Here is a 57,671-nt window from a genome sequence, read left to right as displayed (position 1 = left end):
CGGTCATATGGACCCGGGCGCGCATGCGGTCGCGTTGTGGCTCGCGGCGATTCGCGACGCGCTTCCCGGTTAGGCGCAGGCGGACGCGAACGATACGGCGAACGCAAGGGACGAGCGCACTTTCGCAGCAGAGAAAAACTACGCCGCCGTCACGGCCGCAGGAGATCGAATCCCGCGAACGCCACGACGCCGCTCAGTGCGATCAGCGCCACCGAGTGCTGTCCAAGGTACAGCAGCCCGGCAGCGGACCAACACGTGACAGCGAATGCGGCAATACGTCTCATGCTTCCTTCTACGACTCGAACTCAAAAACCGACTCAGAAGCCCAGCGTAACGGCCAGCAATCCACTGACGACACCGCCCACCACCACTGCACAGGTCACCACCGTCAGTACGCGCCGCGGAAACGACCGCGCGAGCATCGCGAGCGACGGCACGCTGACGAGCGGCAGCGTCATCAGCAGCGCGCCGGCGGGGCCGGCGGCCATGCCGAACGACAGCATCGCCTGAATGATCGGCACTTCACCCGCGGTCGGAATCACGAACAGCGTGCCGGCGATCGACAGCGCGATGATCCACAGCAGGCTGTTGTCGACGTCCGGGCCGATGTGCGGAAACAGCCACGCACGCGCCGCGCCGAGAATCAGCACGAGCGCGATGTATTCCGGCACGAGCCGCAGCGTCATGCGCCCCAGAATCGTGATCCAGCGCGAGAACGGGGTGCCTGGATCGTCGGCGCTGACCAGTTGCGCGACGGCCTCTCGCGACGCTTGCGCTTCCTGCGGCGTGACCATGCGGTTCACGACGTAGCCAAGGCCGAACACCATCACGATGCCGAGCGCGAGGCGCAGGCCCATCCACTGCCAGCCGAGCACGAAGCCCATGAAGATCAGCGTAGCGGGATTCAGCGCGGTATTACCGAGCCAAAAAGCAATCGCCGCGCCCGGCGCCGCTTCACGCGCGCGCAGGCCCGCGACGACCGGCGCCGCGCAGCAGGTGCACATCATGCCCGGCAACGACATCAGGCCGCCTTTGACGACGCTGTTGAAGTCGGCACGGCCGAGCGCGCGCGCGACCCATTGCGGCGGAATCAGCGCCTGTACCGCGGAGCCGAGCAGCAGGCCGAGCACCATCGCCTGCCAGATTGCCTTGCCGTAAGCGAGCGCGAAGTCGATCGCGGCCTGCCATGAGGCCGCCGGCGCGCTCGCGGACGTGCCCATCAGGATCGACTTGCCGATCGAATGCTGGCTCGCGGCGACGAACGCGCGGTTGTAGTACGGAAACCACTTCACATAGAAGAGGCCGACGACGGCGATCAGCAGGAACACGATCCAGCCAAGCGTGACGCGGGGTTGCCGAAGGGTTGATTGCATGATGGTTGTTGAATGTCGTTGTGGATCAACCGACGACTAGCGTGCGGGTATCGAGCTGCGCGAGCAGCATTTTCGCCTGCTCGACGATGTCGGCGTCGTTCGGGCGGAAATCGAGTTGCAGCGCGTTGGGCAACTGCTCGAAATGCTGGCCGCTGCTGCGCGCGTATGCGGGATCGTAGTGCCGTTCGATCAGTTCGCGCGCGAGCTCGGCGCGCCGGTTCTCGTCGACGAGCCGCAGCCAGCCCGTGACCCGCTCGCGGCTGTGCAGACCGATCAACCGTTCCAGCTGTCCCTTGAAGTAATCGGGATGCTCGAACAAATGCGCGTAATCCTGCAACAGAAACGCCGCGCGGTCCTCGCTGCTCGAGCGCACCTCGACGCACGCGCCGCGATGAAACGTTTCGAGCAGCGCGAGCGGCAGCGTGACGGAGCCAATACGCCGGCTTTCCGCCTCGACGAACACCGGCCGATTCACGTCGAAGTCGCGCAGCGCTGTGACGAGCAGCGTGTCGAAACGCTTTTGCGACGGCTGCGCCACGCCCGTATACGCGCCGAGCAGCGAGCCGCGATGCGAGGCGAGCGCCTCGAGGTCGAGCGTCTGCGCGCCGGCCTCATGCAGCGCCGACAGCAGCCGCGTCTTGCCGCTGCCGGTCGGGCCGACGAGCGCGATATAGCTGAAACGGCGCGGCAGGGTTTCGAGCCTCTCCAGCGTGGCGCGCCGGTAGCTCTTGTAGCCGCCGTCGAGCTGCCGCGCCGACCAGCCGATCATGTTGAACAGCGTCGTGACCGAGCCCGAACGCTTGCCGCCGCGCCAGCAGTAGATCAGCGGGCGCCAGTTGCGCGGCCGGTCGGCGAACGTGGTTTCCAGATGATGCGCGATGTTGCGCGCGACCAACGCCGCGCCGAGCCGCGTGCCCTCGAACGGCGACACCTGCGTGTAGGTCGTGCCGACCAGCACGCGTTCCTCGTTGCTCAGCACTGGCGCGTTGGTCGCGCCCGGAATATGGTCTTCCTCGAACTCGAGCGGAGTGCGAACGTCGACGATTTCATCGAAATCGCCGGCTTTGTCGAGGCTGACTAGAAGACTTTTCAAGGGAGTAGGGACAAAACGGACCGCGGGAAGACCGAAATTATCGCATGGGCGGCTCGTTCGGGCCGGTTATATGCGTCCTTCCGGGTTCTCCAGTGACGTCCTTCGGCCGCCTACCTCAGATGACTTCGACCCGCGCTTCCCCGCTCACCAGCTCGCCGATCACCCGTGCGTCGGCAAAGCCATCGGCGCTGAACAGCGCGAGCACTTCGTCTACCGCTTCGGGCGAGCACGACACCAGCAGCCCGCCCGACGTCTGCGGATCGGTCAACAACGCGCGGCCGGCGGACGGCAAGGTGGCGGGCAGCACCACGTCGTGGCCGTAGGCATCCCAGTTGCGGCCCGATGCGCCGGTGAAAATGCCTGCTTGCGCGAGGCTCGCGACGTTCGGCAGCCACGGCAGGTCCGCGTAGCGCACGCGCGCGGTCAGCTTCGAGCCGCGTGCGAGTTCCAGCGTGTGGCCGAGCAGGCCGAAGCCGGTGATGTCGGTCAGCGCATGCACGCCGTCGAGCCGCGCCAGCTCGGCGCCCGGCCGGTTCAGCTTGGTGGTCGCGCCGATCATTGCCGCGTAGCCGGCCGCGTCGAGCCGGTCTTTCTTCAGTGCCGCGGACAGAATCCCGACGCCGAGCGGCTTGCCGAGGATCAGCACGTCTCCGGCCTGGCCGCCCGCGTTGCGCTTGACGCGCTTCGGATCGACGATGCCCAGCGCGACGAGGCCGTAAATCGGCTCGACGGAATCGATCGAATGGCCGCCCGCGAGCGGGATGCCTGCTTCCGCGCAGACCGATTCGCCGCCTTTCAGCACAGCCGCGATCACGTCGTGCGGCAGCACGTTGATCGGCATGCCGACGATCGCGAGCGCCATGATCGGCTTGCCGCCCATCGCGTAGACGTCGGAGATTGCGTTGGTCGCGGCGATGCGGCCGAAGTCGAATGGATCGTCGACGATCGGCATGAAGAAATCGGTGGTCGCGACGATCGCCTGGTCTTCGTTGAGCTTGTAGACGGCGGCGTCGTCGGCAGTGTCGTTGCCGACCAGCAGGTCGGGGAAGAATGGCAGCGGCGCGCTGCGCTTGAGCAGATCGGCGAGCAGGCCGGGCGCGATCTTGCAGCCGCAGCCGCCGCCGTGCGACAGGCTCGTCAGGCGGGGCGACTGGCTTGCTTGGACTTGGGTCATGGGGGCGAGAGTTGGGGTTCGTCGAATGACCGCATTATGAGGGTTGTTTTCACACTGTGCAGCGTCGGCACGGGCGCAAACCGGCTCTATGCCGAACCCGTTTCGAACCCCGTTTTGCCGAGCGATAAACGGCTGCGTAAAAAATACTAATGCCGAAGGAAATGCAAGCGGCATGTACGCGCGATGAAACGAATTCCTTACGCTACAACGCAATTCCGCGGCGCCCGGGTAGTTCATAGGAGCGCAATAGTCCGCCGATGAGGTCAGTGGGAGTGACTATTCGCGGATGCAGCATGAACGCTGCCCAGCAGCGGGAATAAATCGTGCCAGCAGGGTACCGCCCTTTCAAGTGACTTTCGCATGTCCCATTTACCGGGGTGGCGAATGCACTACGCTGCATGTCGCGAAACGGCATCTATAATCAATTTTGTCCCCAAAAGAGCCGAGGCCATGCAATGACGCAAATGACTCGGCGACAATTCCTGAAGGTCTCTGCCACGACACTTGCCGGATCGAGCCTGGCCCTGATGGGCTTCTCGCCGACACCCGCGCTGGCCGAAGTCCGTCAGTACAAATTGTCGCGTGCGACTGAAACCCGCAACACCTGCCCGTACTGTTCGGTGGGCTGCGGCATCCTGATGTACGGTCTTGGCGACGAGGCCAAGAATGTGAAGACGAGCATCTTCCACATCGAGGGCGACCCCGACCATCCGGTCAATCGTGGCACGCTGTGCCCGAAGGGCGCGAGCCTGATCGACTTCATCCATAGCCCGAGCCGTCTGCGCTATCCCGAGTACCGCGCGGCCGGGGCGAACGAGTGGAAGCGCATCTCGTGGGAAGACGCGCTGGACCGCATCGCGAAGCTGATGAAGGAAGACCGCGACGCGAACTTCGTCGAGACGAGCGCAGACGGCAAGAAGGTCAACCGCTGGCTGACGACCGGGATGCTTGCTGCGTCGGCCAGCAGCAACGAGGTGGGTTACCTGACGCACAAGACTGCTCGCAGTCTTGGCATGCTCGGATTCGACAATCAGGCGCGTGTCTGACATGGCCCGACGGTGGCAGGTCTTGCCCCGACGTTTGGCCGTGGAGCGATGACGAACCATTGGGTCGACATCAGAAACGCGGACGTGATTCTCGTGATGGGCGGCAATGCGGCCGAGGCACACCCATGCGGTTTCAAATGGGTCACCGAAGCCAAGGCGCACCGCAAGGCGCGCCTGATCGTGGTCGACCCGCGCTTTAATCGCACGGCGTCGGTCGCCGACTACTATGCGCCGATCCGCACCGGCACGGACATCGCGTTCCTCGGCGGGGTGATCAACTATCTGCTGACGAACGACAAGATCCAGCACGAGTACGTGAAGAACTACACGGACATGTCGTTCATTGTCCGTGAGGATTTCGCGTTCAAGGACGGCCTGTTTTCCGGCTACGACGCCGACAAGCGCAGCTACGACAAGACTTCGTGGGACTACGAGCGCGGCGATGACGGCTTCGCCAAGGTCGATCCGACGCTGCAAGACCCGCGCTGCGTCTATCAGCTGATGAAAAAGCACTACTCGCGCTACACGCCTGAGCAGGTCGAAAAAATCTGCGGCACGCCGAAGGACAAGTTCCTGCATGTATGCGAAATGCTCGCGTCGACGTCGGTGCCAGGACGCGCGTGCACGATCATGTACGCGCTTGGCTGGACGCAGCACTCGATCGGTTCGCAGATGATCCGCACCGGCGCGATGGTGCAGCTGCTGCTCGGTAACATCGGCATCGCTGGCGGCGGCATGAATGCGCTGCGCGGCCACTCGAACATCCAGGGCCTGACGGACCTCGGCCTGATGTCGAACCTGTTGCCGGGCTACATGACGCTGCCGATGGAAGCGGAGCAGGACTTCGACGCCTACATCGCCAAGCGCGCCAGCCAGCCGCTGCGGCCGAACCAGCTGAGCTACTGGCGCAACTATCGCGCGTTCCACGTGAGCTTCATGAAATCGTGGTGGGGCGACAAGGCGACCGCCGAAAACAACTTCGCTTTCGACTATCTGCCGAAGCTCGACAAGTCCTACGACCTGCTGCAGGTCTTCGAGCTGATGAGTCAGGGCAAGATGACCGGCTACATCGCGCAGGGCTTCAACCCGCTTGCCGCCGCGCCGTACAAGTCGAAGAACGGCGCGGCTCTGGCCAAGCTCAAGTGGCTCGTGATCATGGACCCACTCGCAACGGAAACGTCCGAGTTCTGGAAGAACTACGGCCCGTTCAACGATGTCGACAGCGCATCGATCCAGACCGAGGTTTACCGTCTGCCGACCACCTGCTTCGCCGAGGAACGCGGCTCGCTCGTCAGTTCGAGCCGGGTGCTGCAGTGGCACTGGCAAGGGGCGGACGGCCCCGGCGAAGCGAAGAGCGACCTCGAAATCATGGCAGGGCTGTGGCTGCGGATTCGCGAGGCTTACCGCAAGGACGGCGGCAAATATCCCGATCCGATCCTGAACATGAGCTGGCCGTATGCGAAGCCGGACAGCCCGACGCCCGAAGAACTCGCGATGGAGTTCAACGGCAAGGCGCTCGCAGACGTTACTGATCCGAAGGACCCGACCAAGGTGCTCGCGAAGAAAGGCGAGCAGCTCGCCAGTTTCGCGCTGCTGCGCGACGACGGCTCGACCTCGAGCGGTTGCTGGATCTTCTGCGGCGCCTGGACCCAGGCGGGCAACCAGATGGGCCGCCGCGACAACTCGGACCCGACCGGCATCGGCAACACGCTGAACTGGGCGTGGGCATGGCCGGTGAACCGGCGGGTTCTATACAACCGCGCGTCGTGCGATCTCAACGGCAAGCCGTTCGATCCGACGCGCAAGCTGATCGCGTGGAACGGCAGCACGTGGTCGGGCGCCGACATTCCGGACTTCAAGGTCGACGAGCCGCCCGAAAACGGCATGAATCCGTTCATCATGAATCCGGAAGGCGTGGCTCGGTTCTTCGCGCGCGAGAATATGGTGGAAGGGCCATTCCCCGAGCACTACGAGCCGTTCGAAACGCCGCTCGGCTACAACCCGCTGCATCCGGACAACAAGTTGGTCGTCAGCAATCCTGCGGCGCGCGTGTTCCCGGACGACATGGCCACGTTCGGCACGCACGAGAACTTCCCGCATACGGCGACCACCTATCGTCTGACCGAGCATTTCCACTACTGGACCAAACACGCGCGTCTGAACGCGATCATCCAGCCCGAGCAGTTCGTCGAGATTGGCGAAGACCTCGCGAAGGAGATCGGCGTGGTAGCCGGCGACCGGGTCAAGGTGAGCTCGAACCGCGGGCACCTGGTTGCCGTCGCGGTCGTGACGAAGCGGATCAAACCGCTGATGATCGAAGGCAAGAAGGTGCAGACCGTCGGGCTGCCGCTCCATTGGGGCTTCAAGGGTGTCGCGAGGCCGGGCTATCTCATCAATACGCTGACGCCCCCGGTGGGCGACGGGAATTCGCAGACACCGGAATTCAAGTCGTTCCTCGTCAAGGTCGAAAAGGCATAAGGAAAAGAGATGGCACTGCAATCACTGGACATCAGACGCGTTTCGGCCACCACCACGCAGCCGCCGGTGATTCGCGAGCCGGCCACGGGCACGGTCGCGAAGCTCATCGACGTGTCGAAGTGCATCGGCTGCAAGGCGTGTCAGACGGCTTGCATGGAGTGGAACGATCTGCGCGACGAGATCGGCGTGAACGTGGGCGTCTACGACAACCCGCCCGATCTCACCGAGCATTCGTGGACCGTCATGCGGTTTGCCGAGTACGAGAATTCCGCCGGCGATATCGAATGGCTGATCCGCAAGGACGGCTGCATGCACTGCGACGACCCGGGCTGTCTGAAGGCCTGTCCGGCGCCGGGCGCGATCGTGCAGTACACGAACGGCATCGTGGATTTTCACCAGGAGAACTGCATCGGCTGCGGCTTCTGCATCGCCGGCTGCCCGTTCGACATCCCGCGTATGTCGCAGAAGGATCGCCGCGTGTACAAGTGCACGCTGTGTTCGGATCGTGTGGCGGTCGGCCAGGAGCCGGCGTGCGTGAAGACCTGCCCGACCGGCGCGATCATGTTCGGCACCAAGGAGGACATGAAGCAGCAGGCCGAGGACCGCATCGTCGATCTGAAGGAGCGCGGTTTTCAGAACGCTGGCCTGTATAACCCGGACAAGGTCGGCGGCACGCATGTGATGTACGTATTGCACCACGCCGACCGGCCGTCGCTGTATCACGGCCTGCCGGACGATCCGCGCATCAGTCCGCTGGTCTCCTTGTGGAAGGGCATAGCCAAGCCGATCGGGCTCGCCATTATGGGGATCGCCGCGCTCGCGGGCTTCTTCCACTACACGCGCGTCGGCCCGAACGAGGTGTCCGAGGCCGACGAAGCCGCAGCCGTCAAGGAAGCCGAAGAAGCACGCCGTTCGCGGGAGGGTACGCAATGAACCACTCTGAGCACACCGATTTCACGGACCTGAAGGGCAACCGACTGATCGTGCGCTATACGCCGAACGAGCGCACGAATCATTGGATCACCGCGATCTGTTTCATCCTGCTTGCGCTGTCCGGTCTCGCGTTGTTCCATCCGTCGATGGCGTTTCTGTACGTGGTACTCGGCGGCGGGCAGTGGACGCGGATTCTGCACCCGTTCATCGGCTGCGTGATGTTCATCTCGTTCCTGATTCTTGCGTTGCGCTTCTGGCATCACAACTATCTGGACCAGGCGGATATCCAGTGGATGAAGCAGATCGGCGACGTGCTGAACAATCGCGAGGAACGCCTGCCCGCAATCGGCAGGTACAACGCCGGGCAGAAGCTGCTGTTCTTCGTGATGGTGATCTGTATGCTGCTGCTGTTGCTGAGCGGCATCGTGATCTGGCGGCGCTACTTTTCGTTCTATTTCCCGATTGGTGTGATCCGGCTCTCGGCGCTCGTGCATGCCGTGACGGCATTCCTGCTGATCGTCGGCATCATCGTGCATATCTATGCGGCGCTGTGGGTCAAGGGCTCCATAGGTGCGATGACGCGCGGCACCGTTACCTATGGCTGGGCGCGCAAGCATCATCCAAACTGGTTCAGGGAAATCATCGGCAAGTAAAGTATGCTCAATCGGCGCTGCCCCAGCGCATGTTTCAATGCGCCGCACGCAGCGCCCCTCGCACCGGGCCGCCGCGCCTCGTCGATGACGGGCGGCGGCCCTTCAGTTTTCAGAGGTCGATATCTTGACTCAACGCATTCTCGAAGCCGCCGACATCGAGTCGCTCGATCCCTCGGCAATACCCCGCATCCGCATGCCCGAGCGGCTCGCGGTGTTCGCGCCGCGCGCCGCGCGCCTGCGTCAGCTCGCCTCGCGCGGCAATCCGATTGCCGGCTACCTGCGGCTGATGGCGGCGCTCGCCGATGCGCAGCAGGCGGTGCTCGCGCACTTCAAGGCCCAGCCACCGAGCCCCGAGCTGATCGCGAGCGCGCAGCAGTATTCGATGCCGCTGATTCCGGCGCTGTCCGGCGCGCGCGATCCGGCGTGGCGCGACGTGCTGCTACAACTGCTCGACAGGGTCGAAGCGGCGGGTCCGTTGACGCCGCCGCTCGTGGCGTTGTTCGCGCGCCTGCGCTCGCTCGACGTCGCCGCGCTCGAAGCGCAGGCCGACGCGATCTTCGCGCAGCGCTTCGCCGACGTCGATCCGGCGAGCGCGCCGTTCATCATGGCCGCGCTGCAGGTCGTATGGACCGACCTCGCCGCCGACATCGACAAGCGCGCCGTACCGTACCTCGACACGCCGGGCCTGTGCCCGGTGTGCGGCTCGCATCCGGTGGCGAGCACGCTGCGCATCGGCGGCGCGTACGACAACTATCGCTATCTGCAATGCGGATTGTGCGCGACCGAATGGCATATGGTCCGTAGCAAATGCTCGAACTGCGATTCGACGAAGGGCATCGCGTACCAGGTAGCCGGCTCGCCCGACGCCGACGCAGCCGCGCGCGAAGCCGAATCGAAAAACGCCGCGCTGAAGGCGGAGTCGTGCGACGAATGCCATACTTACCGCAAGATCGGCATTCAGGCGAAGGACTACGAGTTCGATCCATTCGCGGACGACCTCGCGAGCCTCACGCTCGATCTGCTGATGGGCGCGGAAGGTTACCGGCGCGCGTCGCCGCATCCATGGCTGTGGCCGGAGCAGACGGCCGGCGCGGCCGAAACGGAGGGCGACGAGTCGGCCTGACGGCGACCTGACCGGAGCCAAGTTCAAAACGACATAAGGATTGCTCGTGAGCGATGTGAGCAGCTCGGCATTGCGCGCGCTGATGGCGCGCGTGCCGTCGGTGGACAAGGTGTTGGCGTCGGAAGAGTTCGTGCCGCTCATCGGCGCATACGGCCGCAGCCAGGTACTCAACGCGCTGCGCGACGCGCTCGATGCGTGGCGCATCAGCGCGCAATCGGGCGATGCGGCGGCCAACCCGGCGGTGAGCGCGCTCGATACCGCGCAGCTGCATGCGACGGTCGCCGCGGCGCTGCTCGCGCGTAACGCGTCGCGGCTGCGCAGCGTGTTCAATCTGACCGGCACCGTGTTGCACACGAACCTCGGCCGCGCGCTGCTGCCCGATGAGTCGGTGCGCGCCGTGATGAGCGCGCTCACGCAACCGGCCAACCTCGAGTTCGATCTCGCCACCGGCACGCGCGGCGACCGCGACGATCTGATCGACGATCTGATCTGCGAGCTGACCGGCGCCGAAGCGGCGACCATCGTCAATAACAACGCCGCCGCGGTGCTGCTCACGCTGTCCGCGCTCGCGGCGAAGAAGGAAGTGGTGGTGTCGCGCGGCGAACTCGTCGAAATCGGCGGCGCGTTTCGCATTCCCGACATCATGAGCCGCGCGGGCGCGAAGCTGCGCGAAGTCGGCACGACGAACCGCACCCATCTGAAGGACTATGAACAGGCGATCAACGCGCGTACCGCGCTGCTGATGAAAGTCCACGCGAGCAACTATGCGATCAGTGGCTTCACGAAGGAAGTCGGCATCGAAGAGATCGCGCCGCTCGCGCACGCGCGCGGGCTTGCGGTCGCCGTCGATCTCGGCAGCGGCACGCTCGTCGATCTCGCCGAATGGGGCTTGCCGCGCGAGCCGACGGTGCGCGAGACCGTCGCGGCCGGCGCCGATCTGGTCACGTTCAGCGGCGACAAGCTGCTCGGCGGCCCACAGGCCGGGTTGATCGTCGGGCGGCGCGATCTGATCGCGAAGATCAAGAAGCATCCGCTGAAGCGCGCACTGCGGGTCGGCAAGCTGACACTCGCGGCGTTGGAGCCTGTGCTCCAGTTGTATCGCGCGCCGGAGAAGTTGACGGAGCGGCTGACCACGCTACGGCTCCTCACGCGGCCCGCCGAAGATATTCACGGCGCCGCGCAGCGCGTGTTACCGGCGTTACAGCAGGCGATCGACGCGCGCTACAGCGTGGCCGCGGAGCCGATGTTCAGCCAGATCGGCAGCGGCGCCTTGCCCGTCGACGTGCTGCCGAGCTATGGCCTCGTCATCAGGATGAGCGACGGCAAGCGCGGCGGCCGTCATCTGCTCGCGCTCGAAAAGCAGTTGCGCGAGATGGCGCGGCCGGTGCTCGGCCGGATCGCGGACGACGCGTTGCGGCTCGATCTGCGCTGCCTCGAAGCCGCCGACGAAGCGCAATTGATCGCACAGCTGATCGCGCAACCGAAAAGCAACTGAAGGACGGGCACGCATGATCGTCGGTACTGCTGGGCATATCGACCACGGCAAAACGAGCCTCGTGAAGGCACTCACCGGCGTCGACACGGACCGGCTCAAGGAAGAAAAAGCGCGCGGCATTTCGATCGAGCTCGGCTACGCGTACGTACCGCTCGACAACGGCGACGTGCTCGGTCTGATCGACGTGCCGGGCCACGAAAAGCTCGTGCATACGATGACCGCGGGCGCGAGCGGCATCGACTTCGCGCTGCTCGTAATCGCCGCCGATGACGGCGTGATGCCGCAAACGCGCGAACATCTGGCGATCGTCGAACTGCTCGGCATCCGGCGCGGCGCAATCGCGTTGACGAAAGTGGATCGCGTCGACGACGAGCGCCTGCGCGAAGTGCGCGATGAAGTGAGTGTGTTCGTCGCTGGCAGCGTGCTGCGCGACGCGCCGGTATTCGATACCTGCGCGACGCGCGCGGGCGATGCGGGCGTCGCCGCGCTGAACGCGCATCTGCGCGAGCAGGCCGCCGCATGGCGCATGAAGCGCGACGACGGCCTGTTCCGCCTCGCCGTCGATCGCGTGTTCACGCTCGCGGGGCAGGGCACGATCGTCACCGGGACCGTGGTGGCGGGCAGCGTGAGCGTCGGCGACACGATGCTGCTCGCGCCGAAAAACGAATCGGTGCGCGTGCGCAGCATCCACGCGCAGAATCGCCCCGCCGAAACCGGTCGCGCCGGCCAGCGTTGCGCGCTGAATCTGGCGGGCATTGAGAAGAGTGCGATCGAGCGCGGCGACTGGATCGTCGATCCGCGACTGTCGCAAGCGAGCGAGCGCATCGACGTCGCGTTGACGCTGCTCGCCGACGCGCCGCACGCGCTCGAACATTGGGAGCCGCTGCACGTGCATCTCGGCACGCAGCATCAGGTTGCGCATGTCGCGCTGCTCGAAGGCGACACGCTCGCGCCCGGTCAGCGCGCGCGCGTGCAACTCGTGTTCGAGCTGCCGCTGTGCACGGTGCCGGGCGATCGCTTCGTCGTGCGTAACGCTCAGGCCAATCGCACGGTGGGCGGCGGGCACGTGCTCGATGCGTTCGCTCCGGCGCGCAAGCGGCGCTCGCCGGAGCGCTTCGGCTGGCTGGACGCGATGCAGTCGCTGCTCGACACCGGCTCACTCGACGCGCTGTTCGCGCGCGCGCCGCACGGTTTGTCGCGGGTGTTGCTGGAGCGCCTCACGGGGATGCCGGCGGCGGCGCTCGCGTTGCCCGCCGCGACACGCACGACCGAACTGCCGGGCCATGACGCGCTGCTGGTCGCGGACGCGACATGGCACACGCTCGAGGGGCGCCTGACGAGTGCGCTCGCGCAATATCACGAGCGCTCGCCCGACGAGCTCGGCCCGGACGTGTCGCGCTTGCGGCGCATCGCGGCGCCACGGGTCGACGACGCCCTGTGGCGCGCGCTGGTCGACGATGCGGCGGCGCGTGGCGAGCTCGTCAGACGCGGACCGTGGCTGCATTTGCCCGGCCACGCCGTGACGCTCGACGCCGCCGATCAGGCGCTTGCCGCGACGCTGCTGCCCGAGATCGAGGCGGGGCATTTCGATCCGCCGTGGGTGCGCGAGCTCGCGAACGCGCACGGTGTGCCGGAGGAGCGCGTGCGTCAGTTGCTGCGCAAGCTCGCGCGTCAGGGCGAGCTGTTCCAGGTCGTGCATGATCTGTTCTATCACCAGCAGGTGATTCGCGAACTTGCGTCGATCGCGGCGGCGGAGGCGCACAAGAACGGCGGCACCGTGGCGGCCGCGCCGTTTCGCGACGCGACCGGGCTCGGCCGAAAACGCGCGATCCAGCTTTTGGAGTTCTTCGACCGGGTTGGGTATACTCGCTTCCACCGTGGCCTGCACCTCGTGCGCACGGATAGCCGCTGGCTCGATCTGCCTTGATCTGGCTGGCGGTCTGTTTCTATCGGGCACGCGTCATTCAATCACCGTAGGAAGGCATTCGTATCCGGTGGTGCGGCTGGGCTTCAAACCCAGTTGGGGGCGTCAGACGCTCTCGGGTCGGTTCGACTCCGGCTGCCTTCCGCCACAAGGGTTTCCAGCGATTCAATGGAGCCTTGTGGAGGAACTCATAAACCTTCCGAATGGAAGTTAATTGAGTCGCTAACGACCGTCGAAATTTACATTTGGTTACATCCGTCCTGAGCCGCTGGGCGCATATCGTTCGACCAAGCTCCTCTCCTTTACCAGTGCGCCTTCCCTCGTGTGAGCCAAATGGAAGTCGTTATTCGAATCATCCAATCTACTTCGCGACGCATTGACCTGTTGTGATGCGCTTCCTAGGGTTGTCAACAGGACTCTCAACGCAACTCCCATGATAGACGCATGGGACGCGAGCGACTGTGTTGAAAGCATTTGGGGGTCGCATTCAATCGAACACCGCGGAGCCTAGTGATGCATCTATTTTCTGCTACCGAGATGTATGACGCCTTCGACTCGCTGGATCTGCCTGCTCGGACGCGAGCGATGATTGTTCAGAGCTTCAGGCGTCCAGCTCGTACATTACTGGCGAATCGACATAAAGCTCCCGCGGAATTGTGCTGCCCAAAAATGGGACTAACAATACAAGTTGCAAATTCAATTGAACGAGCTGCCGCTAACAGCTATCTGTTTGACGACTCAGTGCTTGGCTACCTTGATAGCCCATTTGAACTGCACGTTCAATACGAAGGGAAGAAAAAACGCCCGGTTCAATTTAATTGGATGCAGGGATTTCTCGTAATGACGGACGCAGCATTCTATGTTGATGACTGGTATTCTCCAGATCAACTGATATCGAAATGCAAAAGCAATCCATCGCGGTTTGTCAGGGAAGGCACGGTTTTTCGAAGTCCACCGCTGGAGGCTGCAGCGAGTTCGTTAAGGCTAATATACCGGCTACGCAATTCGGATGAGATTGATCCAATAACAGCGAGAAATCATGGTTTCTTGCGCTCATTTTTGGTGGATGGCGAAACTCCTCCGTCAAGATTTCAATCCGATTTGCGGGACTTTTTCAAATGTACAGCATTTTCTACATTAGAAGAGCTGAAATATGCATATCCACATCACTGTTTGGATAGTTTCCTTTCGGCGATAGCGAGGGGAGATATCGTCGCCGATTTTTCAAGTGCTTTCGTGACTCAATGCGATCAATTTTTGGTCTTCCGTGACATCGAGACTCGCGAGCTTTACAGGCAGGTACATGCTATTGATCTAACGGTTTACAAAGAGGCGCGCCGTGGGTCGCCGGTATTTCATCCGGGATCCAAAGTACTCCTATCCGGGAATCCGTTCACTGTCGTCAGCGCGGGGAAACTGGAACTGATTATTCTTCCAGATGGCGAAGCCGACCCCATTGTACTCAAGGCGACAGCGGTTGAGAAACTGTATAAAGGGGGGCAACTAAGACCTATCGACATACAACAATCAAACGAAGATCCCCTATGTCTTTCCTCTGTCTATCGCAATGTAAGCACAAGCGCGATAAAAGATGCGTTGCACAGGCTCGAATTGCTCGATCTGTGGGAGCAAGGCATAAGAAATCAGATGGTTATGGTCTACTCCGACCGAACTTATCGAACGTTCAAAAAAATGAAGCGAGATGCGTTACTTGCAGGCACAGATCTTGTTGCTGCGTTCATTTCGCAAACTTCAAAACGTGGTAACCGAACGCCACGGCTCGACGTGGAAGTTGAGAAAGTAATCAAAGAAGCATTTGAGAACAAATACGAAACATTGCGCGGGCGAAGTAAGTGGAGCGTTTATGGTGACATAGGAATAAAGCTGGAGGCTATTGGTAAGTCGATTTCGAAACAAACGTTTCTTCGTCGAATTGCCAGAGCCGAAAGCGTAGAGAGTATTCGGAAGCGTGAGGGGGAGAAGGCAGCGTATCAAGCGGAAACGTTTGTTTGGGTATTGCATCGCGACACCCCGAGCCATGGTGAATATTCGATGCAGTTCGTCCATATCGACCACACTGAACTGGAAATCGAGATTGTTTATGAGGAAACGGGTGAGTCTCTTGGACGTCCTTACTTGACCTTGATAATTTGTGCTTTCAGTCGTCGTGTCCTCGGATTTTATGTTTCGTTGAAAAGTCCGAGGTATATATCGTGCATGGCAGCAATCCTCGACATGGTTCGCCGTAATGGACGTGTTCCGGAGAATATCATTTTCGATGGTGGGAAGGAGTTCGGTGCGTTGGACTTCAAGTCCCTGCTTTGCTTTTTGCGTATCAATGAAAATCCGAGAAAGACGTCGGCATGCCGGGATGGATCTGTTCTCGAGAGGGTATTCGGGATGACGCAAGCGGCATTCATCCACCAATTGTTTGGTAATACAAAACTGCGACGCAACGTACGTCAGCTTACAGGCGAAAATGACCCGTCGAGACTGGCAATCCATACCCTTGATGAGCTTTACGAGGGGCTCGAGCGGTACTTCTTTGAGGTCTATGATCAGCGGCGCCACGGAACATTACTTATTCCGCCTCGACAGAAGTTTGAAGTGGGCCTAGATCGGGGCGGTCAGCGTCTTGGGCGTCTGAAGAGGCTCGAAGATTGCATCCCACACGCATTTCCGACAGTTAAAGGATTTACTCGCACAATCGATTATCAGCGCGGCGTACGCTACGACTATTCCCAGTACAGGAATCCTCGGCTCGAGTACAGAAAGTTCGACGGAATGAGCGTGGAAACCAAATATCACCCGATTGATCCGGAAATCGTATACACGTTCGTGGAGAAGGAATGGTACCCCATGTTCCGAGTCTCGGAAGGGGTTCAAGCAGCGACATCAAGATATTCGCTGTTGGCGGCGGCGGAGGAAAGAAAGGTTCTCCACTGTAGGACGCTTAAATCGCAAGCCGATGCAAATATCGGCGTCTCGGAAATTATCGCCGATTTGGAAAAAAAGGCGATGGCGAGGTTCACCAGTGCAGCGAAGACACAGGACAGAGAGGCTTATCAGGGGCCTACTCATTGTTTCGATACGGAAGAATATCCCCGCGAAACAGAGGGCGGCGCGAACCAGCCAGAAACGACGGAGCAGACGCTGGAGCGCTTGCGGTCAGGAGGCTACCATGGGACTCGGTACTAGAAGGCGGTCGTCAAAGGCTGGCAAAGACCCGGGAAAAAAGCTTTTCGACTCAGCTCTTTTGAAGGCACCAGCGCGGGATCGCGTGGATTTTTTGAAGGAATCCATCATTAGTCATGCGGCTTTCGACAACGCCATTGAAGAAGCGGAGGACCGCATCTCGAGTGGATTGAAAGGCACGATGATCGTCCTGGTGGGGCCAACAGGCTTCGGTAAGAGTGTGATCGTGGACAGACTGCACACGACCATCACAACCGAGTTCTTCGAGAGTCATCCCGAGGACCTGCATACGGTTCCTTCTATTCTCGTGGAGGCTTGGTCCGCTGAACGCAAGCCATTTGACTTTCGTGACTTTTATGAGCAACTGCTTGTCGCGCTTCAGGTGCCACTTATTTCCGATAGTCTTCCCGAGGTTGTACGGATAATTGCTGGTCGAGAACTCACGTTGCCGGATGTATCCGTGAACTCGCAACCGACTATGTATACGTTGCGAAGGCGCCTTCGCAGCGCTATTGATGAAAGAAACCCGATTGTGATGGTTATCGATGAAGCATCAAACATCCTGAAGTCAAGAAAAACAGAAACAATAAAAGACAAGGGAGATACCCTCCGGTCAATGATAAACAGGTCATATTCGAAGCTGTTCTTGACAGGGGCATACGATCTATATGAACTGGTGCTGCAAAGTGGTCAACTTGCGCGCCGAGGGGAGCTGATTCATGTGAGAAATTATCTACCTGATGAGATCGAGCAGTTCTCGCAGGCTCTTATATCGCTTCAGAACTGCATGCCGTGCGAAATTGAAGGTGGGAATCTTGACCGGCATGGTGATCTTCTGGCTAAGGAATCGTTGAGGGGGGTCGGCAATCTTAAACGTATTCTCGTCAGATCACTTAGCATTTCTTGCAAGGAAGCGCGACCCATCGATGAAGAGATCCTGCGACGTTCATTTTTCAAACCCAAGCAACTCGAGGTGATGCGCAACGACGCCTTCAATGGATATTGGTGGGTGGAGGGACATAAGCATCCAGAAGACGATCGCCCTCTCGATGCGAGACAGTCGAGGCATCGATCAGTCGACGTCGTTGAGCCTGAACCAGAGAGCGCGCCTGCTTCAAAAGCTCCTAAGCGTCGACCCGGTGTCGCGAAGCCCGTTCGACGGACGATAGGCGATAACCATGACCAGGCGAATTGACACACTATTCATGCCAACGCGTACAGAATTCCAATTGGAACCGCAGGGTTTGGGGACATGGGAGATTCAGCGGTTAAGTAGCTACATTAACGAATTGGCTGCACGGTCGTTTGTCCGACCGAATAAGCTGCGTGATAGCTTCGACGTGCGGCCCTATGGAAGAATGAAAACGGGAAGAGGTGGATCGAATGCGTTCTATGCAGTCAATGGCGCTTACGACCTTGCAAAAAACTGGGTCGACGCCGTCGGACCTCGTGTCGGAAGAGCGGATCTTGCGAAGCTTACACTTCTGCCCTATGAGGAGTTCGTGAGGCCATGCAGGGACCAGATTGTCGCACGTCATCGCAGGTGGTGCCCATGCTGTTTGGAGGAAGATGTCGACAAAGGTCGAATGGCGTATGAGAGGTTGCTGTGGGCGATTGAATGGGTGACTGTATGTCCGCTGCACGGAATTGAGCTGGTCGATACCTGTCCGGAGTGCGGAAAGTCCTCCATCAACGAATTAACAAGACCTTGTCTTCCGGGGCATTGCGGCTCTTGCGGCCAATGGCTGGGACAGCGACAACGCGTCACTTCGTGTGCAGGCAGCGACCATCAAACCTTCGGACTTTGGACATCTCAGGATTTTGCGAACATGCTTGCTATGAACAGTCATGAACTGTCTGCAAGCTCAATGGATAACGTACGGCGCATGCTTCGTCGAGGCATTGATCTTGTTGCCGATGGGCAACTCAGGGCTTATGCTCGTCAAGCCTATGCCAGCGAAAAGACCGTTGCGGGTTGGATGTCAGCTGAAACAAATCCTACTCTGACAGCAATTAGCAGGCTGTCATGGGTGTTCGGGATTCGGTTGCGATCTTGGTTGATGGGGGATTTGGCGGCCTGGGAGAAAAGCTGTCATCGTGTTCTACCTGCCAATCTCGTGCCGCGTGGAGCAGTGAGTCGACAGGTACGTGCCTCCGCCGAAAAATGGAACGCCATTGAGAGCTGGCTGCGGGCTTCGCTTGCGGGTAATGATCCCTACCCCAGCTTGGCCGCCGCTGCACGAGACCTGAAAGTTTGTGTCACGAGCTTGAGGGATCATTTTCCCGATTTGTCGAAACGCATCTGCGCCGCAGGGAGGAGATCCAGGAGCGCAGTAGCGGCGTCGCGCAAAGTCAGGAACGCTGAGAAGATGAGTTCGGCAATTCGAGCAGCCATCCGTCGACTCGTTTCTGAGGGAGTCAAGCCTAGTTCCGCGAATGTCGCAAAACTTATGTTTCCAGGCAGAACGGAATTGTTTCCGCGCGAAAGGAGAATTTATTGCGTGGAGATGGCGGAACTGAAACGCGTGATCCGAAAACTGGAAGGGCGCGACAAAAACAAAAGAAGTTTCCTGCCCGCGAACGCGGTGTGAAATGGCTGAATCCGTCTCCGATCCCGGTGGCCGAGCGAGAGCCGCTTTTTGTGCCGTGCCGATCGAGAGATCCGGCTGGCAACGCCAAAAACTTACAGATTTTGTTGTTCACATGGCGAGTCGATCGCTCGTTCCAGTGGATGCAATTGTGGCAAAAATGCTCGACTGGCCCACCGGTGCAAATCGCAGCCATGATCGAGGAGCCCGCCCAGGCCACCCCTTTGCGTCGGGGCAGAAACTCGCGCTGATAAACGGCGCGGGGGCGCCGGCGAGACATTGGGTCCGACGTGTTGAGGCATTAACCGGACAGGCCCGTCTCGCCGACCTCACGCTCTTGCCATTTGCAGATGTGTTACCCGATCGCCGGGGGCTGCTGAATAGCCGGCGCAGGTGGTGCCCTGCGTGCCTGCAGGACGACCTTACGAGTGGTCGGGATATTTATGAGCGCCTCATCTGGTCGCTAACGTTAGTCACCCTTTGTCCAGTTCACGCCATTGCGCTGACTGACACGTGCCCGACATGCGGCTACAGGCATGGTTCAGAACTCTACCGACGCTCGTTGTCTGGCTTTTGCGCCCGCTGTCATCAGTGGCTCGGTCACTGCGATCAGATAGCAGTCCCGTACGAAACAAACGGAGATCATCTGCGAAGAGAGCAATGGACGGGGCAGCAACTCGCCTCGTTGCTCGATCTTCCGAAGCGGGTAATTGAAGGGGTGGCAGCCGAACATTTTGCGACTTTGCTTGATGAAGGAATCCAGGTGCTCTGTGACGGAAACATGAAGCAGTTTTCGCGGTTATGCGGGAGATCGCCTTCGAGCATTGCTGAGTGGAGGGCGGGAAAGAACTATCCGTCATTGCCGACGCTTCTCGACCTTTCGGCGAAATTTGGGATCCCTTTGCGCTGCTGGATGACGGGCGAGCGCTTCGAATTGAACCCGGATAAAGGGTACTCGGAAAGTCCAATCGGACTTGGGCCCCCTATCAAGCCTCTTTCGTGTAGCAAATCCCATATGGGCTGGGTCGCAATTGAACATACATTGCGTGAGGTCGTCGGCGATGCAAAGGACAAAACATCGTGGGCCAAACTTGCGCGCCGTGTGAACGTTGACCCCTCTCAGCTTCGACGTCGTTATCCCGACCTCGCTCGCGCGATCGTTGCAAAAGCCCGCGCAGGCGTTACACACACGATGACCGCCCGGCATCAGGCGCGACAAGAATACCTATTGCACCAAGTGCAAACGGCGATCCATATGCTGCTGGCATCGGGTGCTGAACCCACACGACGACGGATCGAGGATCAGTTGCGAAAAGCAGGCGTTGCATTCCGGTGGGCGGATTACCCATTGATTCGGCGGGCGTGGCGCAATCTGCCTGGGCACGGCGAGAGCTAGGATGATGCGTAACTCGTTGATCGCGGACTATTACAACGTGGTCCTTGCTCTACCTTGAGCCGGAGCGTAGCCGTTCGGCTCAAGCGGGTGGAAAACTCTCCTCGACAAACCCCCTGAGCTGCGAGCGGTCGGTCCGCGCATAGGCGGCCGTGGTCTGCACCGACGCGTGCCCCAGCAGTTCCTGCACCACCGGTAACGGCACGCGGTGATCGACCACCATCGTGCGCGCGTAGCCGTGGCGCAGCCAGTGGGTGGAGGCGCGCACCAGCACCTCTCTCAGCGGGTCACCCGGAGCGGTGCGCGCGGCGGCCGCCCCGAACACCGCCTTGATCTCGGCCGCGAGCCCCGAGCGCCTGAGCGATGCGCCGCGTTCGCTGTGGATGAGCGGGCCGCCTTCCCCCGTGACGGGCTCAGCGGGCAGCCCGCGCGCCTGCCGGTACGCGCGCAGCGCCGCGAGGCACGTGTCCGGCAGCGGAATGGCGCGGCGCTTCGCGCCCTTGCCGAGCACATGCAGGGTCCAGTCGCCCTTCGCCTCGAGCTCGAGCCGCGGCAGGCCTTCCGCCTCCGCCAGCACCAGTTCCGCCAGCCGCACCCCCGCATACCGGTAGAGTGCCCATACGGCGCCGCGGCGCCGCCATGGCAGGAGCGCGAGCCCGTCGGGCGCCGCCCCGGCCATGACGGCGTCGCACAGCGCGAGGGCCGCGGCCGGCAGCATGCGCGCGGGCGCCGGCGTCCAGGCCCGGCGCGCGGCGGCGCCACCCGAGAGGCCCGCGGCCGGGTTCGCGATCAGATACCCGGTCTTCTGCCAGAAGTGATACAGGCTCGAGATCACGGCGAGCGCCCGGCTTCGCGAGGCCGGGCTGGGCGGTCGGTTGAGCGGTCTGTCGGGCCGTGCCGCAGCGGGTTCCGGGTCAAGCGGGGCGCAAGCGGCGTCGAGGCTGCGCCGCCACGCCTGCAGATCGGCGCGCGTGAGGTCCGACAGCGGTCCGCGCTGGGCGTGGACGCACCACGTCATCAGGCGGCGCAGCTCGGTGACATAGGCGCGCAGCGTATGCGGCGAGTGGCCCGCGCGTTCCTGCAGGAAGAGCGCCACCGCACGGGCGTCGTCGGTGACGCCGAGGGTGTTGGTCAAGGTCGACGGATTCACGAAACGCCCGGCGCGCGCGAGCCAGGTGCGGTGGTCCGGCGGTGACGGATCCCGTGCCAGCACGGTGAGCCAGGGGCCGGGCGGGGGCGTGACGGTGCCCTGCGCGTTGACGCCCGCCATGCTGACGGCACCCGATCCGTCGCCGGCTGCGACGGGCGATCCGGTGTCGGGGGTGTCCATCCGGAAGCGCCGGTGCTGGCGCAGCACGCGCCCGAGCACCGGGTCGGGCGGCGGGGCCACGTCGCCGGCGACCACGTGCAGGCGTCCGCGCGCCCAGTACTCGACCGCGGCATCGTGTTCGAGCAGGAGGGCAAAGATCGCGGGGTGGTCGCGCCGCGCGTCGGCCAGCGACGCCGCCCCGCGTTTCAGGTCGGTCAGGGTCCAGCGCGTGTAGACCGGATGGCCCAGGACCTGGGCGACCCAGGCGAGCGCGGCGTCGGTCTCACGTGGTAACCGCTGGGGTGGCATCACCGCGGTATCGATCCAGACGCTGTAGTCGCCGTCAGGGGCGCCATCAGCGGCGCCGTGAGCCGCTGTGCCGCCGCGGGATGCCGCGGCGTCGATGGTCCCGTCCGTCATGATCGCCTCCGGCGCACCGTCTTGCGGGCGGCCGTGCGGGCAGCGGTGCGGGCGGCAGCAGGCGGGGTGTCCGTGGGCGTGCCGGCCGCGGATTCCGTGTCCGCCGGGGTGAGCCCGCCACGGGTCCCCCGTACCGGGCGACGCACGGCGCCGGCTGGGGTGGCGCGGCGCAGGATCCCGTCCTGCCGGTCCTGCAGGCCTGTGAGGGTCAGCCGCTGCTCGGCCACCACGGCAGCCAGCGCGGCCGCCTCGGCGGCGGCCTGCTGGCGGGCCTCACGCTCACGGGCGAGATCAGCGAGCAGCTGCTCGCGCAGGCCCTCCAGCGCCCGGGTGCGCTCCTGCGCCTCGGTGATGACGGTGCCCAGGCGCTCGCGCTCGCTGCGCCAGGCGTCGCGCTGGTGGGCGGTTTCCTGCAGCAGCTGGCGCGACAGGCCTTCGTAGCGTGCGTGGACGGCCGCGAGCGCTTCGGCCTGCGCCCGCTGCCGGCTGGCCAGCTCGGTCGTGAGGGCCGCAAGCTGGGCGCGGGCGTCGTCGAGTGCCGTTTTCACCGTGGCGGTCTGGCTCAGGGCGGTGCGGAGCTCGGCGCGCGCGGTGGCCAGCTCGGTGTCCCTGGCGCTGATCTGCTCGCGCAGGGCGACCATCTCGGCGCGCAGCAGATCGACGCGAAGCCGGGCGTCGCGGGTTGCGGCTTCGGCCGTTTCGGCCTGACCGAGCGCTTCGCGTCTGAGCTGCGCGACCTCGTCGAGCTGCACCGCGACGGCCGCCCGCCAGAGCGCGCGCATCTGTTCCGCGATGCCGGGGGGCAGGTCGGGCATTGCCACGTTCACGAGACCGGCCTGCACGCACTCGGCCTCGATCGCGTTCAGGTGGCGCGACAGCAGCGCCGGGTCGCCGGCGCCGAGCCGCGCGCGCAGCTTGCGCACGGACACGGCCTGGCGGAAGCGCGCGCCGCTGGCGGGCGAGGGGTCGCCCGCCTCGGCAAGCATCGCGAGCACGGTGGTGCGGATGGTCTCGGCGGAGACGGCGGCGGGGCGGGCCATGACAGTTCTCCGGCGCCCGGCGGGACCGGGACGCAGCGGTGTTGCGGCAACGTTTCCAGTCTAGTTCACACACAGGCCGCACGTTGGATGACCGCATTTCAGGCGGGAACCGGCGGCGTTGCGGTGATAAGCCACATTATCGCGGCCAGCGCGCCAAGAGGCGATGCAACTGCGCGTATTTTCCGTCGGCCGGTCGGAAGTCCCGGTCGGACCACGCGGTTGGTGTCGATGCCGCAACCCGCAGCAACGGCCTGGCACTGGAGGTTGTCCTGTCCGGGCATCGGTCACGACTGCGGACGTTGAACGCTCATTGCGCGCGGGCCAGTGAATCGGGTAGGGGGCGGCTTCCTATCACCTTAACGGGGGAAACCAGATGAACAAGCAGGAACTCGTTGACGCCGTCGCCGCGCAAACCGGTACCAGCAGGGCGTTGGCCGCCGAAACCCTCGATGCGCTGATCGGCACCATCACGACGGCGGTCACCCAAGGCGACACCGCGCAGCTGACCAGGTTTGGCTCGTTTTCAACGGGCGCGCGCGCAGCGCGGGTCGGCCGTAACCCGGCGACCGGTGCCGAGATCCAGATCGCTGCGGCGAAGACGGTCAGGTCCACGGCGGGCAAGGCGTTCAAGGATGCCGTGAACGGTGCCTGACAGCGGGCTGACAGCGGGCCATGATCTGTTCGCGCGGCAGACGGCGGTGACGGATAGCTCGTCGCCGCGGCGCTCTGCATCAATGACTGATCAGTGCCGGACCGGCGCGGCCGCTTCATCAGCCGCCTCATGTTGTATTGCCCAACTTATGCAACGAAATGCCGCCGCAAACAGAAGAAAACTTATCTTGATAGCTTCGTTTTGCGATATTTTTTTCGCAAACGCATCTTCACGGATTGGTGTGCGGACACCCTTGTGAGGGATGGCGCGGTATCCGTATCGACGGTAACTTCCTTACTCCGCCCGACGCTAGGATGGGACCGGGCGTGGACACCATTTCGCCGTCGACGCGGCGCGAGTCCAGGCAGCAATCTCCGGTACCCAACGCCGTTCGGTCCGCTTGTGGTAAAACAGCGCGCGAAGGCGCCGGTCTGCGGCGCACAGATGCAATCAGGAGCCGAGGTTGAGAAGGAAGTCAGGGAACAGCTCGCACGTCATCGCGGTCCGCGTCGAGGCGGCGATCGAACAGCGATTGAGACTGCTGGCGGACATCACAGGGCGCAGCCAGTCGTTTTTCCTCAAGCAGTTGATCGAGAAGGGCATCGACGCGATGGAAGACGTGTGGCTGCCGCAGGAAGTGGTGGCCCAAGTCCGCAGCGGAGCACTGCCGGCGCAGCGGCGTGGCACGACCCTGGATCTGTTCGGGGATTCAATTTACGGGCAGTGACCACGATCGCAGCTACAGATGTGCGGCGGACGGGATCTGACGAAGCTGCCCGCGCTGTCGAACTATGGCGTGCTGCAACTGATCGGTGAAGTGGGTACCGACCTGAGCGTCTGGCCAACTGAAAAACACTTCACCGCCTGGACGGGACTGGCACCGGGCAGCAGCGATAGCGGCAAACGCAAGAAACACGTAAAGCGCGGCCGCAACCGGACCGGACAACTGTTTTGCATGATGGCGCAAAGCCTGGTACGCAGCAAGGATATGCGCTCGGTGGTAACAAGTACCAATTCGCCCGGCAGAAGCCGCGCCTGACCGCGGTGCGTCATTGTCCACGCGAGGTTACGGCTCATCACCAGGAGTCTTACGGAGAATTAAGACGCACCGCACTTCTGCGGCTCGCATTACGGACGCGATCCGGGATGAAAGCAGCAGTGGTCGTGGGCTTCGGGAGACATCCGCGATACGACCGAACGCAACAAGGCTGCGGAGGTGTTGGAAGCCATAAAACGACCTGGGTACGTTCGTTTCGCCGGGCCGCACTTGCCTAGCCAACCTCTTATTGGGACGGCCCTCTGGCGGGAAGAAAAAAGCCGGGCCCGGAACGGGCCGGCGCAAAAGCCTTGGCCATTAATGTTCGACCAGGACCGTTGACGGCCGGAATGCGCGGGGCTGAAGAGACTTTCGAAAACACGACGAAGTTGGCCGCGCACGGTAGTCCTATACGACAACGCGCACCCGCAGATCGCGCGACTGCTGCGCGAGGACGACGCCCGCCGAGAAGCTGCGGCGAAAAACCGTACGCGTGGGACAACCCCCCTTTGAGAGCCGCCTCGAGCAGCGGCGGCTGGCGTTCCTGAGCAACCTGTTCCTGCTGCTGGCCCGACTCGAGGTGCAGTGTTCGGTGCGGGGGCGCGAAGCACGCGAGCTCAGCGCCCATGTCGGCTGCCAGCATGCGGCGCTGAAGGTGGAGACGCTGGCGACCCTGCGGCCCCGCAAACGCCCGGTTCATGACCCGAAGGACGAACCGATAGCCATTGAGGTCGAGGTCACCCACTGGCAGCTGATGAAGCCGAAGAGTGCCTGTTCTGGAGCGACGGCGAAGACGGAAAACTGGAAGACCGGCTGCTGGAGATCGGCGCCGCGATCGTCCTGACCGGTGAGCGGCAGTACCGCAAGAAGCGCCGGTTCTTTTACGAGCTGCACAGTCATCAGGAGCGGCTTGAAACAGCCCGCCAGGCGCGCGAGCAGCGTCAGCAGGCCGAACGCACGCGGCTGGGCGCGCGTTACCGCCGTGTCATTCAAGCGCAGCGGCAGGGCCGAAGAACTCGTAACGACTCTGCGACTCCGGCACGCCCACGGTCTTCAGATGCTTTTTCACCGCCTTCATGAAGGGCGTTGGCCCAAGAAAATAGACGTCGACATCGCGCGTCGGCGGCAGCCACGCATTGAGCAGCGCCTCATCGATGAAGCCGATCGCATGCGCCTCGATGTCGCCAGCCCGCTCCTGCTCGTAGCAATAGAAGCGCTGAAGCTGCGGATGCTGGTCGGCCAGTGCCTCGACCCTGGCGCGGAACGCATGAACGCCACCATGACGTGCCGCGTGGATGAAATGCACCGGGCGTTCGGTGCCGAGCGCGGCTTCGAGCATCGAAAGCGTCGGCGTGATGCCAACGCCGCCGCTGATCAGCACCAGCGGCTTGTCGTTGGGTTCGAGCAGGAAGTCACCCGAAGGCGCATACAGATCCAGTACGTCGCTTTCGTTGACACGATCGTGCAGATAGTTCGACACCTTGCCACCTGGCTCGCGCTTGACACTGATGCGGTAGTTGCGGCCGTTCTCAGCAGCTGAAAGGGAATAATTGCGGCGAACTTCTTCGCCGTCGATCACCAGCCGCAGACCGATATACTGCCCTGGCTGGAACGCGAGCAACGCTGCGCCATCGGCCGGCTCCAGATAGAACGACGTGATCTCGTCGCTTTCCTGCACCTTGCGGGCGACGCGGAATGCCCGTGTGTCGCGCCATCCGCCGGGCGCGTTTTCCTTGTCGCTGTAGATCTGTTCTTCGAGGCCAATCAGCAGATCGGCCAGTTGCTGATACGCGGCAGCCCAGGCAGCGAGCACTTCGTCTGTCGCAATCTCGGCACCGAGCACTTCGCGGATCGATCTGAGCAGACATTTCCCGACGATCGGGTAATGTTCGGGCAGGATATTCAACGCGACGTGCTTGTTGATGATCTGCGCGACCAGACCACCCAGCTTCTCGAGCTGATCGATATGACGCGCATACATCAATACGCCGTTGGCGAGTGCGCGCGGCTGCTCGCCGCTGACCTGATGGGCCTGATTGAAGAGCGGACGTACTTCGGGGTGCTCGTTGATCATCAGGGTATAGAAATGCGTGGTGAGCGCTTCTCCGCCGCTTTCCAGAAGCGGTACGGTAGCCTTGATAATTGCGCGGTATTCGGCAGAAAGCATCTTGCGGGTTCCTTGGTGTCGGTTGAAACTTCAGCCCATGGCTGCTGCACCTCTATACACACGAACCGTGCCACATTAAACCGTCGCGGCAAGTTCGAACTCGCCGACGGCGGCACGATCTTTCTCGACGAAGTGGGCGAATTGCCGCTGGCAATGCAGGCCAAGCTGCTGCGCGTACTGCAGAACGGGCAGTTGCAGCGCATCGGCTCCGATAGCGATCACAAGGTCGATGTGCGTCTCGTTGCGGCGACGAACCGCGATCTGGCCGAGGAGGTCAGGGCAGGGCGCTTTCGTGCCGATCTGTACCATCGGCTGAGCGTGTATCCGCTGCGTGTGCCGCCTTTGCGCGAGCGCGGCCGTGACGTGCTGCTCCTGGCAGGCTTCTTTCTTGAGGAGAACCGGGCGCGCCTCGGTCTGCTGAGTCTGCGACTGGCTGCCGACGCGCAGAGCGCGCTGCTGCGGTACCCGTGGCCCGGCAATGTCCGTGAGTTCGAGCACCTGGTCGGCCGCAGCGCGTTACGCGCGCTGGCGGCGCACCGTACGCGCCCGCGCATCCTGAGCCTGAGTGCGGCCGATCTGGCGTTATCCGACGATGCGCCCCGGGCCAGCGCGCCGAGGGGCATGGCATCCGAAGCGGGCGAAGCGGTCGCAACGAATTTTCGCGAAGCGGTTGCAGCATTCGAGCGTGCGATGGTGGTCGATGCCCTGGCGCGGCATAACCAGAACTGGGCATCCGCGGCTCGCGAACTTGGCCTCGATCCGGCCAACCTGAGCCGGATCGGCAAGCGGCTCGGCCTGAAGTAACGAAGCATGGTCACGCAACACGGTATGTGGGCGAGCGGCGCTGTCAACTTGGCGGTCGACCAATTCGGCGATGGGCATGCGCAAGGCGCCGACAGCGTCCAAGACTCTTTGCACGCGGCCTTCGGCCGCGCGTTCATCGCCTAGGGCGAATTCTTCAAATCGCGACAGCGCCGACACCCGGCTGACAAGACCACGCAGGATTTTCGCGCTCACGGTGGGACATCCATTTTCCCAACGCGCGCAAATCCTGCGCACCTGCGGACAATTGTGTTCAAATATGCACACGATACCAACGGTGCATCTATGGAACAAAATTCTCAGCTCGTTGCACGTATTCATCGGGCCGCATTCGAGCTTTTCGCCGAGAAGGGCGAGACTCAGGTAACTATCAGTGAGCTGGCCCAGGCGGCCGGAATCGCACGAGGGACCGTCTATAACCATGTTCCGTCGCCCCAGGCGCTGTTCGAAACCGTCGCCACCCGGATGGCGGAAGAAATGCACGTGCGGGTCGTTGCAAGCTTCGCGGATGTCCCGGACCCGGTACAGCGACTGGCAAACGGTATCCGTTACTTCATCCGTCGCGCCCACGAAGAGCCGCAATGGGGCCGCTTCCTGAGCCGCTTCGCCTTCAGTCGCGGCGCACTACAGACGCAGACCATGTGGACCGGACCGACGATACGGGACGTGCTCGACGATGGGCTGGAGCAGCATCGGTATGACTTCCGGCCAGACCAACTGCATTCGGCAATCGCCCTGGTCGCTGGCGCCGTGTTCGCCTCGATCGTTCTCGTCCTCGACGGCCATCGCACGTGGCGCGACGCTGGTTCTGATACCGCAGAGCTGGTCCTGCGCGGTCTCGGCGTGGAGGTCGCCGCTGCCCGACGCTACGCGGCGGCCGAATTGCCGCCTCTGCCCGAATGCGCGTAACCCACCGTGTTCGTTTTTCTTTGCGCTAGTGAACAAAGTGCCCGTCCTTGTGCGCCCCGCGAAACATCAGCGTCGCAAACTGCATCTTCCGCCGGACATCCCGGTCCACTTCCGCTTTGACGTTCAGTCATTAGAATCCTCGGCGACGTCCAGGCGCTTGATCCGTCGGAGCTGCCCCTGTCGAGACGACTCTGGCGTCGAACGTCGGTCAGCAGGGCACGGCGTCCGCGGTCCAGAACGACTGCACCAGCATGCCCGCCATCCCAGGCGGGACCTTGTGAACTGAGCTTCCGGCAGCGCGGTGTCGCTCAATTGACCCGTGCTGCGGGTGATCGGGCAGGCGAACCGGTACCCAGCCTAGGCTGCGTCCGCGCGCCCCGTGGTGCGGCGTACCAGGGGATCGCGTCTGTTCTGCAGACCCGCAAGCATGGACCGGGGACTACGGGCGGTTCCCGCGGCCATTTCCCGAACGACACGATCAACGGCCGCGGCGGTTACGACTATGCGAGCTACAACAATGTGACCGGACGATCAGCGTAGAAACGGGCTCCGGCACGGCGATCCCAATAAACGTCAGTGCGCACGACCTGCCGCGCCATGTCGATGCGCACGCCTGCACCGCGTTCGCCGTTATCCATTATTGCCACCGGCTTCGTCGGCCGCTGGCTACCGCAAAGCCTTCGGCTAATTGCCTAAGGTTTCCACGCCGCTTGCGGCCACAAGCGTATCGCGACCTTGAGCGCGACCAGGTACGGGGCGGGCGACTGCCGGTGCCTCGGTTTCCTTTACCCGACCCTCACCCGCGCGATATCCATCCTTGCCGACGAACTTTAGCGGGGCCGTCTGGTTGCCCTTTCGCAGCCGGGGGAGCGCTCGCTCTGACAAGTTCGTCGAGCCGGCGCCTCGAGAGCCACCAACTCGTTCACTAATGAGAAAACGGTGTGACAGCGAGGGAACCAAGGGTAATCGATGATGAACATTACTAGCTCGCCGTGTACACTAGTGTTCAACAGTGATCTTAAACGTCAATACCACAGGCAGCGACGTGACGTCAGCCCGACCTCCCATGAGCACGATCGAAACTCCGACTCACGTCACCTGCCCACTGCGGCCAGGAGCACCGCTGATTCGTCTCTGCGCTGCGCGCGAGAGTTCACCGGCGGTGCAGCTGCATGTCGGCGCGAGGTGTTCGTTGGGCGCTTACCACCCCCAATGCAGTGAGCCGACGCCTGCTTCGCGCTTGCGCGTCCTGGTGCGCGACGTGCCGGGCGATGGCCGGACAACGAGGCGCCTGAGCAGTACGGACGGCTGGGCCCAGCCCCGTCCGTTCATTGGCGGGCACGCCGCACATGCGATACCGCCATACATGGGCCAGGGGCCGGGGTCACGCAATGGCGACGCCGCTAACCGCGCCTGGAAGCTACCGCTTCTGGCGTGCGGCACCGCTGACGGGCCGCTGATAGGCACGTACGAGCCCAGGCAGCCGGCTCGGCGCAGAACGGACGCATTCATGCCGGCTCGCACGCGCCGTCAACTTCATCGTCCATGCAGCAGCAGTTGTTTCCACTGACAGAGCTAATTCAAGCAAAGGAGATCCCATGTCCACCACTGTCGAGCAAGCAGCCGTCTTTCCCGTTACACACCGACCAGGGCTGCCGTTCCCGGACGTGCCGAGGTTTCAGGGCTGGATCCGTCCGACGCGGATCGAGGGCGACATCTTCGACCTCGAGGTAGTGCAGGGCTCCGTCCCGCGTGAGCTGAACGGTCGCTTCTACACGATGGCGGCCGACACGCAGTTCTCGCCCCGCCTCGGCGACGACGTCTTCTTCAACGGCGACGGCATGATCCGGATGTTCACCATCGCGGACGGCCACGTCGACTACCGCAGCCGCTACGTAATGACGGAAAAGCTGCGCGCGGAGCGGAGCGCACGCCGCGCGCTGTTTGGCGCCTACCGGAACCCGTTCACCGACGACCCGTCGGTGGCCGGTGTCAATCGGGGCAATGCCAACACGGCGTTCGTCTTTAGTGGTGGGAAGCTGCTAACCCTCAAGGAGGACGCACGCCCGGTCGCCGTCGATCCGGTCACCCTGGAGACGCAGGGCGAATGGGCCTTCAACGGCAAGCTGACAAGCAAGACGTTCACTGCGCACCCGAAGATCGACCAGCGAACCGGTGAGATGTTCTTCTTCGGCTACGAGGCTAAAGGACTGGCCACCCGCGACATCGCCTACTACGTCGCCGGCCGGGACGGCCAGATTACCCACGAAGTTTGGCTGCAGGCCCCGTACGTTGGGTTCATGCACGACTTTGTGGTCAGCGACGACTACGTGATCTTCACAGTGTTCCCTGCCACCGCCGACCTCGACCGGCTAAAGGCGGGCGGCCAGCATTGGCGCTGGGACCCGAAATGCGACACCTATCTGGGCGTCATGCCACGCCGAGGGACGGCCGCCAACGTGCGCTGGTTCACCGGCCCCCCGCGCTGGGCCTACCACTTCTTTAATTCCAGTAACGACGGTACGACGATCACTATCGACGCGTGCGTGGGCGAGGCGATCAGCGCTCCGTGCTTCTACCCCGACACGTACGGCAGTCCGATCGACCCACCAAAGACCGTCACCCGTATCACCCGCTGGACACTGGACTACAACAATCCCGACGCCGGCTTCCAGGAACACATCCTCGACAACAACTACGCCGATTACCCGAGTGTCGACCCCCGGAAACAGACCGCCCGCCACCGTGTTGGCTTTGCCGCCATTGTCCATCCGCACGACGGCGAGCTCGACCTGGACAGCTCCGATAGCAATCTGAGGGCGATGGGCCTGAATGCCGTCATCCGCTACGACTTCGTCGAAAACCGTGTGGTCTCGCGGTTCGTTCCCGGCCGACAGTCAAGCATCCAGGAGCCGCTCTTCATCCCGCGCGGCCCCGATGCTCCCGAAGGCGACGGCTGGCTGATCATGCTCGTTGACCGCTGGAACACCATGCTGAACGACCTTGTCATCGTCGACACCGCCGACCTTGGCGCCGGTCCCGTCGCCACGGTGAGCCTGCCGATGCGCCTGCCGACCGGGGTGCACACCCTCTGGCTCGACAACGCGGAACTGACAAAGGCTTCCCGATAAGCAGCACTAGCCCGGGTCAGGCCGTGACGCAGGGCTGCCTGGCCGTGACGGCCGGCCTGACTATGAGCGGGTGCACCCGTCCGGCAAAGCGCACCTGCAGCACGCCGTCGAACTGGCGCTATCGGTGCTGGACAGCGCACGACAACGAAGCGCAGACCACGGGCGGCATTCCCAACGAAGCGGAGCACGGCAACAAGCTTCGCTCTAACCCAACGCAGGAACGAAACCAATGTTATTCGAACCCTTCACCAGTCCCTCGCTGTCCCTGAAGAACCGTGTCGTGATGGCGCCGCTGACGCGCAACCGCGCGGTCGACGCGAACACGCCCAATGATCTGGCGGCCGAGTACTACACGCAGCGCGCCGGCGCCGGCCTGATCATTGCCGAGGGCACGTCGCCTTCGCCCAACGGCCTCGGCTATCCGCGCATGCCGGGTCTGTTCAATGCAGCTCACGTCGCCGGCTGGCACAAGGTCACGGACGGCGTGCACGCGCAGGGCGCCAGGATCTTCGTGCAACTGATGCACGCCGGCCGCGTATCACACGTGGCCAACCTGCCCGCCGGCGCCGAGGTGGTCGGCCCGGTCGCCCTGGCGCTCGAGGGCGAGATCTACACCGACGCGCACGGCATGCAGCCGCACAGCACGCCGCGCGCGATGACCGAGGCGGACCTTGCCCACGCCGTGAGCGAGTACGTGAACGCGGCCAGGCTGGCGCTCGAAGCGGGCTTCGACGGCATCGAGCTGCATGCGGCCAACGGCTACCTGCTGGACCAGTTCCTGAACGCCAATGTCAACACCCGCACCGACGCCTACGGCGGCTCAGCTGGGAACCGCAACCGTTTTGTGCTCGAAGTGGCGCGCGCCACGGCGGCCGAGATCGGCGCCGCGCGCGTCGGCATCCGCTTGTCGCCGTATGGCGTATTCAATAACACCGGCGCGTTCAACGGCCTGGAGGAGCAGTACCTGACGCTGGCGCGTGAACTGGGCGCGCTGAAGCTGGCGTACCTGCACCTGGTCGACCATTCGGCGATGGGCGCGCCGGAAGTGCCGGCAGCGTTCAAGACCGGCCTGCGCGCGGCCTTCGGCGGCACGTTCATCGCCTCGGGCGGGTTCTTCGATCGCGAAAGCGCGGAGAAGGCGCTGCGCGACGGCCACGGCGACCTGGTGGCCTTCGGCCGCGCCTGGCTGGCAAATCCGGACCTGATCGAGCGCATGAAGGCCGGCATCAAGCTTAACGACCCGGATCCTTCCACCTTCTATACGCCCGGGGCGAAGGGCTACACCGACTACCCGCGCGCCGATGCGGGCGACGCGGCGTAAGGCAGCTCGTCGCGGGGCCGCGCCCGCACCGGCCGGCGGTAGCACAACAACGTGAGAAGGCGAGTCAGCATGACAACACCTAAGGAGAGTGGGATGACAGTCGATGTGGACGTGGTCATCGTGGGGTTTGGGCCGGGCGGGGAGGTCGCCGCCTCGCTCATTGGCCAGGCCGGGCACCGGGTGCTGGCGATCGACAAGGCGCTCGCGCCCTATGGCCAGCCCCGCATGAGCACGCTGGACGGGGAAATCGCCAGGGTATTGCAGCATGCGGCCAATCCGGTGGAGGCGATGCAGGACGCCATCAAGGCGCCGAACATCCTGCTGTTCGGCGCCGACGGAGAGCCGGTGCCGCCGATCGACTGGGACTACACGATCGGCGGTCACCCATCGCACTACTCGCTGCACCAGCCCAACATCGAGGCCGCAATGGAGCGGCGGATCGCCGGGTGCCCGTCGGTGGAGGTTCGGTGGGGCAGTCGGGCGACGGCCATAGAGCAGTGCGACGGTGGAGTGCGCGTCACCATCGAGATCGCGGCGCAGGACGGTGTGCCGCCCCGCACGGAGATTGTCTCGGCCCGCTACCTGCTCGGCTTCGACGGCGCGAGCAGCTTCGTCCGTGAGGCGGTCGGCATCGAGCTCGACGTGATTCACCAGCACGACGAGCGCTGGATCATGACCGACTTCGACGCGCTGCGCCCCCTGCCGGAGATCGTCACGCGAAGCCACTTCCGGATGGACCCGGTGCGCCCCTTCTATGCAGGGCCGAACGGCGCCAATCGCTGCCGCACCGACGTGCGGCTGCTGCCGGAGGAGGACCTCGATGAGTTGTTGTCCGAAGAGCATGGCTACGCGTTCATTGAGGAGCGATTCGGCCTCACCCCGGCGGACGTGCGGTTGACGCGCCGGATCGCCTACCGGTTCCGCTCGCAGCTGGCGCGCTCCTTCCGGGTCGGCCGCGTGTTCATCGGCGGGGACGCCGCACACGCGATGACCCCATACATGGGGCAGGGCGCGTGTTGCGCGATGCGCGATGCCGCCAACCTTGCCTGGAAGCTCCGGCTCGTGCTCCGCGGCGCGGCCGACGAGTCGCTGATGGACACGTACGAGCCCGAGCGCCTGCCGCACTCGGCGTTCTTCGTCCACGGCTCGCTGGCGACGTTCCAGTACGTCAACGAACTCGACCCGCAGAAGGCCGCGGAGCGCGACGCCGCGACCCGCGCCGGGCTCATTAAATTCCCGCCGATCGAGGGCCTGGTGGCCGGCGTACTGCACCGCGACTCCGCGGGCGCGCTGGCATCCCACGCCGGGCAGCTGGCACCGCAAGGGTTGGTCCGTCGGGGGCAGGGCGAAGGCCGGCTGGACGACCTGACCGGGTACGGCGGGCAGCTGATCAGTTCGCTGCCGGTCGCCGAAGTGCTCGGCCGGGAGCGGCTGAACCGACTCGGCGAACTCGGCGTTCACGTGCTGCGCGTGGCCGACGACGATAGCGCCGAGCTGGTCGACCTGGACGGCACCTATCGGAATTTCTGGGCGACCACGGGCGCGACCACGCTGCTGGCGCGCCCGGACCATTACCTGTTCGGCGTGGCCGCCGACGAGGATGACGTCCGTGCGCTGATCGATGACTTTCTCGCGCAGATCCCCCGGCCAGCCGCGGAGGCGCCAAAGGCTGCGGCGACCGGCCGTACTCACCCGTCAGTCGCAGCTGTTGATTTGAACTGAGACGGTCGGCGCAGCAAACCCAAACAATCATCGCGACGGGAGACAAGCCCATGACTACCAATCACACCGCCTTCTTCATCGGCGGAGAGTGGCGCGCACCGGCCTCGAGCAAGCGCGTCGACCTGGTCGACGCGTCGACGCAACTGCCGCTCGGCAGCATCCCCGAGGCGACGCCCTCCGACATCGATCGTGCGGTCGAGGCGGCTCGTCAAGCCTTCGACCACTCCGGCTGGGCCACCACCACCCCGGCCGTGCGCGCGGCGGCGATGCACCGCTTCGCCGATGCGTTGCAGGCGCGAGCCGCAGACCTGGCAACGACCGTGAGCAGGCAAAACGGCATGCCAATTAACCTCGCAGAGGCCTTCGAGGGCGGTTTCGCGATCGGCATGCTGCGCTACTACGCCGACCTGGCGGCCCGTCGTGAGATCGAGGAGACGCGGCCGTCGCAACTGGGCCGCGAGACCATCGTTCGGCGCAATCCGATCGGCGTCTGCGCGGCCATCGTGCCGTGGAACTATCCGGTCGTGCTGGCCATCAGCAAGATCGCGCCGGCATTGGCCGCGGGTTGCACTCTGGTAGTAAAACCGTCGCCGAACACTGCGCTGGACAGTTACCTGCTTGCCGACGCTGCACTGGAGGCCGGACTGCCGGCCGGGGTCATTAACTGGGTACCGGGGGATCGCACCGTCGGCGGGTACCTGGTCGGCCATCCGGGCATTGACAAGGTGGCGTTCACCGGATCGACCGCCGCGGGGCGTGAGGTCGGCCGGGTTTGCGCGGAGATGCTTCGCCCCGTGAGCCTGGAGCTGGGCGGCAAGTCGGCGGCAATCGTGCTCGACGATGCCGACCTCGACACGATCATGCCGAACCTGCAGTTCATCACGATGATGAACCAGGGCCAAACCTGCGTTGCGTGCAGCCGTGTGCTTGCGCCGCGCAGCCGCTACAAGCAGGTGGTTGATGCGGTGGCGACGATGGCCGCGTCGCAGACGGTCGGTCCAGCGCTCGAGCGGACGACGCAGATCGGTCCGATGGCCACCGCCGAACACCGCGAACGGGTCGAAGGCTTCATCGCGCGCGGCCGTACCGAGGGCCGGCTTGTCACGGGCGGAGGCCGACCGGCGGGACTGGATTGCGGCTGGTTCGTAGAGCCGACCGTGTTCGCAGACGTCGACAATACCGCCACGATCGCACGCGAGGAGATCTTCGGCCCGGTGCTGGCGGTGATTCCCTACGACGACGAGGACGACGCGGTGCGCATCGCCAATGACTCCATCTACGGTCTCGGCGGCAGTGTGTTCAGCGCCGATGTGGAGCGTGCCAAGCGTGTCGCCCGCCGCGTGCGCACTGGCACCGTCGGCATCAACGGTTATCCGCTGGCCATCGGCTCGCCCTTCGGCGGCATCAAGGCTAGCGGGCAGGGCCGGGAGTTCGGGCCAGAAGCAATGTCTGCATACGAGTACCTGACCTCGATGTATGTCGGCGCTTGAAGAGCCTTCAACCTTAGCAATGAAAAGGAACACAGCAATGTCTGAAATCACGAACCCGAATACACCTGAACGATTGGCACGGCGCGAGCACAACCTCGCTGTGGTCCAACGCTTCTATGGCGCTGCGGCCACCCACGATACGTCCAACGTCTTGCCGGTGCTGACGGATGACTTTATCGGCACAGCCACCGAAGGCCTGCCACATGGCCTTGGCGGCGTATATCACGGCAACGAAAAGGCGGTCACCGAGATCTGGGGTCGCATCTGGACCCTGTTCAATATGACAGGGGAAGTGACCGAATTCATTCCGTTTGACGACGATCGGGTGCTGGTGCTCGGCCGCTACGTGGGCGAGGCCCGCGAGGGCGCCGCGCCGGTGTACGCGGCATTCGCCCACATCTTCACCGTGCGAGGCGCTCGGGTGGCGGCGCTGCAGCAGGTCACCGACTCCGCACAGTGGCATCAGTTCAGGACGCGCGAAAGTCACTAGTCGCCAACTGGCGATGCTTCGTCTGGGAGCACGGGAGCAGGAGCGCTTCCCCTCGATAAGCGATGGAAAACACGTTGCGAAGGGGCCGCGCTTCCCCATCAGGGGTCGACCTCGTCCGGCTAACCACATCGGTAAGCCCCTTCGGACGACGAACAGAATCGAAATAGATAGTGAATCAAATGGAGACCCGAATGCGAACGACGATCGAGTTCAAGCGCCCCGACGGCGAGACCGTCCAGGGCTACCTCGCCGAACCCGAAGCCGCCGCTGGCGCGCCCGCTGTCGTCGTCATCCAGGAATGGTGGGGGCTGAACCGTCAGATCCGCGGCGTTGCCGACAGGCTCGCCGCCGCCGGCTACCGCGCGCTGGTCCCCGACCTGTATCGCGGCAAGTCGACTGTCGAGGTGGAGGAGGCGCACCACCTGATGTCGGGGCTGAACTTCAGCGACGCCGCGGCGCAGGATGTGCGCGGTGCATTGCAGTACCTGAAGGCCACGGGCAGCGCAAAGGTCGGGGTCACCGGATATTGCATGGGAGGTGGGCTGACTGTGCTCGCGCTGTCGATGGCGCCGGAGGCTGACGCCGGCGTCGTCTGGTACGGCTACCCCCCGCTCGAACTGGTCAACGCGTCGAGTATCCACGCGCCCCTGCTCGCGCACTGGGCGACGCAGGACGGCGCGTTCGCGATCGCTGGCGTCGACGCGCTCGAGCAGAAGCTCCGGGCAGCAAAGGTCGCCTACACCGGCCACCGCTACCTCGCGCAGCACGGCTTCGCGAACGAGACAGCGCAGGGTCCCGGGCGGGACGCGATCGCGCAGTACGACGCCGCGTGGGCGCAGATGGCCTGGGACCGCACCCTGCGCTTCTTCGGCCACCACCTCGGGTGAGCGATGGGCGCCCAGGTTGTACCAGTCGCGCGCGCGTTGCAGATCCATGACTCGATGGCCGCGACGTGGTCTTCCCGATAGAGCGCGTGCTGCGGGCACCCGCGCAGCGCGTTGCGGTCTGCAGCAGCTCCCGGTCGTTGGCCGGGTTCTCTGACGGGCAGCCTTAGCTCGACGGGTCAATCGTCCAGTCGTTCTTAATAGCACGTCTTTTTGAAAAAGGTAGGAATCCAGATGAAACTTATATCGTTTACTAAGGGCAACGTTCCCGGGTATGGCGCAGTACGAGGCGAAGGGGTAGTTGACCTGGGCAAGCGATACGGCGAACTCGCCCCGACACTACGTGATGCGCTCGCAGGCGTAGCGCTCAAGGAAATCGAGCGAATTGTCGCTCAAAGCGAACCGGACTTTTTACTGGCGGACCTGACGCTTGCGCCGGTAATTCCCAATCCCGACAAGATCATCTGCGTTGGACTCAATTACCGCGATCATGTGGCAGAGACAGGCAGGGCTCAAACAGAGCACCCAGTTCTGTTCGCGCGGTGGCCGGGAAGTCAGGTTGCGCACGGTGAAGCTCTGATCCGTCCGAAAGTCTCTGAACGTTTCGACTACGAAGGCGAGCTTGCCGTGGTGATCGGGAAAGGAGGGAGGCATATCTCAAGCGCTGACGCACTGTCTCACGTCGCAGGCTATAGCTGCTACAACGATGGAAGCGTTCGTGACTGGCAGAGTCACACAAGCCAATTCCTTCCAGGCAAGACATTCGCCGGCACAGGAGCCTTTGGCCCCTGGCTTGTAACAGCGGACGAAATACCCGACCCGACTGATTTGACGCTAACTACCCGCCTCAATGGCGCTGTCGTCCAGCAGACAAGAACGGATTTGATGATCACCGATATTCCGTCTCTGATCGCGTACTGCTCCACCATATTGCCGCTTACTCCAGGCGACGTATTGGTGACCGGAACGCCGGGGGGCGTCGGCGCTAAGCGCTCACCACCCCTCTGGATGAAGCCAGGAGATGTAGCCGAAGTGGAGATTTCAGGTGTCGGGGTATTGCGAAACGTCGTGAGAGACGAGCCCAAATAATTGTTCCATCCGTCCTGTCACCTTGTCCCCTCTGCTGGAAAAAACATGGAACTTACATCGCTAGGATACGTCGGATTGCGCTCGTCAAAGATCGAGCAATGGCGAGGACTGGCCACCCGGATATTAGGTCTGCAGGAAGTTGACAAGGGAGGTGGGACGCGGCTGTTCCGGATGGACGACCAGACGCAGCGTGTCATTCTCACGGAAAGCACGCATGACGAGCTTGGCTTTATCGGTTGGGAGGTGGCGCACGCTGCCGACCTTGAAACGCTCGCAACCCGCCTCGACTCCAGGAACATAAACGTCGAATGGGGTGACCGTGCCTTATGTGGGGAACGGCATGTCGAAAGGCTGATTGTCTTCACAGATCCGGGAGGCAATCGCCTTGAGGCGTTCTGGAGGCCGGCTATGGCTGATGAGCCATTCGTGCCCGGACGACCATTGTCAGGATTCCGAACAGGGCCTCTTGGTATGGGCCACGTCGTGCTGCACGTCGACGATGTTGACGCGCTGCTGCCTTTTTACCGCGATGTACTCGGGTTTCGCATTACCGACTACGGTCTATCACCATACAAACTGTACTTCTTCCATTTGAATGGACGTCATCACAGTCTTGCCATGGTCGGATCCGGCAGAAAAGGTTTTCACCACTTCATGCTCGAGCTATGCAGCCTGGACGACGTGGGGCAAGGCTACGACCTTGCACAGCAGGAGAGCGGACTCGTGGCCTACACGATGGGACGGCACCTGAACGATCAGGTGATGTCGTTCTATGTGAACACGCCGTCGGACTTTTTCGTGGAATACGGGTGGGGAGGACTGGTCATTGATCCCGCCACCTGGCAGCCGCAGGAGACCGTTGCTGGCCCAAGCTCCTGGGGACATGATCGGCTGTACTCAATCGCACCGGAACAGCGCGCGCGACTGTTGGCAATGCGGTTGCGAGCGGCTGAGGAAGGTATCCGGGCTCCCAATCCGGTGCTGCTTACCAGGTAGTAAAGCGCAGCAAATGAAGCGCCGCGGGTTCGCGCGGAAAAGCCCGGACCCGACAATGTTGTCTATGCGACGACGTACGATTGCACGCCACAGAACCGGCAACGACGACGATTGCTGTGCAAAGGTGACGGCGGTTGCCTGCCGCAACGGCGCGGCAACACGACATGACATCGACAAAATCAGGAGACTATTCATGGCATCGACACATCGCCGGGCCCGTATCACCGCATTCGCCAGTCTGTTGCTCGGTGGCCTCGGAATGAATGCCCACGCACAAAGCAGCGTCACGCTCTACGGGATCCTTGACAGTGGGATCCTCTATACGAGCAAGACGGTCAATCCCACTACGGGATCCAATGCGGGCCATCAGTTCTCCTTCATTACGGGTGGACAGGGGACATCGGTCTTCGGATTGACGGGAAAGGAAGACCTCGGCAGCGGCGTGCAAGCGATTTTTGCGCTCGAAAGCGGCATCGATCTCTCCAATGGGGGTTTCGCTGACTCGAACGGCAATTTCTTCGGCCGTCAGGCCTGGGTCGGGGTCGCGGGCGCTTTTGGCACCGTGAAGGCCGGGCTCCAGTATTCGCCCTTTGTGTTGTCAATAATCGCGACGGATCCGCGCAACGTCTCCACCTTTGGTAGCGGCATACCCATCCACGTCGGCAACGTGTCCGTGACGGGTATCTTCACTTCGAACGCCATTTCATACACTACGCCGACTATCGCAGGCTTTCAGGGCAGCGTACTCTTCGCGCCCGGAGGCACACCCGGCAACTTCCAGGCGGGTCAGCAGTATGCGGCCAGCCTGAACTACGTCATTGGTCCATTCATGGTTAGTGCCGCGATGGTTAGCTGCAACGCAGGGGGCACAGCCGCCTCGACGCCAATTCCGAGCAACGTCCCGTTCTCGGGACGAACCATCGGCGGCAGTTATCGCGTGGGCGACCTGATCTTGAAGGCGGACTTTGTCAATTACAAGGTCTCTGGTTCGTTCGACAATCGCGTGTACGGCGCGGGGGCAAGCTATTACGTCACGCCTGCAGTCAACGTGGATACCGGTGTGTGGTACACCAGCGACGGAAATGATACGCGCAACCATTCGGTCATGGCAGCTGCAGGCTTGACGTACAACCTGTCCAAAGCCACGTTGTTGTATACGCAGGCGGGGTTCGTCAACAATCGCGGAAAAATGGACACCGGACTGTCGCTTCATGGCGCGCTCTTCGGCGTGCAGGGAACAACCGTCGGTGCCAATGTCGGCATCCGCCACAGGTTCTGAACGGCACAGGTCCCGGATGGATGTGCCCCGGACTCGGGCTAGACGGGTGGCAATGCTCGAACGGGCCAGCGTCGCAACGATGCAGCGTTGACCTGACATTCAACAGTGACAGTGCGAGCCACACGGAGCGACCAAATGATCTGCCTGCCCGAAATGGTGTTTGTGCGTCGTCAGGTCCCGTACATCAAGCTGCAATCTGTTTGTCTAGTGATTCGGGACTAGCAATCTTGAAGCAGATCGACAATATCCCATTGACTAACCACCAACACAAGGAACGAGCATGAACGGGCTCATGCAGCAGCGTCAGCTACTGATTTCTGATCTGATTGAACACGCTTGCGCTCATCACGGTGAACGCGAAGTTGTTTCCCATCTCGTCGACGGGAGCGTATGTCGTTATACATGGCGCGATGTGCATGCCCGCGCAAAGCGCGTCGCAAACGCCGTGGGTGGCTTGGGCGTTGCTCCCGGAGAACGTGTATCGTCGTTGGCATGGAATACGCATCGACACCTGGAACTGTATTTCGGTGTTACTGGCAGCGGTGCGGTGCTCACTACGGTGAATCCGCGTCTGTTCGCCGAACAGATCAGCTATATCATCAATCACTCGGAGAGTCGTTACGTCTTCTTTGACACGAGTTTCTCAGCGACAGTCGAGGAGATCGCGAAGGCGTGCCCGAACGTGCAGGGGTTCATTGCGATGTGCGGGCGGGACCAGATGCCGGACATCGCCATACGGGGCCTGCAGTGTTATGAGGAACTTATCGAAGAAGCCGATAGCCAATTCGATTGGCCGAGGTTCGACGAGAATCGCGCCTCAACACTATGCTACACCTCCGGGACCACCGGGAACCCAAAAGGTGTTTTGTACAGCCATCGCTCGACTGTCTTGCACTCATTCGGTACATGTACGGCAGACGGCTTCGCAATTGCGGCGAGAGACAGCATCTTGCTGGTCGTGCCGATGTTCCATGTCAACGCGTGGGGAGTGCCTTACGCCGCAGCGATGTCAGGTGCGAAGCTCGTGCTCCCCGGGCCATGGCTCGATGGGGAAAACATATACCGGATGCTAAGAAACGAACGATGCACCATTACGCTGGGCGTGCCAACCGTATGGCTTTCGCTATTCGATTACGTAGAGAAGAACGTCGACGGCACCAGGCGCCGTGAAGAAACCCAGCTCACTCGAGTCGTAGTAGGCGGCTCTGCAGCGCCGCGAATCGTCATCGAGAAGTTCGAACGGTATTTTGGCGCATTTGTGATTCAGGCGTGGGGTATGAGCGAGACAAGTCCGGTAGCGACCGTCTGCACGCTATTGGCAAAACATCAGTCGCTGACATCAGATCAGCGTTTTGACCTCCAGACCCTTCAAGGGCGGGCCATGTACGGGGTTGAAATCGCCTTGTTCGACGATGACTTGCGAAGAATTCCACACGATGGCAAGACTGCCGGACAGCTCAAAGTCAGGGGCCCGTGGATTGCGTCCGCGTACTACAAGAATGAGGATGACTCGGCCTGGGGGGCCGACGGATGGTTTGCCACGGGTGATGTCGCCATGATCGATCCCGACGGGTACCTGAGAATTACGGATCGCTCCAAGGATGTGATCAAGTCGGGGGGCGAGTGGATTTCCTCCATCGATCTGGAAAACGTTGCTCTAAGCCATCCCGCTGTTCAAGAGGCAGCGGTGATCGGCCTTGCCCATAGCCGGTGGCAGGAGAGGCCGTTACTCGTTGTAGTGAAGAAGCCGGGCAACGATGTTACGTCCGAGGACATCATCGAGTTTATGCGCGGAAGGATAGCGAAATGGTGGCTGCCCGACGACGTCGTCTTCGTAGAGTCCTTGCCTCACTCGGCAACAGGCAAACTTCAAAAGGTCGTCTTGCGTCAGAAGTTTAGCGGACACCGGTTCTCGACCGACCTCTCTGACTTGACTTCAATGAGCCGCCCTTGAAGGCAGGCGTCTCGTTAATCAGGCAAGGTCAAAGCACGGCAACACTGTGCAGACTCCCGGAAAGAAAGGAATAGCCATGGCAGATCCAAGGGGCGACGTTCGCGCGACCGTCGCGACAATGCAGGCGCGGTGCCTGATCCGCGGAGTCGATTTTTCGGATTTCCAGCAGTTGTCCGCGAAGGTGGCCAGCTGGGACGACTGGTGGGACCAGTGGACAGCGATGGGCGAGCACTACCTGGTTCTGGCCGATCGGTACCGGGCAGAGGGGTGGCAGGAAAGCGCCGGATCTGCCCGGGTCCGGGCCGGCGTCGCCTTCCACTTCGGCAAATCCATGGCGGTGGAGGACGATGCCCGCTACCGCGAGTTGACCAAACGCAGCGTGGAAGCGGTCACCACGGGGCTGCGGCTTCTGGACCCGACCTTCGAGAGGATCGAAGTGCCCTTCGACGGACACCGGGTGGTCGGCAACCTCCGCCGTCCCCAGGGGGTGGAGCACCCGCCGCTGGCGCTGCTGGTCCCGGGTACCGATTCGGTCAAGGAGGAGTTCCCGCAGTGGGAAGAAGAGTTCCTCGCGCGCGGTATCGCCACGTTGAGCATGGACGGCCCAGGGCAAGGCGAGGTCGGGTTCGAGCTTCTGATCCAGCACGACTACGAGCGGCCGGTCGGCGCGCTGCTCGACGCCGTAGCGGGCCGAAACGACCTCGACCTAAGCCGCATCGCCGTGGCCGGCGCCAGCCTGGGCGGCTATTACGCCATCCGCGCTGCGGCGTTCGAGCCGCGCATCACCGCGGTGTTGGCCAACGGGGGCCCCTGGAGCCTGGCCGATGCGTGGTCCGGTTTCTCACCCCTCTACGTCGCCAAGTACACGTGGAACCTCGGCGGCGGCAGCCTCGAGACGGCCCGCCAGCGTGCGGGGTGCATGACGCTGGAAGGCGTTGCCGATCACGTTGCGGTGCCGGCCCTGGTGATCTTCGGGACAGAGGACGCGTTGCTGGACGCTGACCGGCACGGTCGGCGGACCGCTAGCGCGATACCCAAGGGAGAGCTGTGGATGTTCGGGGGCGGCAACCACGGCGTCAGCAACTTCGCGGCTGAGCACCTTGGCCCCGGCGCCGACTGGCTTCTGACCCACATGTAGCCCTCCCACCCGGCGGGCCGATCGAGCGCAATGAAGCGGTCGCCAGACGGGAAGGTTCCGGCGTACTGCCGATGCCGATTTTATGAACGGTTCTAACCTGGCCGGCCTGCCGAGTCAGCTTTGGACTCCGATAGAGACAACCGTTCTTGCGAGGGAACAGCGTGCCCATCAGAAAACGAAAATTTGACCCTAGTATGCGGATCGCCGTCCGCCGCAGGCCCGTCCAGGGACGATCGGTAATGACAGTTGATGCCATCCTTCAGGCTGCGCGACGGCTTTTCATAAGTGACGGATTTGAAGGCACAAGTACCACGCGAATAGCAGAAGCAGCTGGCGTCAGCGTTGGGTCGCTATATGAGTACTTCACCAGCAAGGAAGCGCTCGTGGCGAAGCTTATCAAGCTTCACTGCGACAACTTGCTCGACACTTATGCACTCGCGTTCAGGGCGGTGGAAGGAAAGGGGGTTGCGGCACTGGCGGATGCTTGGGTCGATACGACCGTAGACGCATACGCAGGTGACCTCGATCTGCACCGGGTCCTGCTGGACCAGATGGGCAAGGTGAGCAAGACCCGTCATCTCAGCCGCGTTTCGCTCGCGATCACCGATCTTCTCGAGCAGGGTCTGCGCAGTTGTGGAGAGCCAGTGCCCCGCGCAAACCTCCGCCTGGCTGCCTTTGTCGTTGAGTCGGCAGGAGAGGCGTTGGTTCACCGCGCGATCCTGTATGCGGAGGACCTGTTCGGCTGCGAGTTGCGGCGCGAACTGAAGCTGATGACCCGCGTGTACCTGTCGAGCACCGACGCGGTTGCCCCGGAAACCTGAACTCTTCATGCCGCCGTCTGAAATCTCGGGAATAGTACAGACCGCGAAACCGAATGATTTGCGATCCGTTGACGCGTGAGTCTGCGGATCCAAGACCTGGCGGCCTAAGCGAGGACCCGACCTCGCGTCAGAAATCCGAATAGAGACGACGCGATAAGCCTTATATCATGACCACTGCAATACGAGAGTGACAGTGTAGGCGCTGATGTAGCAGGTATGAGGGAGCCAGTATGAAAACTCGGATAACCGAACTCTTCCAGATCAGATACCCCATTATTCAGGGAGGGATGCATTACGTCGGATTGGCAGAACTTGCATCTGCGGTGTCCAACGCGGGCGGACTAGGTGTAATAACCGCGCTAACGCAGAAGACCCCCGAACTTCTGGCAAAGGAAATCGCGCGATGCCGCGAGATGACAGACCAGCCGTTCGGCGTCAACCTTACTTTTCTGCCTACGTTCTCGGCTCCGCCGTACCTCGAATATATCGACGCTATCAGGCAGGCGGGTGTGCGTATCGTTGAGACGGCGGGTCGAAACCCGGAACCCTACATCAGCAGTCTGAAAGAGGCGAGAATCAAAATCTTTCATAAGTGCACGTCCATTCGGCATGCACTTAAGGCGCAGCAGATAGGGTGTGATGCGGTTACCGTTGATGGTTTCGAATGCGGGGGACATCCTGGCGAAGACGACATTCCGAACATGATCCTGCTTCCAGGTGCAGCGGACGAACTTTCTGTTCCGATGATCGCCTCGGGAGGTATGGCTGACGGACGCAGCCTTGTTGCTGCACTCGCCTTAGGCGCCGAGGGAATCAGCATGGGCACACGGTTTCTTGCCACGAGAGAAGCGCCGGTCCACGAAAACGTCAAGAAAGCCATTGTCGATGCCTCAGAACGGGATACGAGGCTGGTCATGCGCGGCCTGAGAAATACAGAGCGCGTCCTGAACAACGCGGGCGTGGAACGGCTGCTAGAAATCGAGCGCGAGAAAGGAAAGGATCTTCTCATCGAAGACATCATTGAACACGTCGCGGGCGTCTATCCAAAGGTTATGCGCGATGGACTGCTCGATTCCGGTGCTTGGAGTTGCGGCATGGTCGCGGGCCTGATTCATGATGTGCCAACGGTAAAGGAGCTTATTGGGACAATCGTGGACGATGCCAATACGTTGATCAGGTCACGGCTGCGATGCATGGTTGACGGCGCAGGCATATATAAAGATTTGTGGTCCTTAGCGCAACGGGGGTAGGGAGAGGTCGTTGAGTAGAATGAACCGGTCCTTGCGGTTGGTGGTCGAAAAATGAACTGACAATCAAGGTTACTTCCTGGTCGTCGAGCAGTGCTTGGAACGACGCGGCTTGCGCCGCCCGAATTGGACGAGACGGTGCGGCAAGTACCAAGCAGGGCCGCGAAATGCCCGTGATACTGGGCCGCAAGTTTTCAGCCGATTGGCACTGGCAGTCGGCCGACACAGTGGCCAAGAAACTTTGGCGACGTCGAAATCGTCTCCCGCTGCATCGACGGCGACATGCATCGTTATACCTACCGGGACTGCCACAGTCGCGCGACGAAGTTTGCCAAGGATGAGGTTCTGTCGCGTTAATGCGCTGGGACAAAATTCAGCGAACGGAAATTGCAGACGCTAAAGATGACCAGGACGACAAAGACATCGCGTGAGACATTGCCGCCTGGGATCGCCAAGTTGCTGAAGCGACTGCACTACCCACTGGAGGTGATTTTTGCTGTGCGTGCGGTGGATAAGGCCGGAAAGACCGTCGATTTCCTGCTGCGAGCTATGGTGACAAGGCTGCCGCGCGTCGTTACGTCGAGAAATCCATCGATCAGAACGGCGAACCGTAGACCATCACCGTAGACAAAAGCGATGCCAATCTGGCCGCACTGCGAGCCATCAACGCCGAACGGAAAACGCCCTCGAAGGTGCGCCAGGTCAAAAATCTGAACTACGTTGTCGAACAGGACCATCGCGCGATCAAACGTATCGTCAAACCCACGATGGGTTTCAAGGATTTCGTTGCACCCGCATCATCCTGTCGGACATCGAACTGACGCATATGATCGGGAAGGGCCAATGAAAGATGCTGGCGCAGAGCGGACCGCTGCCGAGCAATTCCATTCGCTCGTAATGTAAGCAGCCCTGACCATTTGGGACTTGCTTATCCTGACGCCCTTATCGCGACACAACCCTTTCACGGTCCTCATCGAGCTTTCAGTCCTGCTTGTCGTTCAGCACATCATAGCGGACCGCCTTACTGCAACAGGACCTGGCACAGGTACCGGCGCCACCTTCCGGCAGATCTCGAATAATCACAGTCTGCGGCGTCGCCAATGTAATGGCCGCTGCTCGCAACCGCTTGAGAATGTCGAACAGCAGGTCGCTCTTCGTATCGCCTGCTATTCTTGGGCTGCGAACATACCCGGTGACAATCAATGTGATGCCGTCGGCGGAGAGCTGACTGAAGACGACCGACGGTGCGGGATGATCCAGTATCGACGGGTGCGCTTCGTACGCCGCGAGCAGCAGATCGCGCACCTGTTCGGGATCGATATTGAGCGGCAAGGTGAGAGTGACAGTCGCGACACCCTGGGTCCGGTTTCCCATCGTCACGTTGCGCACGTTCTGCGAGATCAGGTGGGAATTGGGAACGATGACCGTGGACCGGTCGGCGAGCTGGATTTCGGTAGCGCGAACGTTAATGCGGCGGATGTCGCCCTCGACGCCCGCAATACTGACGATATCCCCGACCTTGACCGGGCGCTCGGTCAGCAGGATCAGCCCGGAGACGAAATTCTTGACGATTTCCTGAAGCCCGAAGCCGATGCCAACCGACAGCGCGCTGACGATCCATGCGACGCTGGTCCACCGCGCACCCAGTATCGACAGCGTCAGCAGCGCGATAAGCACGCAGCCCGTGTTGACGAATAGCGCGAGGAGCGTGGCTCGCATGCCAACGCTCATACTGGTTTTCGGCAGCAACTCCTGGTCCAGCCATTTGCGCACGGACCGAAGCAGGTACAGGCCGACACCCAGCGTGAGAACCGCGTTGAGGATGTGATCCGGGACGATGTGCAGCCCGCGCAGCCGGTTGCCGCCGACGATCTCGAGGATGCTGATAGCCAGGTCCGCAGGCGTGGTGCCGAAGCCCCCGGTCAGCAGCGCGACGACCGCGACCGCCAGCAGCAGGCTGCGCCCAAGCGCGGACATGACGGTCGACGCCTGTTCGAGGTGGATGTCGTCCAGCCCGAATAGCTGCTTGATGGTTTGCCCGCTGGCGTGGCGGGCCGAAAACAGGCTTTCGCAGATGTCCTGGGTAAGCCTGCCCAGCAGGTAGAAGCTGCACAGGACCAGCTGGAACCAGACGAGTTCGTAGGTCAGGAATCGTGCAACGGTAATGTAGCCGGTGAGTAGCGAAAGCAGCGAGCCGACGACGGCAATGGTGACACCGGTGTGGATCAACCCGGCGACGGTCGAACGGGCCTCCGGCGGTTCGCCTGCGGCGGCCAGCGCATTACGCACGCGGTTTGCCCGCAGCAGGGCGGCGCCGATGGTCAGTGCGACCACCAGCGAGACCACCCCGCGTCCGAGCAGAGTCACCTGCACACTGGTATCGACTATTCTGTTGAACTGCTCCACCGTGCCGGAGAGCATGAGCAGCGCGGCAAGTATCCTGGGGAATGGCTGGATGGCACGCGCCAGCGGATCGGCCATGACCGTCAGGCGCCACGAGGGTCGGTCACTGCACAGCAGCGCCCGGCCCAGTCCCGCGATCATTGCGCAGGTCAGGGCAAGCGTAATCAGTTCGCTGGCGAAATCCTGCAGGTTGGCGTTTAGTGGCTCCTGATGAGTCAGGGCAAGATAGATGAGCCGGACTGCGCATGCAGCGGACGCCACGCTGGTGAGCGTGGTCGACAGCGCGATCGCGCTGCGTCGCAAACGGCCCTCGGGAAGGCGGTGCAGGCAGCACCATACCAGTGCCCGTTCGAGCAGAGGAGCACCTGCTGTCCATGTTGCGAGCGCGAGCAGCAGCATCAGTACGATCGTGAGTCGCTCGCCCGGTTGCCACGCCGACTGCAGTTGACCGGTAATCAGTAAATTGAATACCTTCAGCCGTTCAAGGTCCGTCGGTTCGGTATGTAACAGCGGTGCCCAGAACGCAGGGCCCAGAATGCTGCCGGAGCGAAAGGCGAGCTGGTTCTTCAGATGGTCATGCTGCAGCCGGCCAATCTGGGTAGTCAGGTTCGGCAGGTTCTCCCTGATGTTTTCCGCCTGCCTGAATTCGGCGTCGAGCCGTGCCCGCTGTGCCGCAATAGCGACGCGCTGCTCGGCGATCGCCGGTGTTTCGACACTGGTGCCCGCAGCCGGCGCAGGACCGAGCACGTCAAGCTGGGCCTGTAACTTCGCGCTCCCGGGCACCAATGACGTGGCCAGGAGGTTGTCCACCCGAGCTGAAAGCTGCTGGATTGCTGTCTGCAGCTCGACGAACTGCGCGTCGCCTGTCGCCGTCGATGCCCGCTGCTTGATCCGGTCCTGTTGAGTCTGCAGCTCCCCCAGAATTGCCAGGGTCTGAGTGTCATCGCCAGGCGATGCCGGAGGCGCACTTGCGATGGATTCCGACGGAGTGGCTGCCCAGACTGTCGGGGGAATCAGGCTGAATAACGCCAGCAGGGCGAGACGAAAGACGAAGTCCGGTACTTTGCGCATGATGGTGGACCCGGCAAGGGCACGTATTTGGGTATGGGGTGTGATGGCTCAGGCCTGTGGGGTGCAGCCATGCTGTCGCGACTGCGCCCAGCCTCGCGCATCCTCCGTGATGCGGCCGGCCAGGCTGGCAATGGCGAGTTGCTGCGCGCGCACCAGGTCCGCGTAACCACCCGGCGCCGCCTGCTGCAGCTGCGTATGGCAGGTCAGGCGGACACCGTTGGGGTCCTGCGCGAAACCGAGGCTCCAGTCAGCCTCGAGCTGCACCGCGTGCCCCGGCCACGCGTCGAGGCGCCGGATCTGCAGCCTGATGCCCAGCACCGGTTGATTGACCGGCCGGGTGAGACCGGCCACGTCCTGGGTGCCCAGGCGGCGCACCAGTTGGGTGGATAGCGCGGCGCGCAGTTGATCGCCCAGCGGTGCGACCCAGCGCTCGTCGTCGAGCACGGCAACGCCGCTGTCGCCCTGCCGTACGACCATCGCCTGCTGGTCGAGCTCGGCGGGAACGCCTACTGGCAGCACGTCGATCGCGAACGGCGCGGCTGGCTGGGCCGAAGCGGGCTGTGCTGCCGGGGAAACCAGCGTGTAGTAGTGCACCGGCGCGGACGCGCAGGCGCTCAGGGCCAGCGCGACGGTGAGCGAGACTGCGCGCAGGCAGGCGCGGGCTGAAAAACTCATTGTTTTGACTCCTGTGAAGCGGAGGGGCTGGCCGCGGTGACCGGGGCCACGGCTGACTGATCCGCTGCATGGCCGCGCAGCAGCGCTTCCGGATGGCGGCCGAGCAGATCAGTGAACGTGCGCAGCGAGCGGGCAGTGCGCTGCACTTCCTGCAGCGTCTGGCCCAGGTTTTCCTGGAGCGGCCCGTCTTCGGCCAGCATGCCCTGCGCGGCGCCGAAGGTCTGGCGCGCCTGCTGCAGGGTTTGCGTGGTCGCCGGCAGCACCTGGCCGTTGATCTGCTTCAGGGTGCTGTCCAGGTCCGCCAGACCCGTGTCGAGATGGCGTGCGATCGAGTCGAGCGGCATTTTGTCAATCTTGCCGACGATGCTCGCCATCTGCTCCTGCAACTGGTCGAAGCCGCCGCTCGCGGTGGGCAGCGTAAGCGGTCGCGCCTCGGCGTCGTATGAGACCTTAGGGGCGTTCGGTACGAAGTCGAGCGAAATATAGAGCTGGCCGGTCAGCAGATTGCCGGAGCGCGCCTGTCCGCGCAGACCGTGCGCGACCATGGTGGACAGGAATTGCGCTACCTTTTCGATATCGCCATTTATTCTGGGCAGCTTGTCGAGCACCGGTCCAAGCCGCTGCGGATAGACCTCGACGCCGACGATCATCGGGAAACGCTGCGTGGCCGGGTCGTAATCGAGTTTCATGGAAACCACCCGCCCGAAGTTGATTCCCGAAAACACCACGGGAGCACCCATAGACAGGCCGCGCAGCGACTGTGCGAAGCGCAGCTCGATGTACTGGGCCGGACCGTCTGGCGGCGCCATCGCCGTCTCTTCATCTTTCGCCAGATTGAACCGGCTGCCGCCTGGGCTGGCGGTCGTGCTACCGACGGGCGTGGCGAACGCAATTCCGCCGCCAACGATCGCGGCCACGGATTGCGTCTTGAGCTTGAAACCGTCGGCGCCCAGCGAGAGGTCGACCCCGCTCGCATTCCAGAAGCGGGTATCGGCCGTGACAAACCTGTCATACGGTGAATCGATGAAGATCTGTTCGCTGACGCCGTGGCCATCGGCGTCGAGCCGATACGACGCGATGCGGCCGACCTGAATGCGCCGGTAGTAAACGGGCGAGCCGATGTCGAGCGAACCGAGGTCGTCCGCATGAATCGTGAAACTCGTTCCCGGCGTCCCACTGATGACGGCGGGAGGCGTCTCCAGCCCCGTGAACGCTGTGCGCGCGGCCTCTGACGCGCCGGTGTCCACGCCGATATAGGCGCCGGACAGCAGCGTGTCCATACCCGAGACACCGGTCATGCCCAAACGAGGCCGGACGACCCAGAAGCGGCTGTCCGCGCGCGCCAGGCTCCGCGCGCTCCTGGCAAGCGAGACCGAGGCGACCACGTGCGAGCCATCGTCGCTGAGCGCGACCGTCGATACGGTTCCGACCGTCACGTCCTTGTATTTGACAGGGGTCTTGCCGGCCTCCAGCCCCGCAGCGGTCCTGAACGAGATGGCGATTTCCGGGCCTGCCGAGAGCCACGCGTGGATCACCATCGACAGCCCGATCAGCGCGGCCACGAGAGGTACGAGCCAGACGGGCGATACCCGCCAGCGGCTACGGGTGACGCGAGGATCGAGGGGTTCGGGTAGCGGCTTGTTTGAGACAGGATTCATGTTTCCTCAGCGTCCCAGATGAGTCGGGGATCGAAGTTCATGGCGCAGAGCATGGTGAGAATCACCACAAGGCCGAAAAAGAGAATGCCGATGCGCGGCTCGCTGTCGGACAGCGCCTGGAAGCTGACCAGCGCACAGACGATTGCCACCACCATCACGTCGAGCATCGACCAGTAGCCAACCGCTTCGACGAGCCGGTACAAACGGGCACGCTCGCTCATTGCCCAGCGACTGCGCCGCTGGGTGGTTGCGAGCAGCATGCTGAGGATCAGGAACTTGGCGCACGGCACGACTACGCTTGCAATAAAGATCACCGACGCAATGCCCCAGGACCCTGCTTTCCAGAACTCCACGACGCCGTAGAGAATCGTGCTGTCGCTGCCGTGTCCCAGAAGGCTCGTGTGCATGACCGGCAGCACATTGGCGGGGATGTAGAAAATCAGGGAAGCGATCAGGAACGCCCACGACCGTGCGATGCTGTCAGGGCGTCGCCGATGCAGGGCTCGTTTGCAGCGCGGGCATTGGGCGTGTCCGTTCACGCGCGGCATATGTGCGCAAACCAGTCCGCATCCATGGCAGGCAATCAGGCCTAGCTGTCCCGCGCGAGGAGGTGGCTTCATGCTGTCTCCGCGTCGGTCCTTTCCCACAGCAAGTGGACATCGCGACTGGCGATGATGGTGATTAGCACCATCAGCGTTGCCGTGGCCCAGATGCCGGGACCAGCTGCCACCTGCACGAAGCTGGAAAGTTTGATGATCGCCACGAGCATGCCAAGTACGCCGACCTCGACGATGCTCCACGGGCGCAGCATCGCAAGCAGCGCCATGCTCCACGCGAAACCCGGTGCCCGGCGTGCGGCGCGGGCAAATGCCAGCACCCAGCCGAGCAGCGCGATCTGGAGAAGCGGCACCACGACGATCATCATCGCAGTGGCGAGCGCAATCGGTGCAACCGCGCCGTGCGCCAGCGCTGCCGCGGACTGCCAGAGCGTCGTCTCGCTGTGCAGGCCCTGCAGGGAAATCCGGATCACCGGGCAGACGTTGGCGATCACGAAGACGATGGCTGCGGCGACGGTTAGCGCGAGCCACCGATCGATATCGAGCTGGCTCGCGCGATACAGGACCGCCGAACATTGCCGGCAGCGCGCCACCTCGCGCGTGGCCAGCGCGCGGCGATGGTACACGCCGTCACAATGCTCGCAGACGACGAGAGTAGGGAAGGTTTGCATGAGCATCTGGCGATCAGGACGGCCTGTCACTACCGGTGGCCACCGTCTGCCGCCGCTGCTGCGCGTGGTCCACCTGAGTAGCGCGCGCGTCGAAGTACGACGTCACATAGTCGATGAACGCCCGGACCTTCGCCGTCATCAGGCTCCGGTCCCGATAGGCGAGCCTGAGTTCGGCGTCCGCGCTTATGAGCTCAAAGTCGGGCAGCAGCTGCACCAGCCGGCCATCGTCCAGCTCCTTGCCGACCATCGTCAGCGGCAACGCGCCGAGACCCGCACCGCTCATCACCAGTTCCTTGTTCAACGCGGCGTTGTTGGTCGACACGTCGTGTTCGAGTGGCACGGCAATCTGTTCGCCCCCGCGCCGGAACCGCAACTGTGGTTCGCTGATCGATGCCAGCATTGTGACGAAGCGGAATGCGGCGAAATCGTTGGGCCTTTGCGGTAGCTGGCGCCCCTGCAGGTAGCTGGGCGAGCCCACCACGGCGAGGGGCAGGCGGCACAACGCACGGGTGATCGTGAGCTCGCTCGTGAGCATGAACGGCAGCACGATGCCGAGATCGAAGGCTTCCTTGATCAGATCGACTGGCCGTTCCGCCAGCGTCAACTCGAGCTGCACGGCTGGGTACCGGGCACGGAACCCGGCGATCAGCGGGGGCAGCTCTATCAGCGCCGCGGTGGTGTGGGCGACGAGCCGCAGTACCCCCGCAGGCTCCCGTGCGCGCTCCCCGGTACCGGCCTCGAGCACGTCCAGTTCAGCAACCACGCGCGAGCAGCCGCCGTAAAACTCCTCCCCGGATTCAGTAAGTGCGAGGTGTCGGGTGGTGCGCTGAAAAAGACGCACACCGAGCCTGGTTTCGAGCCCCGTTATCGCGCGCGAGACGACTGTCTTTGAGATGCCCAACGCATGCGCGGCGTGCGTGAAGCTCTGCATTTCGACGACGGTACAAAAGGTCCGCAGCGTTTCGAGATGGTCCATAAGTGTTCGCAATCCAAAGTAGATCTAAATTGAAACCATACGGTTCAGTATAGGGAAACATACTGTTGCTGTCAACGTAAATAAACCGGTCAGTTCAGTATGTTAAAGTGACAGCAGTGAAGATGAAAGATCGGTCAGGTGCGTTGCCGCCGGCGGCGTCGTTGATCGATCTCGTAAACAAAAGGAGAGCCCGAGATGAGGGGGAAAACGGAACAAAAGCGGCAGGCGATTGTTGACGCCGCGTTTGAGGTGTTCAGTGAGGTGGGGTTCGAGCAGGCGTCGATGTCCGAGATTGCGGCACGGGCAGGTGGATCAAAAGCCACGCTGTACAGCTATTTCCAGTCGAAGGAAGAGATGTTCGCTGAGTTCATGAGCGTCGCCGCGCGACAGGAAATCAGGGCGGCGTTTGAGCTGCTCCAGACCTCGGTGCCGGTTCGCGACGCACTGGCGAGCTTCGGCAAGCACTATCTGGTTGCAGTGCTGAAACCGCAACTGCTCGCGGTGCGCCGTCTCGCGCATCGTGAAGGCGGCCGGTCGAATGTCGGCGCCCTGTTTTATGAGCGCGGGCCGAAGCTCGGCTGGCAAACGGTGGCTGTCTTCCTGCAGCAATTGATTGACGCCGGGCAGTTGCGCAGCTGTAATGCGGCTATCGCGACCTCGCATCTGCGCACCCTGTATGAAGCTGAGTTGATGGAGCTGTGCCTGTTTGGCGTGCCGGCCGATACCAGCCCCCGCAACATCGCGAAGGTCGTCCAGAGAGCGGTCGACGTGTTCATGGCCGCATACGGGCCGACGCACGCCGCACCAACCACGCACTGATTATCCGGCTGCCGCCCGCATTGTCCGGGCGGCAGATCGACATCCGGGGGCAAACCGGCGGTCAATCCTTATAGAGCGCACTGGCCACATAGCGGCGCCGCAGGTCGCCCAGCAACGCTGCAAGGATCGCACTGACCGGCAGTGCGAGCAGCACGCCAAAAAAGCCAAAAAGCTCGCCGAACGCAAGCAGAGCGAAGATCACCGCGAGCGGGTGCAGACCGATGCGGTCACCCACGAGCTTGGGAACAAGAAAACAGCTTTCGAGAACCTGCCCAGTTCCGTACACGGCGGCGACTACGCCGATGCCGTACCAGCCGCCGAACTGCAGAAGCGCGGCAAGAAGGGCAAGGGTGAGTCCCACGGCGAAACCCACGTAGGGGATGAACACCGCGAAGCCGGTGAACAGTCCGATGGGCAGCGCGATGTCGAGGCCGGCCAGAGTCAACGCTATCGAGTAGAACACGGCGAGCACGCCCATCACCAGCAACTGGCCGCGCAGGTATTGCGACAGCATGTGGTCCATCTCGGCCACGAGTGTCCGGACCTTGCCGACCCAGCGCCGCGGCACAAAGCTTTCTAGCCGCGCGAATATCTGGTGCCTATCGTAAAGCTGATAGAAAAGGACAAGCGGCACCAGTATGACGTTGCTGACAACCGGAAGCACGACGTTGCCGCCTGTACGCACGTACCGCCAGGCGGCGAGTATGACGGTCTGGCCGTCGCCGATCGTGTCGCCCGTCAGCAGATGGCGGACTCCGGGCAGGTCGAGTGAGTAGCTGATACCCAGCAGTGCCAGTCTGGGTTGCAGCCACGCGTTGAGGTTCGCGATGACGACAGGGATGTTCTTCGCGAGCTCCGGCCCTTCCTTGTGCATCACGGCAAACACAAGTAGCGGCAGCAGGGTCAGGAGCAGCGCGAACAGGAGCATCACCAGCAAGACGGCAACTGCACGTGGCACACGCTGGCGCACCAGCCACTCGACGCCCGGCTGCAGCATGTACGCGATGAGCGCGCCGAGCAGGAATGGCGTGAGAACCGGGCGCAAGATCCATAGAAGGATACCGAGGCCAGCCGCGATGGCGCACCAGACGAGGGTCTGGCGCTGATAGGAAGTCAGGATCATGGTCGGGAGTGGTATTCAGGTGACCCGCACGTGACAGGCAAAAAAGCGGCGGGGTATCGAGGAGGTCATCCGTAGTCGTCATTCAGCATCGGCGAAAGCGGGGCGCGCGCGCCCCGCGTTGGCCTTCAATGCGCCTGTGACGTATCGGCGACACGCGTCGGTCTGGGCGCAAGCCAGATCGCCAGCGCGCCGACGACGAAGCAGCATGCGATGTTAAAGAAAAGCTGGTTGGTGGCGAGCATCACCGCCTGCGACTCGACCATGCTGCTGATCTGCGCCTGCGCCTGATCCGCACTCCAGCCGGAAGCGGTCAGCGAGGACATGAAGTGGCCGGCCTGATCGACCAGGCCCGACAGCTCCGCGCGGTTGAACTTGGTCTTGTCCTCCCACAACGTGTTGACGACCGACGTGGCAATCGCCCCGCTGAAGGTCCGGCAGAAGCTCATCAGTCCCGCCGCCGACGCCGTTTCGGGCTCGTCGACACTGCTCAGGCCGATGCTCGTCGTCGGCACGAAGAAGAACGGCAGGCCGATGCCTTGCAGCAGCAGCGGCAGTGCCACCTGCCAGAAGTCCATGTCCGAATTCGCATGGGTGCGGAACAGCGTCACCGAGCCGAGCAACATCACGCCGGCAAACACCAGCCAGCGACCATCGAACTTCGTCGACAGCCTGGCTGCAAACGGCGCGGCGACCACCGCGAAGATGCCCGTCGTCGCCTGGGCATACCCGGCCCACGTGGCCGTGTACCCCATATTGTTCTGCAGCCACAGGGGCGTGAGCACCGTCGCGCCGAAGTACGCGCCGAACGCCAGCGACATGGTGACCACACTCGCGGCAAAGCCGCGATGACGGAACACGCGCAGATCGACGATGGGATTTCGCTCGGTCAGCTCCCAGATGAGGAAGGCGAGGAAGCCAATCACCGCAACGATCGCGAGGACGCGAATTTCCATCGAGCTGAACCAGTCCTTGTCCTTGCCATCATCGACCATGATCTGCAGCGCAGAGACCCAGATGATCAGCAGCACGAGCCCGACCGTGTCGATCCGCATCCGGATCTTCTCCGATTCGAAGCGCTTGAGCATCATCCATCCGGCGTATCCGCAGATCAGCGACACAGGCACGTTGATGAAGAAGATGTAGGACCAGTGGTAGTCGTCGCAGATGATACCGCCCAGCACGGGGCCCATCACCGGCGCAATCAGTGTCGTCATGCTCCACAGGCCAAGCGCCGCGGCGGCCTTCTCCTTCGGAAAGATGCGCAGCAGCAGGGTTTGCGAGAGCGGCATGAGCGGGCCGCCCGCGAGCCCCTGAAACACACGGTACAGGATCA

46 protein-coding genes, 1 tRNA gene and 4 pseudogenes (1 of these 51 running past the window's edge) are annotated in these 57,671 nt (G+C 62.5%); 35 read left to right on the top strand and 16 right to left on the bottom strand.

Annotation, left to right across the window (positions count from 1 at the left end; translation table 11 throughout):
• On the top strand, nt 1–73 hold the 3' portion of the coding sequence (dhaL, locus tag F6X39_RS29210) for a dihydroxyacetone kinase subunit DhaL (protein ID WP_187619135.1). 1,631 nt of this gene lie to the left of the window's left edge; only the last 73 of its 1,704 coding nucleotides appear in the window; its start codon lies beyond the left edge, outside the window; it ends in the stop codon at nt 71–73.
• Nucleotides 74–149: 76 nt separating this feature from the next.
• Here the strand turns inward: dhaL and F6X39_RS37085 are convergent, their stop codons facing one another.
• The 4 genes from F6X39_RS37085 to selD form a co-directional block, all read right to left on the bottom strand.
• Entirely contained in the window at nt 150–284 is a 135-nt protein-coding gene (locus tag F6X39_RS37085) for a hypothetical protein (protein WP_262414852.1), read from the bottom strand.
• A 33-nt stretch (nt 285–317) separates the two neighbouring features.
• Nucleotides 318–1,373, bottom strand: a complete 1,056-nt coding sequence (locus F6X39_RS29205) for a permease (protein WP_187619134.1) — start codon at nt 1,371–1,373, stop codon at nt 318–320.
• A 25-nt stretch (nt 1,374–1,398) separates the two neighbouring features.
• Nucleotides 1,399–2,466: a tRNA 2-selenouridine(34) synthase MnmH gene (mnmH, locus tag F6X39_RS29200; RefSeq protein ID WP_187619133.1), complete on the bottom strand. Its 1,068-nt coding sequence runs from the start codon at nt 2,464–2,466 to the stop codon at nt 1,399–1,401.
• Between the two features lie 115 nt (nt 2,467–2,581).
• Nucleotides 2,582–3,640: a selenide, water dikinase SelD gene (gene selD, locus F6X39_RS29195; RefSeq protein WP_187619132.1), complete on the bottom strand. Its 1,059-nt coding sequence runs from the start codon at nt 3,638–3,640 to the stop codon at nt 2,582–2,584.
• 455 nt (nt 3,641–4,095) lie between these two features.
• On the opposite strand from selD, the gene fdnG reads away from it, so the two are divergent.
• The 12 genes and pseudogenes from fdnG (at nt 4,096) to F6X39_RS29140 (ending at nt 20,471) form a co-directional block, all read left to right on the top strand.
• Nucleotides 4,096–7,164, top strand: a complete 3,069-nt coding sequence (gene fdnG, locus F6X39_RS29190) for a formate dehydrogenase-N subunit alpha (RefSeq protein ID WP_187619131.1) — start codon at nt 4,096–4,098, stop codon at nt 7,162–7,164.
• Nucleotides 7,165–7,173: 9 nt separating this feature from the next.
• A complete protein-coding gene (fdxH, locus tag F6X39_RS29185; RefSeq protein ID WP_187619130.1) occupies nt 7,174–8,097 on the top strand; it encodes a formate dehydrogenase subunit beta in 924 nt (307 codons plus the stop codon).
• Entirely contained in the window at nt 8,094–8,750 is a 657-nt protein-coding gene (locus F6X39_RS29180; protein ID WP_184038987.1) for a formate dehydrogenase subunit gamma, read from the top strand. The genes fdxH and F6X39_RS29180 overlap by 4 nt, the downstream gene beginning before the upstream one ends.
• Before the next feature lie 124 nt (nt 8,751–8,874).
• A complete protein-coding gene (gene fdhE, locus F6X39_RS29175) occupies nt 8,875–9,873 on the top strand; it encodes a formate dehydrogenase accessory protein FdhE (RefSeq protein ID WP_187619129.1) in 999 nt (332 codons plus the stop codon).
• A gap of 46 nt (nt 9,874–9,919) precedes the next feature.
• Nucleotides 9,920–11,368, top strand: coding sequence for an L-seryl-tRNA(Sec) selenium transferase (selA, locus tag F6X39_RS29170; protein ID WP_187619128.1), 1,449 nt, complete (start codon nt 9,920–9,922; stop codon nt 11,366–11,368).
• Between the two features lie 13 nt (nt 11,369–11,381).
• Nucleotides 11,382–13,295, top strand: coding sequence for a selenocysteine-specific translation elongation factor (selB, locus tag F6X39_RS29165; RefSeq protein WP_187619127.1), 1,914 nt, complete (start codon nt 11,382–11,384; stop codon nt 13,293–13,295).
• A 49-nt stretch (nt 13,296–13,344) separates the two neighbouring features.
• Nucleotides 13,345–13,440 (top strand) — tRNA-Sec (locus tag F6X39_RS29160).
• Between the two features lie 365 nt (nt 13,441–13,805).
• Entirely contained in the window at nt 13,806–16,490 is a 2,685-nt protein-coding gene (locus F6X39_RS29155; RefSeq protein WP_187619126.1) for an integrase catalytic domain-containing protein, read from the top strand.
• Nucleotides 16,474–17,682: an AAA family ATPase gene (locus F6X39_RS29150; protein ID WP_187619125.1), complete on the top strand. Its 1,209-nt coding sequence runs from the start codon at nt 16,474–16,476 to the stop codon at nt 17,680–17,682. The genes F6X39_RS29155 and F6X39_RS29150 overlap by 17 nt, the downstream gene beginning before the upstream one ends.
• Nucleotides 17,666–18,130, top strand: a pseudogene (locus F6X39_RS37700) (TniQ family protein); the annotation flags it as partial. The gene F6X39_RS29150 and the pseudogene F6X39_RS37700, both read left to right, overlap by 17 nt.
• A gap of 186 nt (nt 18,131–18,316) precedes the next feature.
• Nucleotides 18,317–19,078 carry a hypothetical protein gene (locus F6X39_RS37080; RefSeq protein ID WP_262414851.1) on the top strand — a complete coding sequence of 254 codons (762 nt, stop codon included), beginning with the start codon at nt 18,317–18,319 and terminating at the stop codon, nt 19,076–19,078.
• A gap of 1 nt (nt 19,079) precedes the next feature.
• Nucleotides 19,080–20,471, top strand: a complete 1,392-nt coding sequence (locus F6X39_RS29140; RefSeq protein WP_187619123.1) for a TniQ family protein — start codon at nt 19,080–19,082, stop codon at nt 20,469–20,471.
• A gap of 79 nt (nt 20,472–20,550) precedes the next feature.
• Here F6X39_RS29140 and F6X39_RS29135 read toward each other — a convergent pair whose 3' ends face one another.
• Nucleotides 20,551–22,197 (bottom strand): tyrosine-type recombinase/integrase, encoded by a 1,647-nt coding sequence (locus tag F6X39_RS29135; RefSeq protein WP_187619122.1) that lies wholly within the window; start codon nt 22,195–22,197, stop codon nt 20,551–20,553.
• On the bottom strand, nt 22,194–23,237 hold the full coding sequence (locus tag F6X39_RS29130) for a DNA-binding protein (protein WP_187619121.1): 1,044 nt from the start codon (nt 23,235–23,237) through the stop codon (nt 22,194–22,196). Before F6X39_RS29130 ends, F6X39_RS29135 begins: the two co-directional genes overlap by 4 nt.
• Before the next feature lie 373 nt (nt 23,238–23,610).
• Between F6X39_RS29130 and F6X39_RS29125 the strand changes: the two genes are divergently transcribed.
• The 3 genes from F6X39_RS29125 to F6X39_RS36395 all read left to right on the top strand — a co-directional run bounded on the left by F6X39_RS29125 (nt 23,611) and on the right by F6X39_RS36395 (nt 24,928).
• Nucleotides 23,611–23,889: an HU family DNA-binding protein gene (locus tag F6X39_RS29125; RefSeq protein WP_187619120.1), complete on the top strand. Its 279-nt coding sequence runs from the start codon at nt 23,611–23,613 to the stop codon at nt 23,887–23,889.
• A gap of 532 nt (nt 23,890–24,421) precedes the next feature.
• Nucleotides 24,422–24,616 carry a hypothetical protein gene (locus F6X39_RS29120; RefSeq protein WP_316251736.1) on the top strand — a complete coding sequence of 65 codons (195 nt, stop codon included), beginning with the start codon at nt 24,422–24,424 and terminating at the stop codon, nt 24,614–24,616.
• Nucleotides 24,617–24,634: 18 nt separating this feature from the next.
• A complete protein-coding gene (locus F6X39_RS36395) occupies nt 24,635–24,928 on the top strand; it encodes an IS110 family transposase (RefSeq protein WP_222945350.1) in 294 nt (97 codons plus the stop codon).
• Between the two features lie 693 nt (nt 24,929–25,621).
• Here the strand turns inward: F6X39_RS36395 and F6X39_RS29110 are convergent.
• Both F6X39_RS29110 and hmpA read right to left on the bottom strand, forming a co-directional pair.
• Nucleotides 25,622–25,918, bottom strand: coding sequence for a hypothetical protein (locus F6X39_RS29110; protein ID WP_187619118.1), 297 nt, complete (start codon nt 25,916–25,918; stop codon nt 25,622–25,624).
• Complete coding sequence (gene hmpA, locus F6X39_RS29105) at nt 25,911–27,092, bottom strand: NO-inducible flavohemoprotein (protein WP_187619117.1); 1,182 nt, start codon at nt 27,090–27,092, stop codon at nt 25,911–25,913. The genes F6X39_RS29110 and hmpA overlap by 8 nt, the downstream gene beginning before the upstream one ends.
• A 69-nt stretch (nt 27,093–27,161) precedes the next feature.
• On the opposite strand from hmpA, the pseudogene F6X39_RS29100 reads away from it, so the two are divergent.
• The 18 genes and pseudogenes from F6X39_RS29100 to F6X39_RS29020 form a co-directional block, all read left to right on the top strand.
• Nucleotides 27,162–27,896 (top strand): annotated as a pseudogene (locus tag F6X39_RS29100) (sigma 54-interacting transcriptional regulator); the annotation flags it as partial.
• Nucleotides 27,897–28,199: 303 nt separating this feature from the next.
• A complete protein-coding gene (locus F6X39_RS29095; RefSeq protein ID WP_187619115.1) occupies nt 28,200–28,823 on the top strand; it encodes a TetR/AcrR family transcriptional regulator in 624 nt (207 codons plus the stop codon).
• Between the two features lie 1,066 nt (nt 28,824–29,889).
• Complete coding sequence (locus tag F6X39_RS37695; protein ID WP_187619114.1) at nt 29,890–30,393, top strand: FAD-dependent monooxygenase; 504 nt, start codon at nt 29,890–29,892, stop codon at nt 30,391–30,393.
• A gap of 28 nt (nt 30,394–30,421) precedes the next feature.
• On the top strand, nt 30,422–31,954 hold the full coding sequence (locus F6X39_RS29085) for a carotenoid oxygenase family protein (protein WP_222945349.1): 1,533 nt from the start codon (nt 30,422–30,424) through the stop codon (nt 31,952–31,954).
• A 229-nt stretch (nt 31,955–32,183) separates the two neighbouring features.
• A complete protein-coding gene (locus tag F6X39_RS29080; protein ID WP_187619113.1) occupies nt 32,184–33,275 on the top strand; it encodes an alkene reductase in 1,092 nt (363 codons plus the stop codon).
• A 93-nt stretch (nt 33,276–33,368) separates the two neighbouring features.
• The gene (locus tag F6X39_RS29075) at nt 33,369–34,997 is read left to right on the top strand and encodes a bifunctional 3-(3-hydroxy-phenyl)propionate/3-hydroxycinnamic acid hydroxylase (protein ID WP_187619112.1); all 1,629 of its coding nucleotides are present in this window, start codon (nt 33,369–33,371) and stop codon (nt 34,995–34,997) included.
• Nucleotides 34,998–35,047: 50 nt separating this feature from the next.
• On the top strand, nt 35,048–36,487 hold the full coding sequence (locus F6X39_RS29070) for an aldehyde dehydrogenase (protein WP_187619111.1): 1,440 nt from the start codon (nt 35,048–35,050) through the stop codon (nt 36,485–36,487).
• A 37-nt stretch (nt 36,488–36,524) separates the two neighbouring features.
• Nucleotides 36,525–36,977, top strand: a complete 453-nt coding sequence (locus tag F6X39_RS29065) for a nuclear transport factor 2 family protein (RefSeq protein WP_187619110.1) — start codon at nt 36,525–36,527, stop codon at nt 36,975–36,977.
• Nucleotides 36,978–37,168: 191 nt separating this feature from the next.
• Nucleotides 37,169–37,864: a dienelactone hydrolase family protein gene (locus tag F6X39_RS29060; protein ID WP_262414850.1), complete on the top strand. Its 696-nt coding sequence runs from the start codon at nt 37,169–37,171 to the stop codon at nt 37,862–37,864.
• A 231-nt stretch (nt 37,865–38,095) separates the two neighbouring features.
• Entirely contained in the window at nt 38,096–38,950 is an 855-nt protein-coding gene (locus F6X39_RS29055) for a fumarylacetoacetate hydrolase family protein (protein WP_187619108.1), read from the top strand.
• A gap of 45 nt (nt 38,951–38,995) precedes the next feature.
• Nucleotides 38,996–39,946, top strand: a complete 951-nt coding sequence (locus F6X39_RS29050) for a VOC family protein (protein ID WP_187619107.1) — start codon at nt 38,996–38,998, stop codon at nt 39,944–39,946.
• A 193-nt stretch (nt 39,947–40,139) separates the two neighbouring features.
• The gene (locus tag F6X39_RS29045; RefSeq protein ID WP_187619106.1) at nt 40,140–41,225 is read left to right on the top strand and encodes a porin; all 1,086 of its coding nucleotides are present in this window, start codon (nt 40,140–40,142) and stop codon (nt 41,223–41,225) included.
• A gap of 280 nt (nt 41,226–41,505) precedes the next feature.
• Nucleotides 41,506–43,179 carry a long-chain-fatty-acid--CoA ligase gene (locus F6X39_RS29040; RefSeq protein ID WP_187619105.1) on the top strand — a complete coding sequence of 558 codons (1,674 nt, stop codon included), beginning with the start codon at nt 41,506–41,508 and terminating at the stop codon, nt 43,177–43,179.
• A 76-nt stretch (nt 43,180–43,255) separates the two neighbouring features.
• Nucleotides 43,256–44,317, top strand: coding sequence for an alpha/beta hydrolase family protein (locus F6X39_RS29035; RefSeq protein WP_187619104.1), 1,062 nt, complete (start codon nt 43,256–43,258; stop codon nt 44,315–44,317).
• 194 nt (nt 44,318–44,511) lie between these two features.
• A pseudogene (locus tag F6X39_RS37690) lies at nt 44,512–44,694 on the top strand (helix-turn-helix domain-containing protein); the annotation flags it as partial.
• Between the two features lie 6 nt (nt 44,695–44,700).
• Nucleotides 44,701–45,138, top strand: coding sequence for a hypothetical protein (locus tag F6X39_RS29030; protein ID WP_316251735.1), 438 nt, complete (start codon nt 44,701–44,703; stop codon nt 45,136–45,138).
• 230 nt (nt 45,139–45,368) lie between these two features.
• Nucleotides 45,369–46,388, top strand: coding sequence for an NAD(P)H-dependent flavin oxidoreductase (locus F6X39_RS29025; RefSeq protein WP_187619102.1), 1,020 nt, complete (start codon nt 45,369–45,371; stop codon nt 46,386–46,388).
• A 399-nt stretch (nt 46,389–46,787) separates the two neighbouring features.
• Nucleotides 46,788–47,288: pseudogene (locus F6X39_RS29020) on the top strand (DDE-type integrase/transposase/recombinase).
• Nucleotides 47,289–47,366: 78 nt separating this feature from the next.
• On the opposite strand, the gene F6X39_RS29015 reads toward F6X39_RS29020, so the two are convergent.
• The 6 genes from F6X39_RS29015 to F6X39_RS28990 all read right to left on the bottom strand — a co-directional run bounded on the left by F6X39_RS29015 (nt 47,367) and on the right by F6X39_RS28990 (nt 54,396).
• Nucleotides 47,367–49,859, bottom strand: coding sequence for a DUF3772 domain-containing protein (locus F6X39_RS29015; protein WP_262414849.1), 2,493 nt, complete (start codon nt 49,857–49,859; stop codon nt 47,367–47,369).
• A gap of 48 nt (nt 49,860–49,907) precedes the next feature.
• Nucleotides 49,908–50,534: a membrane integrity-associated transporter subunit PqiC gene (locus tag F6X39_RS29010; RefSeq protein WP_187619101.1), complete on the bottom strand. Its 627-nt coding sequence runs from the start codon at nt 50,532–50,534 to the stop codon at nt 49,908–49,910.
• On the bottom strand, nt 50,531–52,192 hold the full coding sequence (locus F6X39_RS29005) for an intermembrane transport protein PqiB (protein ID WP_187619100.1): 1,662 nt from the start codon (nt 52,190–52,192) through the stop codon (nt 50,531–50,533). Before F6X39_RS29005 ends, F6X39_RS29010 begins: the two co-directional genes overlap by 4 nt.
• Nucleotides 52,189–52,740, bottom strand: coding sequence for a paraquat-inducible protein A (locus tag F6X39_RS29000; protein ID WP_262414848.1), 552 nt, complete (start codon nt 52,738–52,740; stop codon nt 52,189–52,191). The genes F6X39_RS29005 and F6X39_RS29000 overlap by 4 nt, the downstream gene beginning before the upstream one ends.
• Nucleotides 52,741–52,808: 68 nt before the next feature.
• Entirely contained in the window at nt 52,809–53,426 is a 618-nt protein-coding gene (locus tag F6X39_RS28995) for a paraquat-inducible protein A (protein ID WP_222945348.1), read from the bottom strand.
• Between the two features lie 7 nt (nt 53,427–53,433).
• Nucleotides 53,434–54,396: a LysR family transcriptional regulator gene (locus F6X39_RS28990; protein WP_187619098.1), complete on the bottom strand. Its 963-nt coding sequence runs from the start codon at nt 54,394–54,396 to the stop codon at nt 53,434–53,436.
• Nucleotides 54,397–54,591: 195 nt separating this feature from the next.
• On the opposite strand from F6X39_RS28990, the gene F6X39_RS28985 reads away from it, so the two are divergent.
• Nucleotides 54,592–55,215, top strand: coding sequence for a TetR/AcrR family transcriptional regulator (locus F6X39_RS28985; protein WP_187619097.1), 624 nt, complete (start codon nt 54,592–54,594; stop codon nt 55,213–55,215).
• A gap of 61 nt (nt 55,216–55,276) precedes the next feature.
• On the opposite strand, the gene F6X39_RS28980 is transcribed toward F6X39_RS28985, so the two are convergent.
• Both F6X39_RS28980 and F6X39_RS28975 read right to left on the bottom strand, forming a co-directional pair.
• Complete coding sequence (locus F6X39_RS28980; protein ID WP_222945347.1) at nt 55,277–56,338, bottom strand: AI-2E family transporter; 1,062 nt, start codon at nt 56,336–56,338, stop codon at nt 55,277–55,279.
• 125 nt (nt 56,339–56,463) lie between these two features.
• The coding region (locus tag F6X39_RS28975; RefSeq protein ID WP_187619096.1) for a DHA2 family efflux MFS transporter permease subunit at nt 56,464–57,671 on the bottom strand (1,208 nt) is incomplete at its 5' end.

This window comes from Paraburkholderia sp. UCT2, assembly GCF_014397665.1.
GTDB classification, from domain to species: Bacteria; Pseudomonadota; Gammaproteobacteria; order Burkholderiales; family Burkholderiaceae; genus Paraburkholderia; species Paraburkholderia tuberum.
The sequence above is the reverse complement of the archived record's forward strand: the minus strand, read 5'-3'. Positions and strand labels throughout refer to the sequence as shown.

What these genes read in the sequence shown, in the direction of transcription:
- F6X39_RS37085 (WP_262414852.1), bottom strand. Translation starts at nt 284, where the DNA reads ATGAGACGTATTGCCGCATTCGCTGTCACGTGTTGGTCCGCTGCCGGG.
- F6X39_RS29205 (WP_187619134.1), bottom strand. Translation starts at nt 1,373, where the DNA reads ATGCAATCAACCCTTCGGCAACCCCGCGTCACGCTTGGCTGGATCGTG.
- selD (WP_187619132.1), bottom strand. Translation starts at nt 3,640, where the DNA reads ATGACCCAAGTCCAAGCAAGCCAGTCGCCCCGCCTGACGAGCCTGTCG.
- fdxH (WP_187619130.1), top strand. Translation starts at nt 7,174, where the DNA reads ATGGCACTGCAATCACTGGACATCAGACGCGTTTCGGCCACCACCACG.
- F6X39_RS29180 (WP_184038987.1), top strand. Translation starts at nt 8,094, where the DNA reads ATGAACCACTCTGAGCACACCGATTTCACGGACCTGAAGGGCAACCGA.
- selB (WP_187619127.1), top strand. Translation starts at nt 11,382, where the DNA reads ATGATCGTCGGTACTGCTGGGCATATCGACCACGGCAAAACGAGCCTC.
- F6X39_RS29155 (WP_187619126.1), top strand. Translation starts at nt 13,806, where the DNA reads ATGCATCTATTTTCTGCTACCGAGATGTATGACGCCTTCGACTCGCTG.
- F6X39_RS29150 (WP_187619125.1), top strand. Translation starts at nt 16,474, where the DNA reads ATGGGACTCGGTACTAGAAGGCGGTCGTCAAAGGCTGGCAAAGACCCG.
- F6X39_RS37080 (WP_262414851.1), top strand. Translation starts at nt 18,317, where the DNA reads ATGCTTGCTATGAACAGTCATGAACTGTCTGCAAGCTCAATGGATAAC.
- F6X39_RS29140 (WP_187619123.1), top strand. Translation starts at nt 19,080, where the DNA reads ATGGCTGAATCCGTCTCCGATCCCGGTGGCCGAGCGAGAGCCGCTTTT.
- F6X39_RS29135 (WP_187619122.1), bottom strand. Translation starts at nt 22,197, where the DNA reads ATGACGGACGGGACCATCGACGCCGCGGCATCCCGCGGCGGCACAGCG.
- F6X39_RS29130 (WP_187619121.1), bottom strand. Translation starts at nt 23,237, where the DNA reads ATGGCCCGCCCCGCCGCCGTCTCCGCCGAGACCATCCGCACCACCGTG.
- F6X39_RS29125 (WP_187619120.1), top strand. Translation starts at nt 23,611, where the DNA reads ATGAACAAGCAGGAACTCGTTGACGCCGTCGCCGCGCAAACCGGTACC.
- F6X39_RS36395 (WP_222945350.1), top strand. Translation starts at nt 24,635, where the DNA reads ATGTGCGGCGGACGGGATCTGACGAAGCTGCCCGCGCTGTCGAACTAT.
- hmpA (WP_187619117.1), bottom strand. Translation starts at nt 27,092, where the DNA reads ATGCTTTCTGCCGAATACCGCGCAATTATCAAGGCTACCGTACCGCTT.
- F6X39_RS29095 (WP_187619115.1), top strand. Translation starts at nt 28,200, where the DNA reads ATGGAACAAAATTCTCAGCTCGTTGCACGTATTCATCGGGCCGCATTC.
- F6X39_RS37695 (WP_187619114.1), top strand. Translation starts at nt 29,890, where the DNA reads ATGAGCACGATCGAAACTCCGACTCACGTCACCTGCCCACTGCGGCCA.
- F6X39_RS29085 (WP_222945349.1), top strand. Translation starts at nt 30,422, where the DNA reads ATGTCCACCACTGTCGAGCAAGCAGCCGTCTTTCCCGTTACACACCGA.
- F6X39_RS29080 (WP_187619113.1), top strand. Translation starts at nt 32,184, where the DNA reads ATGTTATTCGAACCCTTCACCAGTCCCTCGCTGTCCCTGAAGAACCGT.
- F6X39_RS29075 (WP_187619112.1), top strand. Translation starts at nt 33,369, where the DNA reads ATGACAGTCGATGTGGACGTGGTCATCGTGGGGTTTGGGCCGGGCGGG.
- F6X39_RS29070 (WP_187619111.1), top strand. Translation starts at nt 35,048, where the DNA reads ATGACTACCAATCACACCGCCTTCTTCATCGGCGGAGAGTGGCGCGCA.
- F6X39_RS29065 (WP_187619110.1), top strand. Translation starts at nt 36,525, where the DNA reads ATGTCTGAAATCACGAACCCGAATACACCTGAACGATTGGCACGGCGC.
- F6X39_RS29060 (WP_262414850.1), top strand. Translation starts at nt 37,169, where the DNA reads ATGCGAACGACGATCGAGTTCAAGCGCCCCGACGGCGAGACCGTCCAG.
- F6X39_RS29055 (WP_187619108.1), top strand. Translation starts at nt 38,096, where the DNA reads ATGAAACTTATATCGTTTACTAAGGGCAACGTTCCCGGGTATGGCGCA.
- F6X39_RS29050 (WP_187619107.1), top strand. Translation starts at nt 38,996, where the DNA reads ATGGAACTTACATCGCTAGGATACGTCGGATTGCGCTCGTCAAAGATC.
- F6X39_RS29045 (WP_187619106.1), top strand. Translation starts at nt 40,140, where the DNA reads ATGGCATCGACACATCGCCGGGCCCGTATCACCGCATTCGCCAGTCTG.
- F6X39_RS29040 (WP_187619105.1), top strand. Translation starts at nt 41,506, where the DNA reads ATGAACGGGCTCATGCAGCAGCGTCAGCTACTGATTTCTGATCTGATT.
- F6X39_RS29035 (WP_187619104.1), top strand. Translation starts at nt 43,256, where the DNA reads ATGGCAGATCCAAGGGGCGACGTTCGCGCGACCGTCGCGACAATGCAG.
- F6X39_RS29025 (WP_187619102.1), top strand. Translation starts at nt 45,369, where the DNA reads ATGAAAACTCGGATAACCGAACTCTTCCAGATCAGATACCCCATTATT.
- F6X39_RS29015 (WP_262414849.1), bottom strand. Translation starts at nt 49,859, where the DNA reads ATGCGCAAAGTACCGGACTTCGTCTTTCGTCTCGCCCTGCTGGCGTTA.
- F6X39_RS29010 (WP_187619101.1), bottom strand. Translation starts at nt 50,534, where the DNA reads ATGAGTTTTTCAGCCCGCGCCTGCCTGCGCGCAGTCTCGCTCACCGTC.
- F6X39_RS29005 (WP_187619100.1), bottom strand. Translation starts at nt 52,192, where the DNA reads ATGAATCCTGTCTCAAACAAGCCGCTACCCGAACCCCTCGATCCTCGC.
- F6X39_RS29000 (WP_262414848.1), bottom strand. Translation starts at nt 52,740, where the DNA reads ATGCCGCGCGTGAACGGACACGCCCAATGCCCGCGCTGCAAACGAGCC.
- F6X39_RS28995 (WP_222945348.1), bottom strand. Translation starts at nt 53,426, where the DNA reads ATGCTCATGCAAACCTTCCCTACTCTCGTCGTCTGCGAGCATTGTGAC.
- F6X39_RS28990 (WP_187619098.1), bottom strand. Translation starts at nt 54,396, where the DNA reads ATGGACCATCTCGAAACGCTGCGGACCTTTTGTACCGTCGTCGAAATG.
- F6X39_RS28985 (WP_187619097.1), top strand. Translation starts at nt 54,592, where the DNA reads ATGAGGGGGAAAACGGAACAAAAGCGGCAGGCGATTGTTGACGCCGCG.
- F6X39_RS28980 (WP_222945347.1), bottom strand. Translation starts at nt 56,338, where the DNA reads ATGATCCTGACTTCCTATCAGCGCCAGACCCTCGTCTGGTGCGCCATC.